Below are 48,528 nucleotides of genomic sequence, written 5' to 3' on the forward strand. Positions count from 1 at the left end.
CTGTCAAGCGGTTATTTTCAGAAGTTTTCAAAGTTTCCTTTGCAACTTCAACCACTTGCGCTTCCGATCTCTCGTTAGCGGGAGGCGAATTCTACAGCGTTACTCGCTGCTGTCAACACCTCTTTTTATCCGCTTTCGACCGAGAAGATCGAACCGTCAAAAGAGCCAAACAACACCGCTCTTTCAACTCCTTCTGGGCTTCGATGACCTGAAGCAACTCGCTGTCGAAAACTGCGTAACTCTTTGTTTACCAAGGAGTTTTCCGTTTCGACTGCGCCGGAAGTGGGGCGAATTATAGACTTCCAGAATCTGCCGTCAACACCTAATTATGCTTTTCTTTCAGAAGGTGTCTTTTTAGCTATTAAACGCGGAATTCGACGAGCGACAGGCGGTAACCGCAACACCAATAGCAGTGTGCCTATAGAGGCATAGACAGCCCACTCCTTCAGATCGGCACGCACGATCCACAACATATGCAGCAAGCCAAGACCGAGAACACCATAAGCCAGTCGATGCAGCTTCTTCCAGCCAGCCCCCAGCCGACGTTGACTGTAGCGGTTGGAGGTTATCGCCAACGCCAGCAAACAAAGGAACCCCAGCACACCGACAATAATGTACGGCCGCTTGCGCAACTCGACACCCAGCTGCGACCAATCAAAGCCAAGAATGAACGCTATATAGCCACTCAGATGGAGAACTACATAAGCGAAGCACCACAACCCCAGCTGTCGTCGGACAGCAATCCACCCCGCCCAACCGGTGAGTTTCAGCAAAGGCGTGAAACTCAATGTAATAAGCAGCAGTACAAGCGTCCCCAACCCCAACCGATCAACCAGCACCTTGCCGGGATCCGGCCCCAGCACATCCGCCCAAGCCAGATAGAGCCAAAGCAACGGCCACACCGCAGCAGCGATGAAGACACTCACTCGCCAGAACGGATATCGCATCAGTAGTTCTTCCGCAGATCGAGCCCTGTATATAGAGAAGCAACTTCGTCCGAGTAGCCGTTGAACATCTGCGTGTCACGCACATTGGGCTTGAACAGACCGCTCGGTAAACGACGCTCCCGAGCCTGCGTCCAGCGCGGATGATCGACTGTCGGATTTACGTTGGCATAGAAGCCGTACTCGTCCGCAGCAATGCTTTGCCAGGTGGTTTTCGGTTGCTCGCTGACCAGACTGATCCGCACGATGGATTTGACGCTCTTGAAGCCGTACTTCCACGGCACCACCAGGCGCAGAGGCGCGCCGTTCTGGCTAGGCAACTCACGCCCGTACATGCCCACTGCAAGAATCGCCAACGGATTCATCGCCTCGTCCAGACGCAGCCCTTCTACATAGGGCCAGTCGATCAGGGCAAAACCAGAGCGCTGCCCTGGCATGGTCTTAGGGTCCTGCAGCGTTTCGAAGCGAATGAATTTTGCCTTGGAGGTTGGCTCAACAACATTGAGCAACGCAGAGATGGGAAATCCGATCCATGGAATGACCATCGACCAGGCCTCTACACAGCGAAGACGATAGATACGTTCCTCCAGCTGATAAGGCTTCATGAAGTCCTCCAGCGCATATCGCCCCGGCTTACCCACCTCCCCGTCCACCACCACGCTCCACGGTTCGGTTTTCAGAGAACCGGCGTTGGCGGCCGGATCACCCTTGTCGGTACCGAACTCATAGAAGTTGTTGTAGTGGGTCGCGTCCTTGAACGGCGTGATCACCTCATCCTTGACGGTGACCGCGCCCCACTTGGTAGAAGGCAGTTTTTCGGCAAACCAGGACGGCGCGTTGCCCGCCTCGACATCAGCGTATCGCGCGGCATCGTCAGCACTGGCCCAACGCGGCAAGCTGCTCACAGCCAAGCCGGCAACGGCGGCGCCCAATACATTACGACGAGATAGATAGAGGGATTCAGGCGTGACATCCGACTCATGGCAGTCGGATGACTTGGGGACTTTGATCAGCATGGCAACTCCGCAGCATTGGAGGACAGATGCACCAATAGACTGCGGAGTATGAGGGAAATTACACGCTTTTGTGCCGACGAAGACGTAACAGGTATTGAACCGGGCCAGACGCTGCATAGGCGAGGAAAACCAGCAGCAGGATGCGCGGCGGATCACTGAACACGACGGCAAACACCAGCACCACGGCCAGGATCGCCACGAAAGGTACGCGCCCTTTCAGGTCCAGCTCCTTGAAGCTGTTGTACTTGATGTTGCTGACCATCAGCATGCCGGCGGCCGCAACCATCAGCGCAACCAGGAAAGACATCTTGGAGCCCTGAATACCGTAATCGCTGAACGCCCAGACAATACCCGCAACCACACCCGCCGCAGCCGGACTGGCCAGGCCGATGAAGTAGCGCTTGTCGGCGGTGCCCACCTGGGTGTTGAAACGTGCCAGGCGCAACGCAGCGCCGGCGACATAAATAAAGGCGACCATCCAGCCGACCTTGCCCATATCACCCAAGGCCCAACCAAATGCCAACAGTGCCGGCGCGACACCGAAGGCGACCATATCGGACAGCGAGTCGTACTCGGCACCGAAGGCACTCTGGGTGTTGGTCATACGGGCAACTCGACCGTCGAGACCGTCGAGCACCATGGCGACAAAAATGGCGATCGCGGCAAACGCAAAATACTTGCTCGCGCCAATCGCATCACCTGCACTCAAGGCACTCTGGGCACTCATTGAATTGATGATGGAATAGAACCCTGCGAACAGGTTCGCAGTGGTGAACAGATTCGGCAGAAGATAGATACCACGATGCCGGACTTTACGGCCTTCAGCGTCATGCCCTTCTTCGACGTGTTCATCGATGGGCAGCAGGCTTTCGGCGTCAGAAGCCTGGTTTGGCTCTTCGGGACGTTCGCTCATGGACATTACCTTGCAACGGGGTGGAAAGTTTCGACAGGTGTCTGGGACGACGGTTCGGCCACAAACGATGCAGCTTTATACCAGAACCAGCCTCCTAAACGAAAAAACGCGGCCTAGGCCGCGTTTTCCGTACAAGTGTGCGACTTAGTTTTTGGCTTTGTCGACGATCTTGTTGGCACCGATCCACGGCATCATGGAGCGCAGTTGCTCGCCGATGATTTCGATACCGTGAGCGGCGTTGTTACGACGCTTGGCGGTCATCGAAGGATAGCCGGTTGCGCCTTCGCTGATGAACATCTTGGCGTATTCGCCGTCCTGAATACGTTTCAGGGCGTTGCGCATGGCCTGACGGGATTCGGCGTTGATCACTTCCGGACCAGTCACGTACTCGCCGTATTCAGCGTTGTTGGAGATCGAGTAGTTCATGTTGGCGATACCGCCTTCGTACATGAGGTCAACGATCAGTTTCAGTTCGTGCAGGCATTCGAAGTAGGCCATTTCCGGCGCGTAGCCAGCTTCAACCAGGGTTTCGAAACCGGCTTTGACCAGTTCAACGGTACCACCGCACAGAACGGCTTGTTCGCCGAACAGGTCGGTTTCGGTCTCGTCCTTGAAAGTGGTTTCGATGATGCCGGTACGACCGCCACCAACGCCGGCAGCGTAGGACAGTGCAACGTTTTTGGCGTTGCCGGAAGCATCCTGATAGATAGCGATCAGGTCAGGGATACCGCCGCCTTTGACGAACTCGGAACGCACGGTGTGGCCCGGTGCTTTCGGCGCGATCATGATCACGTCGAGGTCAGCGCGCGGAACAACCTGGTTGTAGTGGATCGCGAAGCCGTGGGAGAAGGCCAGGGTGGCGCCTTTCTTGATGTTCGGCTCGATTTCGTTTTTGTACAGGGAGGACTGGAACTCGTCCGGGGTCAGGATCATGACCAGGTCGGCAGCCGCAACAGCGGAAGCAACGTCGGTCACTTTCAGGCCGTGAGCTTCGGCTTTGGCAACGGTCGCCGAACCTTTACGCAGGCCAACAGTGACGTCAACGCCGGAGTCTTTCAGGTTGCACGCTTGAGCGTGGCCTTGGGAACCGTAACCGATGATGGCAACTTTCTTGCCCTGGATGATCGACAGGTCGCAGTCTTTATCGTAGAAAACTTTCATGAATTTCCCCTATATATCCAGGCCGTTCAGGCCATTCGCTAATTTGGTTTAGATGCTGAGTACTTTGTCGCCGCGAGCAATACCGGTTACGCCGCTGCGGACGGTTTCCAGGATCGACGCGGTGCCGATGGACTGAATGAAGCTGTCGAGCTTGTCGCTGGTACCGGTCAATTGAACGGTATACACGCTAGCGCTGACATCAACGATCTGCCCACGGTAAATATCGGTGGTGCGCTTGATCTCGGCGCGCTGGGCGCCGGTGGCCTTGACCTTGACCAGCATCAGTTCGCGCTCGATGTGAGCACTTTCCGACAGGTCGACCAGTTTGACCACTTCGATCAGCTTGTTCAGGTTCTTGGTGATCTGCTCGATGATCTCATCGTGACCAACGGTGGTCAGCGTCAGACGCGACAAGGTCGGGTCTTCGGTTGGCGCCACGGTCAGGCTTTCGATGTTGTAGTTGCGCTGCGAGAACAGGCCGACTACACGCGACAGAGCACCGGGTTCGTTTTCCAGAAGCAAGGAAATAATGTGCCGCATGATTAAGTACGCTCCGTCTTGCTCAGCCACATATCGCGCATGGAGCCGTCTTTGATTTGCATCGGATAGACGTGCTCGCTGGTGTCGACCGCAATATCGATGACCACCAGGCGATCCTTCATGGCGAATGCTTCTTCCATCTGCGACTTCAGATCTTTCGAGTCGGTGATGCGCACGCCGACATGGCCATACGCCTCTGCCAGCTTGACGAAGTCAGGCAACGATTCCATGTAGGAGTGCGAGTGACGGCTACCGTAGCTCATGTCCTGCCACTGACGAACCATACCCAGAACGCCGTTGTTCAGGATGACGATTTTGACCGGCAAACCATATTGCAGACAGGTGGACAGTTCCTGAATGTTCATCTGGATACTGCCCTCGCCCGTTACGCAGGCGACGTCGGCATCCGGAAAGCTCAACTTGATACCCATGGCCGCCGGGAAACCGAAGCCCATGGTGCCCAGGCCACCGGAGTTGATCCAGCGGTTCGGCTTGTTGAACTTGTAGTACTGCGCCGCGAACATTTGGTGCTGACCCACGTCGGAGGCAACAAAGGCATCGCCCTTGGTCACTTCGCACAGGGTTTCGATCACGGTCTGCGGCTTGATGACACTGCCGTCGCCCTTGTCGTAAGGGAACAGGCCGCGATCACCGCGCCACTCATCAACTTGCTTCCACCAACTGGCAACGGACTCCTTGTTCGGGGTCTCGCCGATTTCCTTGAGGATCGCGACCATTTCGGTCAGGACGCTTTCCACCGGACCAACGATCGGCACGTCGGCCTTGATGGTCTTGGAGATCGAAGCCGGGTCGATGTCGATGTGAATGATCTTGGCATTCGGGCAGAACTTCGACGCGCCGTTGATGACACGATCGTCGAAGCGTGCGCCGACTGCGAGGATCACGTCAGCATGGTGCATCGCCAGGTTGGCGGTGTAGCTGCCGTGCATGCCGAGCATGCCGATGAACTGACGGTCGGTGCCAGGGTAGGCACCCAGACCCATCAGGGTATTGGTCACTGGCAGGTTGAGCATCTTCGCCAACTCGGTCAGCGGCGCGGAGCCGCCACCGAGAATCACACCGCCGCCTGCGTACATCACAGGGCGCTTGGCCGCCAGGAGCATTTCGGCTGCCTTGCGGATTTGTCCGGAGTGACCGCGAACGGCCGGGCTGTAGGAACGCAGCTTGGCTTTTTTCGGGAAGATGTATTCGAACTTCTCGGCCGGGTTGGTCATGTCTTTCGGGATATCGACAACGACCGGACCAGGACGACCGGATTGCGCCAGGTAGAACGCTTTCTTCATGACTTCCGGGATTTCCGACGCGTGCTTGATCATGAAGCTGTGCTTCACGATCGGCCGGGAGATACCGATCATGTCGGTTTCCTGGAACGCATCGGTGCCAACCATGTTGCTAGGCACCTGGCCGGAAATGACCACCATCGGAATGGAGTCCATGTAGGCCGTGGCAATACCGGTAATGGCGTTGGTTGCGCCCGGGCCGGAGGTCACCAGTACCACACCGGCTTTACCGGTGGCACGGGCGTAGCCGTCAGCCATATGGGTCGCAGCCTGCTCGTGGCGAACCAGGATGTGGGTCACTTCCGGTTCTTTGAACAGGGCATCGTAAACATGAAGAAGAGCACCACCCGGGTACCCGTAGATGTACTTGACGCCTTCGTCACGCAAAAAGCGGACGAGCATCTCACCGCCAGATAAAAGCTCCACGTTGTTCACCTCTAAAACGCCAGAATACCGCCCACATACAAGAGGACGGGTCTTAATAGGTTTACTTCTCGGCAGAGCATGAGCGACGGTGGTCGCCGACTACGTCAGCACTGACTGAGCAAGTATTGGGATCGTCCCAAGTGTTGCGGGGCTTTCCCACCCAGCGCGAGGTAACGCGTTGCGGGTGTAACAGGTCGGCGCGGATGTGCGCCTCATGATCTGCCGAGTGGGTCTGCTTCTGGCAGTCCCTCTACAGCGGACTTTGGATTCTTCTGTTTCGTCCCCTGCAAGTCAAGTCGTCAATGTGCTTTATTGAAGTAAGCACATGAGAAAGCAAGAAAAAACCGCTAAACAGCAACTGTGTTAGCTTCAATTGCGCAACCCAATACAAGGAAATGGCATGCGAACGTTTTTCCTGACCGCCAGCCTGCTGATCGCCATCAGCCCTTTGTGCATGGCCGCTCAGATTTACACGTGGGTCGATGAACAAGGCGTTACCCACTTCGATGCGCAGCCGCCCCAGGGCCGGGAAGCCAAGACCGTGGTCACGCCCTCCCCTGCAAACAAGCCGGCTACGCTGCCCCGCAGTAATGCCATTGGCGATCAACAGGCCATCGATAAGAGCGTTAAAAAACAGGTCGCCGAGCAGCAAGCGCAGCTAAAGGTATTCTGCGAGCAGGCGCGGACGAACCTGGCTCAACTGCAGAACAATCCGCGGATACGGGAGGATGTCGAGGGTGAGATGCGCCGCCTGACCGACGAGCAACGTCAGGAACGGACTGCTGAAGCGCAAAGACAGATCGCTGAAAACTGCCAGTAGGAGCCGAGCTTGCTCCGGGCGGCATTCCGACGAAGGCGGCCTAACATTCAAAAGATATGTTGAATGTTAGGCCGCCTTCGCGAGCAAGCTCTGCTCCTACAGGAGAGCGGGGTCAGCGGGAGGCGGTGATCAGTTGGTCGAACTCTTTGAGCAGCACCTGCAACTGCCGATCCTTGCCCTGGACATTGCGGCTGGCGAAGACCATTTCCGCCATCTCCTGAATGCCCGAGGCATTGGGCAACGGCAAATCCTGCTCGAGGATCGCTTTCATGCGCGGCAGGAAAATCCATTGCAGCCACTGCTCGAAATCCAGCGTATCGACCGAGAACGGCTCGACACTGGACAGCGCTTCAACCGATGGCGAGACCTCGTCCCACCACCCCTGAACCCGCAACTCGCGCTCGATCAACAACAGCTGCTCGGCAATTTTCGGAAAGCGTGCGTCCATCACAGCGAAACCTTGGCCTTCTGACGGGCCAGTGCAGCGCCAGCGGAATCACCCTGCTTATCACGTGCCTGACCGATCAATTCCCACAGACTGGCCTGAAGTGCCGGACGCCCATTGGCGAGGGTTAGACCACGACGAGCGAACTGCTCGGCTTGTGCCGCATCACCTTGGGCCATGCGAACCTGCGCCAGACGATAAAGCACTTGCGGCTCGCGCGGTGCAACACGCTGGGCGCGCTCCAGACTGGAAGAAGCACCGTTGAGGTCACCGCCAGCCTGTTGCTGCTGAGCAGTGGTCAGCAGCGCCAATACCGGACCGTCCAGTTGTTCATCGGCTGACAGGCCACCGACGCTCGACGAAGGAATCCCGCTCGGTGTCGATGGCATGCTGTAGCTGCCCTGATTGATCGGGGCCGACTGGACTGGCGAAGTGTCGATCGGACCCGAAGTGATCGGGCCTGGCGTAATCGGCGAAGTGCTGATCGGTGCCGATGCAACTGCACCGCCACCCGGCACCATCACCACGACGCCGGTGTCACCTTGCGGGATCGCCTGGGTCTGGGATTGCACAGGACGTTTAACCGTCGTTTGACGAAAACCACCATTGGCCGAAACACGCTCACTGTTGGAAACGGCGCTGCCGGAATCCACAACCGGAATCGAACCACGCTGTACGCTGGAGCAACCGCTGAGCAAAGCCACGGCGGCAACCGCTGGAATCAACCATTTGTTCACTTGAAACCCTCTTTGCTTAATTCATCCAGCCCTTGACCCAATCCATCACCGTTTCACCGTTAACAGGGCTTTCGCCACCGCAAGCAGCGCCGGGAGGCGGTTCGCTGCCGCGAATATACGGCATCTGCACGGCGCCTGGGCAGTTGGCATCAGAGCCTTGTCCGGTATGTGAATCGACCCAGGCCTGAACCACATTATCCGGCTGCGGCATGTCCAGCGGCAACGGATCAGCCTTGCGCATGAAACTGGTCCAGACCTGCAACGCGCCAGTGGCACCGGTAAACGGGGTCTTGCCGTTGTCATCGCGACCCAGCCACACCACCGCCAGCAAGTCCTGACTGAAACCGGCGAACCAGCTGTCTCGCGAATCGTTACTGGTACCGGTCTTGCCCGCCAGCGTCAGGGTTTTCGGTAACACGTTGTAAACCGAACTGCCGGTGCCTTCGCGCATGACCCGCTGCATGGCACTCTGGATCAGGTAAATGGACGCCGGATCGAAACGCTGCTGAATCTGGAACGGATAGCGCTTGAGCGGCTCGCCTTCCGCCGTCAGCACGCTACGAATCCCGCGCATCGGCGTATTGAAGCCACCGTTGGCGAGGGTCTGGTACATGGTCGCCACTTCGATCGGGGTCATGCCGCCGGCACCCAGCAGCATCGACGGGAATGCCGGAAACTCGCGACTCACCCCCAGTCGAGCCAGCGTCTTCAAGACATTCGGCACGCCCACCGCCAACCCGAGACGCGCGGTCGACAGGTTGTAGGAGTGCGCCAGCCCTTGATAAAGGAAAACAGTGCCATGGGAGCGGCGATCATAGTTTTGCGGTTTCCAGACCTGCCCATCCGCGCCTTTTACCGAGAAGGATTCGTCTGACAGCCAACTGGTCAACGTGTACTGGCTAGGTTTCTCAAGGGCTGTCAGATAAACCGCCGGTTTGATCAACGAACCGATCGGTCGCACAGCATCCAGCGCCCGGTTGAAACCGGCGAAGCTCGCCTGGCGACTGCCGATCATGGCCTGGACTTCACCGGTTTCCGGGTTGGTCACGACCATCGCTGCTTCAACGTCATCGGAGCCTTTGCGACCGGACAAGCGCTTGAACGTATCGTTGACCGACGCTTCAGCTTTCATCTGCAAAATAGGATCGAAACTGGTGAAGATCCGCAGGCCTTCTTCGGTCAAGTCTTCGTCGCGATAGTCTTCGCGCAGTTGACGTTTAACCAGGTCGAGAAACCCAGGGAACGAACTGTCGGCCAGTTTGCCGCGCGTCGTCACGCCCAAAGGCATTTTCTTCGCCGCCGCGACCTGCTCGGCGGAGGCGACGCCTTGCTGCTCAAGCACATCGAGCACCAGGTTGCGCCGCTCGAGCGCCCGTTCCGGATTGCGACGCGGGTTGTAATAGGACGGTCCCTTGACCATGCCCACCAGCATCGCGACTTGATGCAGTTTCAGCTCGGACAACGGCTGCCCGAAGAAGAACTGGCTGGCGAGACCGAAACCGTGCACCGCGCGCTGGCCATCCTGACCGACGAACACTTCATTGAGGTAAGCCTCAAGAATCTCCCGCTTGTCGTAATGCAGCTCAAGCAGCATCGCCATCATGGCTTCGGTGAGTTTGCGGCTCAGGCTGCGTTCGCTGGTCAGGTAGAAGTTCTTGACCAACTGTTGCGTCAGGGTACTGCCGCCCTGGGTCATCTTGCCGCCAGAGGTGTTGACCCAAATGGCGCGGACAATCGACTTCGGCGACACGCCCCAGTGGCTATAGAAGTCCCGGTCTTCTACAGCGACCAGGGTTTCCAGCAGATACGGCGGCACCTGATCGATGTTGATCAGAATGCGGTCTTCGAGATTCTTCGGATAAATCCCGCCGATCAGCAGCGGTTCCAGCCGCACCACAGAAAGCTTCGAACCGTTGGTCGCCGAAAGTTCAGCCACGTAGTCGCCGGAGAAGCGCACGCGCACGGGCTGGGCGTTCTCCATGCCTTCATAGAACTGGAAACCACGGGTATTCAAGTCAACGGTGTTGCCGTTGACCGATGCTGCGCCGGGGCCGTTGCTCACGCTTTCGCGGCGATAGCCCAGGGCGTCGAGCTCGGTGAGGAAGTCTTCCTTGCTCAGCTTCTGGCCGGTGAACAGCTCGAGCGGGCGCGCATACACCTTGGCCGGGATAGTCCAGCGCTTGCCGGAGAACTTCTCCTGGACAATAGCGTCGAGGTAAACCGCGAACCCGGCGAGCACCACAAGGCCGACCAGACTGAGTTTAAGGGCCCAGCCCAGCCAAGGGCGCAGGCCCCTGGAAGGTGGTTTTTTGGGGGTACGGGGGGATCGAGTACGAGTCATGGCGCCGGATTATACGCACTTTATTCATACTCAACAGGAGCCCGCCGAGGTTTGCGTCGGGCGGACTTGCGGCCATAATGGCGGCCGTGAATTTTCCCAGACTCTGAAGGAACGCCTGTGAGCCAGCCCCTGATCGCCGCCCTGCAAAACCCGGCCCTTTACCCGCATCCGGTAGACGGGTTCCAGCTCATCGAAACCCACATCTCCTGGGTCATTCTCACAGGCGCTTTCGCTTATAAAGTGAAGAAGCCCGTCAACTTCGGCTTCCTCGACTTCACCAGCCTCGATGCCCGCGAGCATTTCTGTGGTGAAGAACTGCGCCTGAACCAGCGCCTGACCAATGATTTGTATCTCGAAGTGTTGCCGATTACCGGCAGCGCCGAAGCGCCACAACTGGGCGGCGACGGCCCGGTCATCGAATACGCGCTGAAAATGCGTCAGTTCCCACAGAGCCAACTGCTCAGCACACTGCAAGCCAACGGCGAATTGACCACCGCGCACATCGACGAGATGGCCGCACAGATTGCGCAATTCCACCTCACCGCACCAAAAGTGCCTGCGGAACACGAAGCCGGCACGCCGGACAGCGTCATGGCGCCAGTGCGGCAGAACTTCGAGCAGATCCGCCCGTTCCTGAGTGACAAGGCGGACCTGCTGCAACTCGATGCCTTGCAAGCCTGGGCCGAAAGCAGCTTCGAACGCCTCAAGCCACTGTTTGCCCAGCGCAAGGCCGAGGGGTTCATCCGCGAGTGTCACGGTGACATCCATCTGGGCAACGCCACCGTGATCGATGGCAAGGTCGTGATCTTCGACTGCATCGAATTCAACGAGCCGTTCCGCTTCACCGACGTCTATGCCGACACCGGCTTCCTGGCGATGGACCTTGAAGACCGTGGCCTGAAGAGCCTGGCCCGTCGCTTTATCAGCCAATACCTGGAGTTGACCGGCGATTACCAGGGCCTGGAACTGCTGAACTTCTATAAAGCCTACCGTGCGCTGGTTCGCGCCAAGGTCAGCCTGTTCAGCATGCCGGCCGAGGCCGACCCGGTGCAGCGCGCTACTACCCTGCGCCAGTACCGCAACTATGCAAACCTGGCGGAAAGCTACAGCACCATTCCTTCGCGCTTCATGGCCATCACCCACGGCGTTTCCGCTGTTGGCAAAAGCCACGTGGCCATGCGCCTGGTGGAAGCGCTGGGCGCAATTCGCCTGCGCTCCGACGTCGAGCGCAAACGCCTGTTCGGCGAACAAACTGTCGCCAACGATCCGCAAGCCGGCATTTATAGCGCCGACGCCAGCGCCGCAACCTACACTCGCCTGCATGAAATCGCCGCGGTCATCCTGCGCGCCGGTTTCCCGGTGGTAGTCGATGCCACTTACCTCAAGCGCGACCAGCGCGACGGCGCGGCGAAAATTGCCGAAGCCACCGGCGCGCCGTTCCTGATCCTTGATTGCAACGCGCCACAAGCGGTGATCGAAAGCTGGCTGGCCCTGCGCCAGACAGACAAAAAGGATCCATCCGACGCCAACCTGGCCGTTATCGAAGCGCAGCAAGCCAATCGTGAAGCCCTGACGCCAGAAGAGATTCTGTGCAGCAAACGCGTGCAGACCAATGAAAGCGGGACCCTCGACACCGTCGTTGCGCAAATTCGCCAACGCCTGCCGGGCCTGTAAGAAAGTATTTCAGCCGTGGAGCCTTCGCTGGCTTCACGGCTGTCAAATAGTGGCACTATACTGGCGTCATAAAACCAACAGGTGATGTGACATGAGCCAGCCGAAACTTCTCGACACCCCGCTTTATGCCTTACTGCACAAAGACGACATCACAGGTTTCAACAACGAACGTCCAAAAGACGGACCTATCGACATGGTCGGTGGTGACTTCCGAGGCCTGGACCTGCGTGAACTGAATGCCGACGGCATCGACTTTACCGATGCTTACTTCCGCTCTGCCGACTTGCGCGGCATCGATTTCAGCAACTCAAACCTGGAAGGCGCAAGCCTGGCCCACGCGCAGATCTCCGGCGCCTACTTTCCACGAGAGCTGAGTGCCGACGAAATTCTGATGTCGATGAATTTCGGTACACGCCTGCGTTATCGAACCCGTTAAAAACGACCGATAACTGACATGTCCAGTGCTCAGCCTTGGCGCCCCCCGCCTTGCGCTGGACTGTGGGTGTTTTCAGCTTGAGAACTTGACGCCCTTCCGCCTTTTCCTACCTTGCTCGCGTATTTTTACGCTGCACATCGGAGTCGCTTCTTAGAAGCATTTGCTCCGAAACCGACCAAACAATCACGCTTTTCCTACTGATGGCTACACTCCTCAGAAGCTTGCCCACGCACCGTTCGGCCGTCGCAAGGAGGCTTGATGAATGATGAACTGCAGCACCTGAAGAATCTTGGCAAGACATCGGCGCAGTGGCTGCATGCCGTGGGCATCCACAGCGCCTCGGACTTGCGTCGCCTGGGGGCGGTGGATGCCTATCGGGCTGTGCGCACGCGCGGGTTCCGGGCATCCAAGGTGTTGTTATATGCGATCGAAGGCGCGCTGATGGATGTGCATTGGAACGACATCCCCGCCGAGCGCAAGGAAGCCCTGAATAAACAGTTGGAAGCGATCTCGTCACGCCACAAGAATTGAACGGGAGCGAAGGAGAGTTTCTCAGCCTCACTCAAAGCAATCCGAAGATCGCCCACAGCCTGATCGAGAGCGTGGACCGACGCATTGACCTGCTGAACAAGCACACCACGCAGCTGAGTTCATCAGGAATGTAGTCTGAAGCCCAATGATTTCGGGGCTTCTCGCCAAGCAACTGACAATTTTCGAGGAAATGAAAAATCAGCGGTTGACTTGGTAATGAGAATCGCTATGATTATCACAACTGGTCGCGAGACTGGTCGATATTTGAAAAGCCCTTGGTTCGGACTCTCAGATATCTCCTCATCAGGCTAATCACGGTTATTTGACCCGGCTCTTGCCGGGTCTTTTTTTGCCTGAGCAAAAGTCCCCCGGCAAAACCGATCCCCTGTAGGAGCCGGCTTGCTGGCGATGGCGGGTTATCAGTCAACGCATTTAGTGACTGACCCATCGCCATCGCCAGCAAGCCGGCTCCTACAGGGGGATCTGTTGCCGTTGCTTAGGGTTTTGATTCTGGCTGGCCCTTGCGCATCTCTGCACAGTAATCCGGCGCCGGCGTGGCAGGCGTGTACCAGACGTAATCGGCCATCGCCGCTGTGACTTCGCCGCCCTGCTGCGCCAGCATTAAAACCACGGGCACTTCGGGCGCTCCCAGATCAAGCGCATGGATCGGCACACCGACATCCTTTCGCGCGTGGTAAGCGCCGGCGAACAGCAATGAAGGGGTGGGTGCAGCCAACAGCCGTTCGGCCATGCGCCGGTCACGTTGCTGCTGGACGGCGAGCATCGCCGGCATTTGCGATTCGGGCAGCAGGCCACAATGGGAACCGCTGATCTGTGCCAGTAACTCATCCTTGACCGACATGGCATTGGAGCGAGCGCCGCTTAATGTCGGCGGCCGGGCGTAAAAAGCACGCACCTCGACTGTGTCCAGATTGGCGGCCAGCAGCGGATACGGTTGGGCCAGGGCGAAACGAACGATCGGCCCATACAGATTCCAGTCCCAGCCAGGTTGCCAGGCTAATGCACCAGGCAAATCCGAGGGCAGCGTCGAGGCGTGGCGAACGTCATCGACACGCAGCTGTTGATCCGGCGTGAGCATTTCCAGCAGCAGGCTGCCTTGCGGGCGCCGCTCTCCCAGCGCCTGCAATAACCAGCGTTGCAGTTCATGGTGATCGCGATTGTCATGCTGCTCCCCCACGATCAGTCGCGACGGCTTGGCCAGACGCGCCAGCAGTTCCTGCGCCGTCAGCGTCTGACCACTGCGCAAGTCGCGAATCTCGCCGGTGACCGGCGGCGTCGAAACATGCTGACAAGCACTCAGCATCAGCACCGCCAGAATCACCATCACACGCATACCCACACCCTCTATCAATGACTCAGCGGGCGATGATCAGCGGATGCCCACGCTCCGGGTGCTGCTGCACCAAGACGTCCAGCCCGAATACCGCCTTGAGCGGTTCCGGACGCAACACTTGCTCCGGGGTATCGAGCGCGACCGGCCGCCCGCCTTCGAGCAGTAACAGGCGATCACAATAGCGCGCCGCCAGGTTCAGATCATGCAGGATCACCAACACGGACGCGCCGCGATCGGCGAACTCGCGCACCGCTTGCAAGGTGGTGTGTTGATGCAGCGGATCAAGCATCGAAGTCGGCTCGTCGAGCAACAGCGTTTGCCCCGCCTCGCCCGGCCAGAGTTGCGCCAGCACCCGCGCCAGATGCACCCGCTGGCGTTCGCCGCCGGACAACGCCAGATAGCTGCGACCACTCAAATGCCCGGCATCGGCGGCCTGCAATGCGGCGGCGACGATTTCGTCATCGCGGACCCGGCCGGTCTGGTGTGGCAAGCGCCCCATGCCGACGACTTCCTCGACGCGAAAGGCGAAGTTCAAGGTCGATACTTGTGGCAACACCGCCAGGCGTTGCGCTCGTTGCGCGCCGGTCCAGTCACGCAACTCGCGCTCATCGAGCCACACGCTGGCGTGATCAGCCTGCAACTCGCCGCACAAGGCACCCAGCAACGTGCTTTTGCCCGCACCGTTAGGTCCCAGCACGCCAAGGACCTCTCCCGGTTTGAGTTCAAGCGTAATATCCATCAGGACAATCTTGCGGCCTCGGCGGATGTGCAGATTTTGCGTTCGCAACATCAGGCACGCCCTCGCAGCATTAGATAAAGAAAGACCGGCGCACCGATCATCGCGGTGACGATTCCGATCGGCAGCTCCGCCGGCGCCAAGGCCAGTCGCGCCACCAGATCCGCGAACAACAGGAGACTGGCACCCGCCAGCACCGAGGCCGGCAGCAACACCCGATGATCGGGACCGGCCAGCAGACGCACCAGATGCGGCACCACCAGCCCGACAAAGCCGATCATCCCCGCCGCCGCCACTGCCGCGCCGACGCCCAACGCCGTGCAAAACACCAACTCACGCTTGAGCTTTTCGACGTCGATGCCCAGGTGCCCGGCCTCCGACTCTCCCAGCAACAACGCATTCAACGCCTTGGCGCGACGCGGCAACCACAGCGCCACGCCGGCACTGATCAACAGTAACGGCCAGAGTCGCGAATAACTGGCACCGTTCAGACTGCCCAGATTCCAGAAGGTCAGCGTTCGCAAAGTCGTGTCGTCTGCCAGGTAAGTAAACAGCCCCACGACCGAGCCGGCCAGCGCCGTCAAAGCGAGACCCGCCAACAGCATGGTTGCGACATCGGTTTGCCCGTTGCGCCGACCCAGTCGATACACCATCGCTGTCACGCCGAGCCCGCCGAGAAACGCGCACAGCGATAAAAGGTACGGCCCGAGGAATTCCGGCAACCCACCAAACGCCGAGCCGCCGACAATTGCGATGGCCGCGCCTAATGCCGCGCCACCAGAAACGCCCACCAACCCCGGATCGGCCAATGGGTTGCGAAACAAACCCTGCATCGCCACACCCGACAATGCCAGCACACCACCCACCGCCAATCCCAACAAGGTACGCGGCAGGCGAATCTGCCCGAGGATCAGCTCGGCCTGCTCCAGTCCGTCAGGCGCAAAGGGCAGGCCGATCATGCGTAACGCTGCACGCAAGGTATCGAGCAACGGCAGGCTCACCGGACCGAGCGCCAACGACAGCCAGATCGCCAGCAAACACAGCAGGCTCAGGCCGATGAACAACGCCCGGGGTTTTACCAGGACGATCATTGAGCAGCAGTGCCGGGATAGAAACCGTCACTGATCTTTTTCAACGCCTCGGGCAATCGCGGGCCAAGCCCACCCACCAGCAGCGTGGGATCGAGTTCCATGACTCGTCCGTCCTTGGCGGCGCGGGTGGAAGACAGAATCGGGTTCTCCTTGAACAGCGCTGCGCGCGCCGCTTCACCGGTCAATGCGCGGTCGGCGAACACCAGCACTTCGGGGTCCAGGCTGATCAAGGATTCATTGGAAAAAGGTTTGTAACCGGTGTGCGTCGCCAGGTTGTGCCCACCGGCCTTCTGGATCAGCCAATCAGCAGCGGTGTCCTTGCCTGCGATAAGAGGCTTGCCGCCCGCATGACCGAGCAGCACCAGCACACCCGGTGAGGGCTGTGTCAGCTGCGCATTGGTGACCCGAACCTTTTGCTGATCGAGCTGCTGTTGATAGCCCTGGAACAGTTGCGCAGCCTTGTCCTCGGCGCCGAGCAATTTGCCCAACTGCTGCAAGTTAGCGTGCAACGTCGGCAGGTCCGGCTGAGCCGAGAACAGTTCGACTTGCACCCCCGCCGTGCGAATCTGCGAAATCACCGGCGGCGGCCCCATTTCTTCGGTGCCGACCAGGATCTGCGGGCGTAAGCTCAAGATGCCCTCCGCCGACAGCTGCCGCTGATAACCGATGCTCGGTAACGCCTTGAGCGATTCCGGGTGCTGGCTGGTGGTGTCGACACCGACCAGTTTCGATTCGCCGCCGAGCGCGCTGACCCACTCCGACAAGGCCCCACCGGCGCTGACCCAGCGTTGTGGCAACTCGGCCGCTGCGGCGTGGTGGCTGACGAGAAGTCCGGCACAGAGCGCAGCAACGCGGGTACTCAGGCGCATAAACAGCTTCCTTTAATGGTTTTCCCAGGCATTGAAGTGACAGGCCAAGTATCCTCGGCATCCGGCACCTGCACCCGACGGGCGAAGCGGCCATTTGATAATTGTTTGCATTTGAACGTCAAGCTCGGACATATCCAGTCACGAGCCGCCGCACTTGAGGATAGACATGAAGTTTCTTTGCGCAGGCGCTGAGCTGGCCGAATCCAGCAGCCGCGGTTTCGAAATCGACGGCGAGAAGCTATTCGCCGTACGCCGGAACGGTCAGGTCTATGTCTATATCAACCGTTGCCCGCACCGTGGCGTCGGGCTGGAATGGACACCCGATCGGTTTCTCGACCCCAGCAACAGCCTGATCCAGTGCGCCACCCACGGCGCACTGTTCCTGATCGAAGACGGCGAGTGCGTCGCCGGCCCATGCGCCGGGCAATCCCTGACCACAGTTGAAAGTCGCGAAGACGCTCAAGGAATCTGGGTCAGCCTCTAACCGTTGAGCAACACCTCCAGACGCCGCTCGACCCGCATTTCCTCGTGGGTCAACCGCACGCCGTAAGCCAGGACTTCAACACCGCACGCCACCGCTTCTCGCAAAGCGGCCGCGTAGGCCGAATCGATTTCCTCAGCAGGACGCACGGCATCGATGCCGGTGAGGTTCACGCAATACAACTGCACCGCGCGAATCCCGTCCCGCGCCAGATGCGCCAGTTCCCGCAAATGCTTGGCACCACGCTGGGTGACCGCATCGGGAAACGCCGCCACCGATGAGCCATCGAAGCCCAACGTGACACTTTTGACTTCCACATACGCCGGCCCGCTTGGGTAATCGAGGCGAAAGTCGATGCGACTGTTCTCCTGCCCGTAGGCCACTTCGCGTTTCAGTTCAGTGAAGCCGTTGAGCTCAATAATGACGCCGCCCCGCAGTGCTTCCTCAATCAAACCGTTGGCTCGCCCGGTGTTCACGCAGAACAACCGTCCTTGAGGGGTTTCGCCGATTTCCCAGGTGCCGGGTAATTTTCGCTTGGGATCATTGGAGCGACTGAACCAGACCTGCCCGCCCTCCACCTGACAATTGAGCATCGAGCCGGTGTTCGGGCAGTGAATGGTCAGCAACTCGCCGTGAACGGTTTCGATATCGGCGAGAAAACGCTTGTAACGTCGGATCAGTCGACCTTCTTCGAGGGGAGGATTGAACTGCATCAGCCTTGCCAGCTCTTCAAGCCGCGAGCGATGCGTTCGACCGCTTCCTGCAAACGCGGAAGGCTTTGGGTGTAGGCAAACCGCACGTGGTGGCCGGCCTGAAAACGCCCGAAGTCGAGGCCCGGCGTAATCGCCACGTGTTCGGTTTCAAGGAAATGCCGACAGAACGCGAAGGCATCGCCGCCGAACTTGCTGATATCGGCATACAAATAGAACGCGCCTTCGGGCTCAACGGCGATGCCGAAACCCAACTCTCGCAGTGCAGGCAGCAGGAAATCCCGGCGCCGACCAAACTCGGCGCGACGCTCTTCAAGAATGGCGATGGTCGCAGGCTCGAAACAGGCCAGTGCGGCATGTTGAGCCATGCTCGGGGCGCTGATGTAGAGGTTCTGTGCGAGTTTTTCCAGTTCGCCGACCGCCGCTTCCGGCGCCACCAGCCAACCGAGTCGCCAGCCGGTCATGCCGAAATACTTTGAAAAACTATTCAGCACGAAGGCGCTGTCATCGACTTCCAGCACGCTGGTGGCATCGGTGCCGTAAGTCAGGCCGTGATAGATCTCGTCCACCACCAGATGGCCATGCCGCGCCTTGATCGCGGTCGACAGGCCCGCCAGCTCATCGCGGGTCAGGAGGGTCCCGGTCGGGTTGGCCGGCGACGCCACCAGCGCGCCGACGCTGTCGTGATCCCAATGACGGTCGATCAAGTCCGGTGTCAGTTGGTAACGCACCTCCGGACCGACAGGAACAAGCTGCGCCGCGCCTTCCACCAACCGCAGGAAATGCCGGTTGCAGGGGTAACCCGGGTCCGCCAGCAGCCAGTGTTTGCCCGGATCCACCAGCAACGCACTGGCCAGCAGCAACGCGCCGGAACCGCCGGGGGTGATGAGGATTCGCCGCGGATCGATGTTCAAACCGTAACGCTGCTGATAGAAGCTGGATATGGCCTCCCGCAGCTCGGGAATGCCACGGGCGGCGGTGTAACGGGTTTTCCCCGCCGTCAGCGCGGCCTGGCCGGCCTGGATGATCGGCTCGGCGGTGGTGAAATCCGGTTCGCCGATTTCCAGGTGGATCACATCGTGGCCGGCAGCTTGCAGTTCATTGGCCCGCGCCAGCAGCGCCATGACATGGAACGGTTCGATCGCGCGACTGCGGGCACTGTAGGACTGAGCCATTAGCCTTCCTTCAACAGGGTAAAAAAACCGATTCTACCCAAGCGCAGGAACGAGCGAGAACCTAAAGCGGTCAGACGCGTTAAGACCTTGGCCACAAACGACCCATGCGAGTGCGCAAGGTTTGACTAAAATCATTAATTGATCAGGTCTCCAGCACCACCGGTCAAGGCTTTGCAATCATTTGCAAGCCCTTCGGGCCACTACCTCGACATCCGGGAGTAGCGCGGCCCGATTTGATCTGGTAAGTTCGCCCGCTTGCAGCCGCAGGGCCGGCAGGTGTCGGTGATGGAGCAATCCTGCGCAGATGGATTACAAGAGTAGAGGCGGTCCATTTCATGCCCACCCAAGCAAAGCAGCAAAATCAGTCGATCAGCGGCTTCGAACCCTACAAAGAAGTTAAGGGCGAGGAGTACATGGGCAAACCCATGCGCGCTCACTTCACCAAGATCCTGAACAAGTGGAAACAGGACTTGATGCAGGAAGTCGACCGCACGGTTGATCACATGAAAGACGAGGCGGCCAACTTCCCTGACCCGGCAGACCGTGCCAGCCAGGAAGAAGAATTCAGCCTTGAATTGCGCGCCCGTGACCGCGAGCGCAAGTTGATCAAGAAGATCGACAAGACGCTGCAATTGATCGAAGACGAAGAATATGGCTGGTGCGAGTCCTGCGGCGTCGAGATCGGCGTCAAGCGACTGGAAGCACGCCCTACCGCCGACATGTGCGTTGACTGTAAGACCCTGGCGGAAATCAAGGAAAAGCAAGTCGGCAAGTAATTGCGACTTGAACGAAGAACGGAGCGTGCGAACGCTCCGTTTTTGTTTCTGATATTTGCTGATGTGTATTGCGTCTTCGGAATCGCCTTCGCGAGCAAGCTTCGCTCCTACAAAGGCCGGCGCAATCTCCTGTAGGAGCGAAGCTTGCTCGCGAAGGCGGCTTCAAGCCATGCTCGAAACGATTGGACAGCCTGAAATCGCCTTATGACCGCCATCGCCCCCGCCTATATCGGACGCTTCGCCCCCACGCCAAGCGGCCATCTGCATTTCGGTTCGCTGGTCGCAGCGCTGGCCTCGTACCTCGACGCGCGCTCGGTGGGCGGGCGCTGGTTGATGCGCATGGAAGACCTTGATCCGCCACGGGAAGAACCCGGTGCCCAAGCGGCCATTCTCAAGGCGCTGGAAAGCTACGGTTTCGAGTGGGACGGCGAAATGGTCCGACAGAGCGACCGGCACGACGCCTACGCCGAAGTGCTCAATCGCCTGTTCAATCACGGCCTGGCCTACGCTTGCACGTGCTCGCGCAAACAACTGGAGCCGTATCACGGCATTTATCCGGGTTTGTGTCGCAATGCGGGCCATGGCACTGAAGATGCCGCCATTCGCTTGCGCGTGCCTGAGCTGGAATACCATTTCATCGACCGCGTGCAGGGCGAGTACCGCCAACACCTGGGGCGGGACGTCGGTGATTTCGTGATCCGCCGCCGCGACGGGCTCTATGCCTATCAACTGGCGGTAGTGCTCGATGATGCCTGGCAAGGCATCACCGACATCGTCCGTGGCGCCGACCTGCTGGACTCCACGCCACGTCAGCTCTATCTGCAGGAACTGCTGGGTTTTTCGCAACCGCGCTATCTGCACATCCCGTTGATTACCCAGCCTGACGGCAACAAGCTCGGCAAGTCCTACCGTTCGCCGCCGCTGACCGAAGACCAGGCAACACCGTTGTTGCTGCGCGCATTGCGCGCACTCGGGCAAAATCCCGGCACAGAACTGGCGTACGCCACACCACGGGAAGTGCTGAACTGGGGCATTGCCCACTGGGACGCGCTGAAGATCCCGCGCACACTCAACCTGCCCGAAGCGCAACTACAGTGATCAGACTTGCAGTGGCGCGCCCATCCGTTACCATCGCCGCACGTTTTCGGGCACGCGCATAAAAAAGAGAGGCCGGGATGTACATCTATCGCTTGGTCCTGCTCCTGGTAGTGGGGATTTACCTGTTTTCCCCGGCCATCATGGATTGGTGGATCGACGCCACTGGCGCCTGGTATCGCCCGTATCTGCTCTGGCTGATTCTGATCGTCGTGACCTTCATCCTGCAGAGCCAAAAAGATGCCGATGAGCTTTAGCCTGACCCAGATGATCCTGATCAGCGCCGCGTACCTGGCAGTGCTGTTCGGCGTCGCCTGGATCAGCGAACGGGGCATGATCCCCCGGGCGATCATTCGCCACCCCCTGACTTACACCCTGTCGCTGGGCGTTTACGCCAGTGCCTGGGCGTTTTACGGCACGGTGGGCCTGGCCTATCAGTACGGCTACGGCTTTCTCTCCAGCTACCTTGGGGTTTCCGGGGCATTTCTGCTGGCGCCGGTGTTGCTGTATCCGATCCTGAAGATCACTCGCACATATCAACTGTCGTCGCTGGCCGACCTGTTCGCGTTCCGCTTTCGCAGCACCTGGGCCGGCGCACTGACCACGATCTTCATGCTGATCGGCGTGCTGCCGTTGCTGGCCTTGCAGATTCAGGCCGTGGCGGACTCCATCGGCATCCTCACCCGCGAACCGGTGCAGCATCGCGTGGCCCTGAGCTTTTGCGCGCTGATTACGCTGTTCACGATTTTCTTCGGCTCGCGCCACATCGCCACCCGCGAGAAACACGAAGGCCTGGTGTTTGCCATTGCCTTCGAGTCGGTGATCAAGCTGATCGCCATTGGCGGCGTTGGTTTGTATGCGCTGTACGGCGTGTTCGACGGCCCGCAACAACTGGAACTGTGGCTGCTGCAAAACCAGACCGCCCTCGCCGCGTTGCACACGCCATTGCAGGAAGGCCCGTGGCGCACGCTGTTGCTGGTGTTCTTCGCCTCGGCGATTGTGATGCCGCACATGTACCACATGACCTTTACCGAAAACCTCAACCCGCGCTCGCTGGTCAGCGCGAGCTGGGGTTTGCCGTTGTTCCTGCTGTTGATGAGCCTGGCGGTGCCGCTGATTCTCTGGGCCGGCCTGAAACTGGGGGCCACGACCAATCCTGAATACTTCACGCTGGGCATCGGTATCGCCGCCAACAGCAAAGCCTTGGCGCTGCTGGCATATGTCGGCGGGCTATCGGCCGCCAGCGGGCTGATCATCGTCACCACCCTGGCCCTGTCCGGGATGGCGCTGAACCACCTGGTGCTGCCGCTCTATCAGCCACCGGCCGAAGGCAACATCTACCGCTGGTTGAAGTGGACACGTCGGGCGCTGATCGTCGCGATCATCATGGCCGGTTACGGTTTCTATCTGCTGCTGGGCGCAGAGCAGGACCTGGCCAACCTCGGCATCGTCGCGTTTGTGGCGACGTTGCAGTTCCTGCCGGGCGTGCTGTCCGTCCTGTACTGGCCGACCGCCAACCGCCGTGGCTTCATCGCCGGTTTGCTGGCAGGGATTCTGGTGTGGCTGGTGACCATGCTGTTGCCGCTGGTCGGCAACCTGCAAGGCTTCTACATTCCGTTGCTGAACATGATCTACGTGCTGGACGACACCAGTTGGCACATGGCCGCAATCGCCTCGTTGGCCGCCAACGTACTGATGTTCACCCTGATTTCGCTGTTCACCAACGCCAGCCCCGAAGAAGCCAGCGCCGCCGAAGCCTGCGCCGTGGACAACGTGCGTCGCCCGCAACGTCGGGAATTGCACGCCGCCTCGCCTCAGGAGTTCGCCACGCAACTGGCCAAACCCTTGGGCGCCAAGGCTGCGCAGAAAGAAGTCGAACAAGCGCTGCGCGATCTCTACCTGCCGTTCGACGAGCGCCGCCCTTACGCCTTGCGCCGCTTGCGCGACCGGATCGAAGCCAACCTCTCCGGCCTGATGGGGCCGAGCGTGGCGCAGGACATGGTCGAGACCTTCCTGCCTTATAAGGCCGGCGGCGAAAACTACGTCACCGAAGACATTCACTTCATCGAAAGCCGCCTCGAGGATTACCACTCGCGCCTGACCGGTCTGGCTGCTGAACTCGATGCCCTGCGCCGCTACCACCGCCAGACCCTGCAGGAATTGCCGATGGGCGTTTGCTCGCTGGCCAAGGATCAGGAAATCCTCATGTGGAACAAAGCCATGGAGGAGCTGACCGGAATCGCCGCGCAGCGCGTGGTCGGTTCGCGCCTGAGCACCATCGCCGATCCGTGGAAAGAGCTGCTGCAAGGCTTCATCAATCTGCCGGACGAGCATTTGCACAAGCAACATCTGGCCCTTGATGGCCAGACCCGCTGGCTGAACCTGCACAAAGCGGCGATCGATGAACCGCTCGCGCCGGGTAACAGTGGTTTGGTGTTGCTGGTGGAAGACCTCACCGAAACGCAGATGCTCGAAGACAAACTGGTGCACTCCGAGCGCCTGGCCAGTATCGGCCGCCTCGCTGCGGGCGTAGCCCATGAAATCGGCAACCCGATCACCGGCATCGCTTGCCTGGCGCAGAACCTGCGCGAAGAACGCGAAGACGATGGCGAGCTGAAGGAAATCAGCGGGCAGATTCTGGAACAGACCAAACGCGTATCGCGCATCGTCCAGTCGCTGATGAGTTTCGCCCACGCGGGCAGTCATCAGCACAACGACGAGCCCGTCTGTCTGGCCGAAGTGGCCCAGGACGCCATTGGCTTGCTGGCCCTGAACCGACGCAATTTCGAAGTGCAGTTCTACAACCTGTGCGACCCCGATCACTGGGTCGAAGGCGATCCGCAGCGACTCGCCCAGGTACTGATCAACCTGCTCTCAAACGCCCGTGACGCCTCGCCTCCCGGCAGCGCGGTGCGGGTAAAAAGCGAAGCCGGCGAACACACGGTCGACCTGATCGTGGAAGACGAAGGCAGCGGTATTCCATCGAGCATCATGGATAGATTGTTCGAACCTTTCTTCACCACCAAGGATCCTGGCGAAGGCACCGGTCTGGGCCTTGCACTGGTCTATTCCATCGTTGAAGAGCATTATGGACAAATCACCATCGACAGCCCGGCTGATGTTCAAAGCCAACGCGGCACCCGTATCCGGGTGACCTTGCCGCGTCATGTCGAAGCGACGTCCGCTGTGAACTGAGACCGTCGAGAGTATCGAATCAATGCCGCACATTTTGATCGTCGAAGACGAAACAATTATCCGCTCCGCCTTGCGCCGCCTGCTGGAACGTAACCAGTACCAGGTCAGCGAAGCCGGTTCAGTGCAGGAAGCACAAGAACGCTTCACCATTCCCACGTTCGACCTGATCGTCAGCGACCTGCGTTTGCCTGGCGCGCCGGGCACCGAGTTGATCAAACTCGGCCAGGGCACGCCGGTGCTGATCATGACCAGCTACGCCAGCCTGCGTTCGGCGGTCGACTCCATGAAGATGGGCGCGGTGGATTACATCGCCAAGCCTTTCGACCACGACGAAATGCTCCAGGCCGTCGCACGCATCCTGCGTGACCGGCAATCGGTACAGGCCAGCGGTGAACCTGCCGTCGGCAAAGCCGGCAATGGCGCGGCGAAACCGGGTGTCGACAACAGCAACGGCGAAATCGGCATCATCGGTTCGTGCCCGCCGATGCAGGATCTGTACAGCAAGATCCGCAAAGTCGCGCCGACCGACTCCAATGTCCTGATCCAGGGCGAGTCCGGCACCGGTAAAGAACTGGTGGCCCGCGCCCTGCACAACCTGTCCAGGCGCGCCAAGGCACCGATGATTTCGGTGAACTGCGCGGCGATTCCGGAAAGCCTGATCGAGTCCGAACTGTTCGGCCACGAAAAAGGCGCGTTCACCGGTGCCAGCGCCGGGCGTGCAGGCCTGGTGGAAGCGGCTGATGGCGGCACCTTGTTCCTCGACGAAATCGGCGAACTGCCACTGGAAGCCCAGGCCCGCTTGCTGCGCGTGTTGCAGGAAGGCGAAATTCGCCGGGTCGGTTCGGTCCAGTCACAGAAAGTCGATGTGCGCTTGATCGCCGCGACTCACCGGGACCTCAAGAGCCTCGCGAAGATCGGCCAGTTCCGTGAAGACTTGTATTACCGCCTCCACGTGATCGCCCTGAAACTGCCGGCCCTGCGTGAGCGCGGTGCCGACGTCAACGAAATCGCCAATGCCTTCCTGGCGCGGCAGAGCGCGCGGGTCAACCGCACCGATCTGAAGTTCGCCGCAGACGCCGAGCAGGCAATTCGTCATTACTCCTGGCCGGGCAACGTGCGCGAACTGGAAAACGCGGTCGAACGCGCGGTCATCCTGTGCGAGAGCCCGGAAATTTCCGCCGAGCTGCTGGGCATCGACATCGAGCTGAGCGACCTGGAAGACGACGAGTTCATCGGCCTGCCTCCGCAACAGGGCAACGGCGCCGGCAACAACAATCATGAGCCGACCGAAGACCTGTCACTGGAAGACTACTTCCAGCACTTCGTCCTCGAACATCAGGACCACATGACCGAAACCGAGCTGGCACGCAAACTGGGCGTCAGCCGTAAATGCCTGTGGGAACGCCGCCAACGCCTGGGCATTCCGCGGCGCAAGACCGGGGTGGCCAGCGAGAGCTGAGCGGGTAACACATGATTGTGTGAAGAAACTGTTACCCCAGTTTTTTCACGTAACAGAAACCGGGGCTTACGGTAACGAAGCCCCGGTTTTTTTTGGCCTCGAAAAAGCCCATCAAGTGACGTAACCCCTTGTTTTGCTAGGCTTCGCAAAAGTTGGCACGCACCCTGCTATATGTTTGGTACAAGAACAATAACAAGCAATGTACAAGACAATAAAAATAAGACGTATCGACTCACGCACAATAAAAACAAGACGGCATGAGGCGTAGCTAACTGATTCTTTTGGAGAGGCGTTGTATTTGGGGCTTGCCCCACGACCAGGCCGAGAACAACAAAAAACTGTCTTGAGACAGAGCCTGAACTGGTTGGATCGCAAGATCACTGCAGCACAGCGACCAAAGCAATCCGTTTGCTCTTGGCTCCCGATTGGGAGGGTCATGAAGGAAAACTTCATGACGCGGGCACTCAACAAAAACAAGAAGCCCGAAACCAATAACAAAAATAGAACATGCAACTACTTCTTGGGGAGCTTCGGCTCCCCTTGTAGTTTCTGGCGTTTACGCCCGTGCCAGACACGCCCTTCAAGCGCTTGCGCAGCTTCCTACACCATCCCCCGACTAAATGCTAGAATCCCCGCCCATCATGCGGTCATTCTTCGTTTTGGCCGAACATTCCTTCAAACAGTGCATCCCATGCTGAAGAAGCTGTTCCAGTCATTCCGTTCTCCCAAGCGTCATACGCAACACATCCGCAGCACGCCTGAAGTGCTTAACAGCGGCCAACACTCGCTGCAAAAGGCACAATTCAGCCGTTACGCGGTGAATATCGTCGAACGCCTGCAGAACGCCGGTTACCAGGCTTACCTGGTCGGCGGTTGTGTGCGTGACATGATGCTCGGCATCACACCGAAAGACTTTGACGTCGCCACCAGTGCCACCCCTGAACAGGTGCGCGCCGAATTCCGCAATGCGCGGATCATCGGCCGCCGCTTCAAACTGGTGCACATCCACTTTGGCCGCGAAATCATTGAAGTCGCGACCTTCCGCGCCAATCACCCGCAAAACGATGAAGAGGAAGACAGCAACCAGTCTTCCCGCAACGAGAGCGGGCGCATTCTGCGCGATAACGTCTACGGCACGCTGGAAGAAGACGCGCAACGCCGCGACTTCACCATCAACGCCCTGTATTACGATCCGGTCAGCGAGCGCATCCTCGACTACGCCAACGGCGTACACGACATCCGCAACCACCTGATCCGCCTGATCGGCGATCCGAAACAACGCTACCAGGAAGACCCGGTGCGGATGCTGCGCGCCGTGCGTTTCGCCGCCAAGCTGAATTTCGGCATCGAAAAACACAGCGCCCTGCCGATCCGCGACCTGGCACCGATGCTGCGCGAGATCCCGTCGGCCCGTCTGTTCGAAGAAGTGCTCAAGCTGTTCCTCTCCGGCCACGCCGCGGACACCTTCGAGATGCTGGTCGACCTGCAGCTGTTCGATCCGCTGTTCCCGGCCAGTGCCGAGGCGCTGGAATACAACCCGACGTACACCCACACCCTGATCAGCGAAGCGCTGATCAACACCGACCTGCGCATCAAGCAGAACAAACCGGTGACCCCGGCATTCCTGTTTGCAGCCCTGTTGTGGCCTGCCCTGCCCGCCCGCGTGCTGCGCTTGCAGGAACGTGGCATGCCGCCGATTCCGGCGATGCAGGAAGCGGCGCACGAGCTGATTGCCGAACAGTGCCAGCGGATCGCGATTCCAAAACGCTTCACCATGCCGATCCGCGAGATCTGGGACATGCAGGAACGCCTGCCGCGCCGCAGCGGCAAACGCGCCGACCTGTTGCTGGACAACCCGCGCTTCCGCGCCGGTTACGACTTTTTGCTGCTGCGCGAAAGCGCTGGCGAACAGACCGATGGCCTGGGCGAATGGTGGACGGATTATCAGGACGCCAACGACAGCGAACGTCGTGACATGATCCGCGACCTCAGCGGCAAGGAAGACGGCACTGGCGCGCCACGCAAACGTCGCCGCAGCGGCGGTGCCAAGCGCAAACGTGCAGCCGGCGCACCGAGCACCACGGGCGAGTAAGCATGGAACGCATCTACATCGGCATGGGCAGCAACCTGGCTGACCCCGCCGAACAATTGCGCAGCGCCGTCGAAGCGCTGGCGCGGTTGCCGCAGACCGAACTGGTCGGGGTTTCCGGGTTTTATCAGAGCGACTCGCTGCTGCCTGGCCAACCGCGTTACACCAACGCGGTGGCCGCCCTCGACAGCACGCTTGCCCCGCTGGAGCTGCTCGATGCGCTGCAAGCCATCGAGAACGGACAGGGCCGCGAACGTCTTGAGCGCTGGGGACCACGCACGCTTGATCTCGACATCGTGCTGTTCGGTGATCGGCTGATCGACGAGCCACGCCTCAAGGTACCTCACTACCATATGCAGGAACGCGCGTTCGTTCTGTACCCGTTGGCCGAGTTGGCGCCAGTGGATTTGCGGTTGGCCGATGGCCGTACCTTGGCCGAACTGCTTCAGGCCTGCCCGTTCGTCGGGTTGGAACGCTTGCCCTGACCTCCGCCATCCCCCTGTAGGAGCGAAGCTTGCTCGCGAAAGCGGTGTGACAGTCGACATAAATATTGAATGTCACACCGCTTTCGCGAGCAAGCTTCGCTCCTACAAAATCTAATGCCCCGCTAGATTGCGGCTGCTGAATCGCATCAGTTACTTCGGTAACACCCCACGCGTAACAATGCGGTAACACACGCAATTGACTTCCCGAGTTCTCCTCACGACTATAGGCGTCCCGCTGCCGCCAACACGGCGTTAAAGGGCGCAATCCAGGCCTTAAAAGCACGACAACAGACCGTGCGCCTGTATTTAACGAAGAATCACGCGCGTTACTCGCAGTAGTTTCCACAGCGCCTGAATGAGGAACTTTTCATGCCAGCCATCACCCTGACCACTCTGCAAGGTCTCAAGCAAAAAGGTGAAAAAATCACCATGCTGACCTGCTATGACGCGACCTTCGCCCACGCCTGCAATGAAGCCGGCGTCGAAGTGCTGCTGGTGGGCGACTCCCTCGGCATGGTTCTGCAAGGTCACGACAGCACCCTGCCGGTGACCACCGCCGAGATGGCTTACCACGTCGCCGCCGTCAAACGCGGTAACACCGACGCGTTTATCCTCGCCGACCTGCCCTTCATGGCCTACGCCACTATCGAACAAACCATGACCAACAGCGCCCAGTTAATGCAGGCCGGTGCACACATGGTCAAGGTCGAAGGTGCGCTGTGGCTCGCGGACTCGATCCGTCTGCTGGCCGAGCGCGGCATCCCGGTGTGCGCGCACATGGGCCTGACGCCGCAATCGGTGAACATTCTGGGCGGTTACAAAGTCCAGGGCCGTAGCGAGAACCAGGCACGGCAGATGCGCGCCGACGCCATCGCCCTGGAACAGGCCGGTGCCGCCATGCTGCTGCTCGAATGCGTGCCGAGTGAACTGGCTCAGGAAATTACCCAGGCAGTGGGGATTCCGGTGATCGGCATCGGTGCCGGCAGCGGTACCGACGGCCAGGTCCTGGTGCTGCACGACATGCTTGGCCTGTCGATCACTGGCCGAGTGCCAAAGTTCGTGAAGAACTTCATGAACGGCCAAACCAGCATTCACGCGGCCCTGAGCGCTTATGTCACTGAAGTCAAAGCGGCGACTTTCCCTGGTATCGAACACGGATTCTCTGCATGAACACCGTAAAAACCGTACGCGAATTGCGGGCCGCCGTGGCCCGCGCCCGCAGTGAAGGCAAGCGCATCGCCTTCGTACCGACCATGGGCAACCTGCACAGCGGTCATATCGCGCTGATTACCAAGGCCTCCCAGCGGGCGGACTTCGTGGTCGCGAGTATTTTCGTCAACCCGCTGCAATTCGGCGCCGGCGAAGACCTCGACAAGTACCCGCGCACCCTGGCAGCGGATCAGGAACAACTGCTCGAGGCCGGTTGCCACTTGTTGTTCGCACCCGCCGTAGAAGAAATGTACCCCGACGGCATGACCGGCCAGACCCGCGTCAGCGTTCCACAACTGTCCGAAGGCCTGTGCGGCGCCAGCCGTCCGGGGCATTTCGAAGGCGTGGCGACGGTGGTCAGCAAACTGTTCAACATGGTTCAGCCGGACCTGGCGATCTTTGGCCAGAAAGATTTCCAGCAACTGGCCGTGATTCGCGCGCTGGTGCATGACCTGAACATGCCGATCCAGATCATCGGCGAGCCGACGGTCCGTGCGGCCGATGGGCTGGCATTGTCATCGCGCAACGGCTTTCTCAGTGAAGAACAGCGGGCCGTGGCGCCGGTTGTGTATCGCACGCTGACCTCGATTGCTGATGCCATTAAACAGGGTGAGCGCGATTATCCGGCGTTGATCGCCGCACAGACCAAACAGCTTGAAGCTGCGGGTTTGCGTACCGAATACCTGGAAATCCGCCATGCGCTGACCTTGCGCCCGGCGACGGCGGAAGATCGGGACCTGGTGATTCTGGTGGCAGCGTTCCTCGGCACCACGCGGTTGATCGACAACCTGCACCTGAACCTCGACGCACCCGTCTGAACACCACAACCCCTCTGTAGGAGCGAAGCTTGCTCGCGAAAGCATCGCGTCATTCGACATCTGCATCGACTGACACGGCGCCTTCGCGAGCAAGCTTCGCTCCTACAGGGAGTTGCGTTGCCTCGCCGCTGTATTGCTGCCCACAATCGCTTCGGGCAAACTGCCCGCCGTTCGATTCCGACCTGGGAAAACACTCATGCACGCCATCATGCTCAAGGCCAAGCTGCATCGCGCCGAAGTCACCCACGCAGTACTCGATTACGAAGGTTCTTGCGCCATCGACGGCGAATGGCTGGACTTGTCCGGCATCCGCGAATACGAACAGATCCAGATCTACAACGTCGACAACGGCGAACGCTTCACCACCTACGCCATTCGTGGCGAAGAAGGCTCGCGCATGATCTCGGTCAATGGCGCCGCCGCCCACAAGGCCAAGGTCGGTGACCGTGTGATCATCTGTGCTTACGCTCACTACAGCGAAGCCGAGCTGCTCAACTTCAAGCCGCGCATGCTCTACATGGCACCGGGTAACGAGCTGAGCCACACCAGCAATGCCATTCCGGTTCAGGTCGCCTGACCGAACCTTCTCTTCCGTTTGTCGGACCGTTCCCTGCTTCATGTACAAAAAAGTACCGGGAACGGGTCAGACAAAGTCAAGACAGATCGCAGCGCGAGGTTTACTGTATTCGCCCTGTGCCATGAAATCGTGTCGACGCAGTTGACCGGACGCCCACCCACGGCGCTCCGGGATTTTTAGTGTTCAAAAGGCCGTTCAAGTAAAAAGGAAACCCGCAGCGATGGCGTACTACCGCACTCCTCAAGACGTGACCGCTCTGCCCGCCTGGCAGGCGCTGAATGACCACCGCCAAGCCATGCAGGATTTCAGCATGCGCGAAGCCTTCAATGCCGATCCGCAGCGCTTTACCCAATTCACCCTCAGCAGCTGCGGCCTGTTTCTCGACTACTCGAAGAACCTGATCAACGCCGAGACCCGCAATCTGCTGGTGGGCCTGGCCAATGAAGTTGACCTCAAAGGCGCGATCAAGGCGCTGTTCGAAGGCGAAATCGTCAACTCTTCCGAAGGACGCCCGGCCCTGCACACCGCGCTGCGCCGCCCAGTGGGCGAGAAGCTGTCGGTCAACGGCGTCAACGTGATGCCCGAAGTACACAAGGTCTTGAACAAGATCACCGACCTCGTGGGCCGTATCCACGACGGTCTGTGGCGCGGTTACACCGAGAAGCCGATCACCGACGTGGTGAACATCGGCATCGGTGGCTCGTTCCTCGGCCCAGAGCTGGTATCCGAAGCCCTGCTGTCCTACGCCCAGAAAGGCGTGCGCTGCCATTACCTGGCGAACATCGACGGCACCGAGCTTCATGAACTGACCATGAAGCTGCGCGCCGAGACCACGCTGTTTATCGTTTCGTCGAAGTCTTTCAACACCCTCGAAACCCTGAAAAACGCCCAGGCCGCTCGCGCCTGGTACCTGGCTCAGGGTGGTTCGGAAGCCGAGCTGTATCGTCACTTCATCGCGGTCTCGAGCAACAATGCCGCCGCCGTGGCGTTCGGTATCCGCGAAGAAAACATCTTCCCGATGTGGGATTGGGTTGGCGGCCGTTATTCGCTGTGGTCGGCCATCGGTTTGCCGATTGCCCTGGCCATCGGCATGTCGAACTTCAAGGAACTGCTGTCCGGTGCCTACACCATGGACCAGCATTTCCAAAGCGCGCCATTCGAACAGAACATGCCGGTGCTGCTGGCGTTGCTCGGTGTCTGGTACGGCAACTTCTGGGGCGCGCAAAGCCACGCGATCCTGCCGTACGACCACTACCTGCGCAACATCACCAAACACTTGCAACAGCTGGACATGGAATCCAACGGCAAGAGCGTGCGCCAGGACGGCACACCGGTGTCCACTGATACCGGTCCGGTGATCTGGGGTGGCGTGGGCTGCAACGGTCAGCACGCGTATCACCAGTTGCTGCACCAAGGCACCCAATTGATCCCGGCCGACTTCATTGTGCCGATCGTCAGCTTCAACCCGGTGTCCGATCACCACCAGTGGCTGTACGCCAACTGCTTGTCGCAAAGCCAGGCACTGATGCTCGGCAAGACCCGCGCCGAGGCCGAATCCGAGCTGCGTGACAAAGGCATGGCCGAAGCCGACGTGCAGAAGCTCGCACCGCACAAGGTGATCCCGGGCAACCGTCCGAGCAACACCCTGGTGGTCGAACGCATCAGCCCGCGTCGTCTCGGCGCACTGGTGGCGATGTACGAACACAAAGTCTTCGTGCAAAGCGTGATCTGGGGCATCAACGCCTTCGACCAGTGGGGCGTGGAGCTGGGCAAAGAGCTGGGCAAAGGCGTCTACAACCGTCTGGTCGGCAGCGAAGAAACCCCGGCTGACGATGCTTCCACCCAAGGGCTGATCAACTATTTCCGCGGTCGTCACCGCGGTTAATCTGACGCCACTCCTACAGACGGTACTAACCTTGTAGGAGCCGGCTTGCTGGCGATAGCGGTGTGTCATTCAACATTTTTGTCGACTGATACGCCGCTATCGCCAGCAAGCCGGCTCCTACGAGGGTCGCGTAGCTCCCCTCTTGTCGCAAAAACAAGAAGAAGGAACCGTCATGTTCGATATCAGCACGTTCCCCAAAGCCGATGCCGTCCGCCGGGCCGCACACCTCAGTCAAGACGACTACAAGCGCCTGTACCGTCAATCCATCGAGCACCCCAGTGAATTCTGGGCTGAACAGGCCACACGCTTCCTCGACTGGAGCACACCGTGGAAAACCGTCCAGCGCTATGACCTGAAAACCGGCGAAGCCAGCTGGTTTGCCGGCGGAAAATTAAACGTCAGCTACAACTGCATCGACCGCCACCTGGAAAAACGCGGCGATCAGATCGCAATCCTCTGGGAAGGCGATGACCCCGCCGAATCGGCCCAGATCACTTACAAAAAACTGCATCACAACGTCTGCCGCCTGGCCAATGTGCTCAAAAGCCGTGGCGTGAAGAAAGGCGACCGCGTATGCATTTACATGCCGATGATCCCCGAAGCCGCCTACGCCATGCTCGCCTGCACACGAATCGGTGCGGTGCATTCGGTGGTGTTTGGCGGTTTCTCTCCGGACTCGGTGCGCGACCGTATTCTCGATGCCGACTGCCGCACAGTGATCACCGCCGATGAAGGCGTGCGCGGTGGCAAATTCGTACAGCTCAAGCAGAAAGTCGACCAGGCGCTGAAAAGTTGCCCGAACGTCAGCACCGTGATCGTGGTCGAGCGCACCCAGGGCGATGTCGACTGGGTCGAAGGCCGCGACCTCTGGTATCACCAGGCCCTGCGCGACGTCGACGACAATTGCCCGCCGGAACCCATGGACGCCGAAGACCCGCTGTTCATCCTCTACACCTCCGGCAGCACCGGCAAACCCAAAGGCGTGTTGCACACCACCGGCGGTTACCTGTTGCAAGCAGCGATGACCTTCAAATACGTGCTCGACTACCGCGACAACGAAGTCTTCTGGTGCACCGCCGATGTCGGCTGGGTCACCGGCCACAGTTACATCGTCTACGGCCCGCTGGCCAACGGCGCGACCACGCTGATCTTCGAGGGTGTGCCGAGCTACCCGAGCAGCTCGCGCTTCTGGCAGGTGATCGACAAGCACCACGTGAACATCTTCTACACCGCCCCCACCGCCCTGCGCTCGCTGATGCGCGAAGGCCCCGAACCGCTGAAGGAAACGTCCCGCGCGAGCCTCAGATTACTCGGCAGCGTCGGTGAGCCGATCAACCCGGAAGCGTGGGATTGGTATTTCAACGTCGTCGGCGAACAGCGTTGCCCGATCGTTGACACCTGGTGGCAGACCGAAACCGGCGGCATCATGCTCAGCCCGCTGGTGAGCGCGCAGCGGATCAAACCCGGCTGCGCCACGCAACCGATGTTCGGTGTGCAGCCGGTGTTGCTCGACGAAGTGGGCAAGGAAATCAAAGGCGCCGGCAGCGGCGTGCTGGCGATCAAATCCAGCTGGCCGGCGCAGATCCGCAGTGTCTACGGCGATCCGCAACGGATGGTCGACACCTATTTCAAACCGTATCCCGGCTACTATTTCACCGGCGACGGCGCGCGGCGCGACGAGGACGGCGACTACTGGATCACCGGGCGCATTGACGATGTGATCAACGTTTCCGGCCACCGCATCGGCACCGCCGAAGTGGAAAGCGCCCTGGTGCTGCACGACAGCATCGCCGAAGCAGCGGTGGTCGGTTACCCTCACGACGTCAAAGGCCAAGGCATCTATGCCTTTGTCACGCCCATGAACGGCACCGATCCCACCGATGAACTGAAGAAGGAACTGCTGGCCCACGTCAGCAAGGAAATCGGCAGCTTTGCCAAGCCGGACCTGATCCAGTGGGCCCCGGCCTTGCCGAAAACCCGTTCGGGCAAGATCATGCGACGGATTCTGCGCAAGATCGCCTGTAATGAGCTGGACAGCCTGGGCGACACCTCGACGTTGGCCGACCCTAGCGTGGTTCAGGATCTGGTGGATAAACGCTTGAACCAATAACGTGTGCACGCCTTGCCCTTGTAGGAGCCGGCTTGCTGCGGGCGGCGTTCCGACGATTGCGGCGTATCAATCGACAAAAATGTTGAATGACACACCGCTATCGTCGGAACGCCGCCCGCAGCAAGCCGGCTCCTACAGGGGAAGATTGGCGCTCCCCTTTTTTTCAGCAATGAGTCGCCATGGAATTCATCCGCAGCCGCATCGAAACCCAGGTCATGAGCCTCACCGGCCTGTCCCTCGGCAAGCTCGACCTGGAAAACCCCAAGGGTGATCCCGGCCTGTTCGGCCCTGATTCGGTCAGTTGGCAAGTCCACGGCGACTTCAGCAGCATGCTCATCGGCGGCATCAGCGCGTTGATGCTGCAAGCCCTGCACCCCTTGGCGCTGGCCGGGGTCTGGGACCATTCGAATTTTCGCGAGGACATGCTCGGTCGCCTTCGCCGCACCGGGCAGTTCATTTCCGGCACCACCTTCGGCTCGCGCAAAGATGCCGACTGGCTGATCGAGAAAGTCCGCACCATCCACCTGCAAGTGACCGGCACCGCGCCGGATGGCCGGCCTTACGCCGCCAGTGATCCCGACTTGTTGACCTGGGTGCACGTGGCCGAAGTCAGCAACTTCCTCGCGGCGCATTTGCGTTATCGCAACCCACACCTTTCGCTGGCCGATCAGGACCGTTACTACGATGAAATCGCCTTGGTCGCCGAGCGCCTGGGCGCACGTGACGTACCGCGTTCGCGACAGGAAACGGCCGAATACCTTGAGCGCATTCGTCCGCAATTGCTGTGCGACGAACGCAGTCGCGAAGTGTTGCGACTGTTGTTGAACGCACCCTCCCCGAGCCGTCTGGCCAAGCCGTTCGGTGGGTTGATGATGCAGGCAGGCATTGATCTGCTGCCGGATTGGGCCAGCGACATGCTCGGCGTGCGCCAAAGTGCCCTGCAACGCAAACTGATCCGCGCCAGCGTCAACCGCAGCGCACCGATGCTGCGCTGGGCCGTGCGTAACGGCTCGGTGCATAGGGCGAAGCGACGGATGGGACTGCCGACCTAATCCCCTTGTAGGAGCGAGGCTTGCCCGCGAAGAATACACTGCGGTTAGTCTGACGCACCGCGTTATCGTTCTTCGCGGGCAAGCCTCGCTCCTACAGGTTCCGCTCAAGCTGTTAAACTCCCGCGCCAAATTCCCTCCCCTGCAAGGCGCCCAGCATGTCTTCCTTGAATCAGGCGCTGTGCGCCGCCCTCGAACATCGCCAGGACCTGCTTGCCGAACTGCATCAGCAAGGCACCGATTGCTATCGCCTGTTCCACGGCAGCCAGGAAGGCGCCGGCGGCCTGACCATCGACCGCTACGGCCCACAGTTGTTGGTGCAGAGCTTTCATCAGGCGCTGGAGCGCGACGCCCTGCTGCAAGTGCATGAAACGATCAACCAACATCTGGGCCTCGATACCCTGCTGGTCTACAACGACCGCTCCCGGGGCAACTCGCGCATAGACCGTGAAGACACGGTCTACCGTGCCGACGAAGCCGCCCTGCAAGACTTGGTCGGTCACGAATGGGGCCTGAATTACCGGGTTCGCGGCCGCCACGCCGGCCAGGATCCGCTGCTGTTTCTCGACCTGCGCAACACCCGTGGCTGGGTCAAGGATCACAGCAAGCACAAAAGCGTGCTGAACCTGTTTGCCTACACCTGCGGCGTCGGCCTGAGCGCTGCGGCCGGTGGCGCGAGCGAGGTGTGCAACCTGGACTTCGCCGAGGGCAACCTGGCGGTCGGCCGCGAAAACGGTCTGCTCAATCCACAGTTGCCGACCATGCAATTCATCCAGTCCGATTATTTCCCGGCCATTCGCCAACTCGCCGGCCTGCCCATCAGCCAGCGTCGCGGGCAGAAACTGCCGAGCTATCAACGCCTGGAACAACGTCAATACGATCTGGTTTTGCTGGACCCACCGGCCTGGGCCAAGAGCGCTTTCGGCACCGTCGACCTGCTGCGCGACTACCAGAGCCTGCTCAAGCCCGCGCTGCTGACCACCGCCGACAATGGCGTGCTGATCTGCTGCAACAACCTGGCAAAAGTCAGCATGGACGACTGGCGCGAACAGGTTTTGCGCTGCGCCGAGAAGGCCGGCCGCCCGGTGCGCGAGTGGACGGTGATGAAACCGGGCGCCGATTTCCCGTCCATGGATCAACAACCGCCGCTGAAAACACTGATCCTGCAGCTCTGAATCACGTGAGATAAATCTGAAAAATCCTGAGCTGAGCGATTACTTCGGAACCGGATTGGCGTGCCATACTCCAAGGCACTCCGATTCAGACAGATGAAGCCGCACATGCCCAAAGGATTGATCCGCGCTATCGGCGCCTTGTTGACTGCTCTGGCCCTCTACAGCCTGCTGGGGTTTCTGATTTTACCGGGCATCGCATTGCGGGTGGCCAACCAGCAACTGGCCAACTACGCGACGACGCCCGCCACGATTCAGCGAATCGAACTCAACCCGTTCAGCCTTGAAGTCACCCTGTGGGGCCTGATCATCGGCGAACCGGGCAAGGAACAGGTCGGTTTCGAACGGCTTTACGCCAACCTGCAGATCGACAGCCTCTGGACCAAGGCGCTGCACCTGTCCGATATCGAACTGGACAAGCCGAAGACCGAAATCCTTTTCGGCAAGGACGGCAAACTCAACTTGCTTGGTCTGTTCAAACTGCCGGCGAGCGAGCCGACGCCGGCCGACCCGGACGCCAAACCGTTTCCGTTGCGCGTAGAGCGGATCAAACTGGTCGGCGGTGCCGTGCACTTCAAGGATGACCGTCCCAGCGAAGCCATCGAGTTCCTCTACGACAAACTCGATTTCGAGCTGAACAACCTCAGCACTCTGCCCGATGACAATGCCGACATGACCCTTGTGGCCATCGGCCCGAACGGTGGGCAGATCGACTGGACCGGTAACTTCAGCCTCATCCCGATCGCCTCCGAAGGTAAGCTGAAAATCACCGACGGGCAGATGAAAACCTTTTGGCCCTATGTGCGTGACGCGCTGCCGCTGGTGCTGGAAAACGGCGTGCTGAACCTGAGCACCGACTACAAACTCAACCTGTCCAAGGAAACCGAGCTGCTGCTGAACAACGTCGCAGTGAGCGTGGCGCCCTTCGCCATCAAGGCTCCGGACGGGCGGCCACTGGCGAAACTCGAACGCCTGGACGTAACTGAAACCACGGTCGACCTGGCCAAGCAGCAAGTTGTCGTCGGCAAGATCCGCAGCAACAAACTGGAAACCTGGGCGGCACTGGAAGCCGACGGGCAACTCGACTGGCAGAAGCTGTTCGCCAGCCAACCGTCCAAGGCCGCCGCCAAGGCCAAAGCCGAACCGGCCAGCACGCCAGCGGCCGCCGACTCGCCAAAGCCAGAACCGACGCCGCCGAGCAAACCTTGGCAAGTGCTGTTGAAAGATGTGCAGTTGCGCAATTACCAGGTGCACCTGGCTGACCGCAAAACGCAACCCGCCGTGACGCTGGATTTGAACCCGCTGAACCTGGACCTGCAGAATTTCGACAGCCTCAATGGCTCGCCTTTTACCCTCAAGCTCGACACCGGCGTGGGCAAGCAAGGCAAGATCACCGCCGAGGGCGAGGTCAATCTCGCTCCCGTCAGCGCCAAATTGAACGTGCAGACCAAGGACATCGACCTGCGGGTCGCCCAGTCCTACATCAATCCGTTCATTCGCCTTGAACTGCGCAGCGGTATGCTCGGCAGCGATCTGGCGGTCAACCTGAAAAGCACCGAGCCGTTGGCGCTCAGCGTCACAGGACGGGCGCAGATCGATCAGCTGCACACCCTCGACACCCTGAAAACCCGCGACTTTCTCAAGTGGCAGCAGGTGGTGGTCGAAGGCCTGAATTATCAGCACGGCGACAGCCTGTCCATCGACAAGGTCAACCTGTTCCAGCCCTACGTGCGCTTCATGATCAACGATGACCGCACCACCAACATCGATGACCTGCTGATCCCGCAACCGCCCGATTCCGGCGCCAAAACCGCTGCGGCCAAACCCGTCAGCAAGGACAAGCCGCTGGGTATCCACATTGGCGGCATTGCCATCAATGACGGTTCGGCCAACTTCGCCGACTTCAGCCTGACCCCGAACTTCGCCACCGCCGTGCAACAGCTCAACGGCCAGATTGGCACCATCGACAGCCGTCAGGCGAAACCGGCGACCGTCGACATCAAGGGCAAGGTCGATCGTTACGCGCCGGTGACCATCAAAGGTTCGGTCAACCCGTTCGACCCGATGGCCAGCCTCGACATCGCCACCAGTTTCAAACGGGTGGAACTGACCACGCTGACGCCCTACTCCGGCAAGTTCGCCGGCTACCGTATCCGCAAGGGCCGACTCAACCTCGACCTGCATTACCTGATTACCAAAGGCCAGCTCAAGGCTGAAAACAAAGTGGTGGTCGAGCAATTGCAACTGGGTGAAAAGGTCGACAGCCCCGACGCTGTCAGCCTGCCGCTGAAACTGGCGATTGCCCTGCTCAAGGACGTCGACGGCAAGATTTCCATCGAGCTGCCAGTGAGCGGCGACCTCAACAATCCGCAGTTCAGCGTCATGCCGATTGTCTGGCAGACCCTGCGCAACCTGATCGTCAAAGCCGCCGCCGCACCGTTCAAAATGATTGGCGGGCTGGTCAGTGGTGGTTCGGAAGACCTGGGAACGGTGTCGTTCGCGCCGGGCTCGAGCGATCTGAGCAAGGACGCCGAGGGTTCGCTGGTCAAACTGTCCAATGCGCTCAAGGAACGCCCGGCCCTGCGCCTGGAGATCGAAGGCACCGCTGCCGCCAGCAGCGATGGCCCGCTGATCGCCGAGCAACGCCTGGAACGGGAATACCAGTACAACTACTACAAAATGCTCCAGCGTCGCGGCGACAAGGTGCCGGCGCAGGCCTCGTTGCTGCAAGTACCGGACGGCGAGAAAGGCCCGCTGCTGGAAGGCATCTACCGCACCCGCCTGAAAACCCAGCCACCCGCCGAATGGAAGGACTTGGGCAAGGAAGAACGCACCGCCAAAATGCGCGCAGACGTGATCAAGTTCTGGAGCACCAGCGACGTGCTCTTGCGTCAGCTGGGCCAGGATCGCGCCAGCAGCATCAAGGATTATCTGGTCGACAAGGGGCAGTTGGCCGATGACCGCGTGTACTTCATCGATGCCAGCCTCGGCGAAGCAGAAAGTGACGGTCGGGTAGTAACGCCGTTGCACCTGGATGCCGAGTGATGATCAGTCGGTTGCTGATCAGCCTGACACTGGCAATGGCTGCCAGTCAGGCCTCGGCCGCCGATACCCTGCGCTGCGGCAGTCAGTTGGTCAGCGTCGGCGACCGGTCCAGCGAAGTCCTGCAGAAGTGTGGAGAGCCGGTCAGTCGAGACCTGTTGGGCTACAAGCGCAGCGCCAACCGTCGGGAAGAATTCCAGGTCGAGGAATGGACCTACGGGCCCAACGGCGGGATGTATCAATACCTGCGGTTTGAAGGCAATCGCTTGAAGCAGATCACCAGCAAACGCGGTAACTGAATACACCCTATAACCCATGTGGGAGCGAGCCTGCTCGCGATAGCGGTGTAACAGTCAGCAAAGATGTTGAATGTTATGGCCTCATCGCGAGCAGGCTCGCTCCCACATGGGTTTTGTGGTGGCCCAGAATAGAACAGGCCCCGGACACGAATGTCAGGGGCCTGTAATGGCCACTTCCTTGTGGCCGTCGCATGAACTCTCAAGTTGCGGCAGACGCATGACTCGGCTCGTCTACCGCGTCTTCTCCCGTTCAGGCGAGAAGTCTTGCCTTACTCGGCTTTCAGGCCGTCAGCGGAGACCGCCTGGACGCCTTTGATTTTCTTGGCGATGGCCACGGCGGTGGCTTTCTGAGCGTCAGTCACCGCGACGGTGGACGACAGGGATACAACACCTTTGTTGGTTTCGACTTTGATATCGGTACCAGGAATGCCTTTTTCGGTCACCAGGTCAGCTTTGACTTTGGTGGTGATCCAGGTATCGGAAGTGGCTTCTTTAGCCTTGGTCACTTCACCGGCAGCCAGCACCATTGGGGCTTGGGTAGCCTGGGTTTGAGCGAATGCAACGTTGGCCATGGTCAGGGTCAGCGCGGTAGCAGTAGCGGCAGCGATAGCGAACTTCTTCATACGAGTAACTCCTGTTTTTTCATAAAGTCTGCTGCGTGTCTTGTCAGCAGGGTTACTGGGTATAGTGCGAACGCTGTGCCAACTTTGAAACAGTTACTAACCCCTTATAAATCAACAACTTAAAAAATCGACTGATTTTCGGAATCATGCAAATTGCATGACTTCGACATTCTCTACATGCAAGTTGCAGGTTTTAACGTGGGCCTAAGGCCATGAATTTGTGAGGTTTTCCAAATCTCACCAAGAAGCGCAGCGAGCTTGGAGTTTTCCCCCCAAAAAAATGCCCCATCCGACGATGGGGCATTCTTCTATCTAGCCGTTTTCAGCATTAAGTTGCCGAGGCTGTGCAACCAGGCGGTGCGTAATCGGCAGTCACGCCGGTCGCGCATGACCAGCCTGCAGTGGCGCTGCGAGTCAGCGTGATGGTTTTACCTGCCACAGGGGCCGGTGCTTTCTGCAGGGTGCAGACAATGGTGCCAGCGCCTGAGGCAACCGTGCCGGTGACAGCAATTGCACAGTTCTGCGTCGTTGTGCCGGCGCCCGTCAGTGTGGTGGGTTCTGCAGTGCCGGCATTCATCAGGTCTTCAAACGAAACCTTCAATGCTGAAATTTCCGCCAACCCCGCCGTCACTTTCGCCCGAGCCTGATACTTCGAATAAGCCGGCAACGCAAACGTCGCCAGAATCCCGATGATCGCCACCACGATCAACAATTCGATAAGCGTAAAACCTTTCTGAGCACTCATAGACAAGCTCCATGCATGAGTCGAAATCTCATGATCTGAACCAGTCTCAGCACAGCCCATGCCAAGCCCGTTGCCCCCTGTTAGCGGGGCGCGAGAACGACGCAAGGCCTTGTCCTGCCCTCAGGATCCGCACTATCTGACACTTTTTGTCACCAGAGCAGCGCTGGTTTGGCGCCATCGGTTGACTAGGCTATAAGTCATGAACTGTCTGCGTCCGGTATCCCCATGAATGACATCGCCCTTAGCGGTCTGGCCAAGCAATTGGTGCTTGCCGAGCTGCTCACCGACCAAAGCGCGCAACAGGCGTATCAGCAAGCCCAACGTCATAAAATCTCCCTGGTCAGTTATCTGGTGCAGAACAAACTGGTGAAAAGCCGCCAGGTCGCCGAGATCGCCTCGGAGCATTTCGGCATGGCGCTGCTCGACCTCAATTGCCTGGACAAGGAAACCCAACCCAAGGGTCTGGTCAGCGAAAAACTGGTTCGCCAGCACCACGCCCTGCCACTCTGGCGGCGTGGCAACAAGTTGTTCGTGGGGGTTTCCGACCCCACCAATCACCAGGCCATCAACGACATCCAGTTCAGCACCGGGCTGAACACCGAAGCCATCCTGGTGGAGGACGACAAGCTCAGCGATGCCATCGAGAAGTTCTTCGACAGCCATGCCAGCGGACTGGAAGACATGGCCGACGTCGACCTCGATGGCATGGACATCGAGTCGGTCGATGACCACCAACAGGACGCCATCGCCGGACAGGATGCCGACGACGCGCCGGTGGTGCGCTTCGTTCACAAGATGCTGCTGGACGCGATCAGGAGTGGCTCTTCCGATCTGCATTTCGAGCCCTACGAAAAAACCTACCGCGTGCGGATGCGCACCGATGGCATGCTGCGTGAAGTCGCCAAGCCGCCGATTCAACTGGCCAACCGCATCGCCGCCCGCCTGAAAGTCATGGCCAGCCTCGACATCTCCGAGCGGCGCAAACCCCAGGACGGGCGGATCAAGATGCGCCTGTCGAAGAGCAAGTCCATCGACTTCCGGGTCAACACCCTGCCGACCCTGTGGGGCGAGAAAGTGGTGATCCGGATCCTCGACCCATCCAGCGCGCAAATGGGCATCGACGCCCTCGGCTACGAGCCGGACCAGAAAGACCTCTACATGGCCGCGCTGAAGCAGCCGCAAGGGATGATTCTGGTGACCGGCCCCACGGGGTCGGGCAAGACCGTGTCGCTCTACACCGGCCTGAACATTCTCAACACCGTGGACATCAACATCTCCACCGCCGAAGACCCGGTCGAGATCAACATGGAAGGCATCAACCAGGTCAACGTCAACGCCAAGCAGGGACTGGGTTTTGCCCAGGCGTTGCGCTCCTTCTTGCGGCAGGACCCGGACGTGATCATGGTCGGCGAGATCCGCGACCTGGAAACCGCCGAAATTGCCATCAAGGCCGCCCAGACCGGGCATCTGGTGCTGTCGACCCTGCACACCAACAGCGCCGCGGAAACCCTGACCCGCCTGCACAACATGGGCATTCAGGGGTTCAACATCGCGACGTCCGTCAGCCTGATCATCGCCCAGCGCCTGGCGCGCAAACTGTGCAGCCAGTGCAAGAAGCCCATCGATATTCCCCGCGAGGCATTGATCAAGGAAGGCTTCCCAGAGGAACGGATTGGCACATTCACGATCTATGAGCCGGTCGGTTGCGATCAGTGCAACGGCGGCTACAAGGGGCGCGTGGGGATTTATGAAGTGGTGAAGAACACAGCAGGCCTGCAACGGCTGATCATGGCCGAAGGCAATTCGCTGGAAATCGATATCCAGATGCGCAAGGACGGCTTCAACGACCTGCGTACTTCCGGGCTGATCAAGGCCATGCAAGGCATCACCAGCCTTGAAGAAATCAACCGGGTCACCAAGGACTGAACATGGCGGTCAAAGCAGCGAAAATCAGTGTGTACGCCTGGGAAGGCACCGACAAAAAAGGTACGAAAATAACCGGCGAACTCAGCGCTCAGAACCCGGCGCTGATCAAGGCGCAACTGCGCAAGCAAGGCATCAACCCCGGCAAGGTGCGCAAGAAATCCGCCTCGCTTTTCAGCCTCGGCCAACGCATCAAGGCGAATGACATTGCCCTCTTCACCCGGCAGATGGCGACCATGATGAAAGCCGGCGTACCGCTGTTGCAATCGTTCGACATCATCGGCGAAGGCTTCGAAAACCCGGCCATGCGCAAACTGGTGGACGAGGTGAAACAGGAAGTCGCGGCGGGTAACAGCTTCGCGGCAGCCCTGCGCAAAAAGCCACAGTATTTTGATGAGCTCTACTGCAATCTGGTGGATGCCGGCGAACAGGCCGGCGCGCTGGACACCCTGTTGGAGCGGGTCGCGACCTACAAGGAAAAGAGCGAAAGCCTCAAGGCCAAGATCAAGAAAGCCATGACTTATCCGCTGGCGGTGGTGGTCGTCGCGATCATCGTCACCGGGATTCTGCTGGTCAAGGTGGTGCCGCAGTTCGAGTCGGTGTTCAAAGGCTTTGGTGCGCAACTGCCGGCGTTCACGGTGATGGTCATCGGCCTGTCGCAGTTCATGCAGGATTGGTGGTGGCTGATGCTTGGCGTGCTGATCGCGGCGATATTCGGTGTGCGCCACGCCTTCAAGACATCGCAAGGCTTTCGGGACCGGACAGACACCTGGCTGCTGAAACTGCCGTTGATTGGCGCGTTGATGTACAAGTCCGCCGTGGCCCGTTACGCCCGTACGCTGTCGACCACTTTCGCCGCGGGTGTGCCGCTGGTCGAGGCGCTGGAGTCAGTGGCGGGCGCGACCGGCAACATCGTGTTCAAGCGGGCGGTGCTGCGTATCAAGCAGGACGTTTCGACGGGGATGCAGCTGAATTTCTCCATGCGCACCGCCGGCGTCTTTCCGAACATGGCGATCCAGATGACGGCCATTGGCGAAGAGTCCGGCGCACTGGACGACATGCTCGACAAGGTCGCCAGTTTCTATGAGGCGGAAGTCGACAATATGGTCGACAATCTCACCAGCCTGATGGAGCCATTCATCATGGTGGTGCTGGGTGTTATCGTCGGCGGCCTGGTGGTTGCGATGTACCTGCCCATTTTCCAACTCGGCAATGCGATCTGACATGCCTTTGAACGAAATCCTGACCGTATACCCGTTGGCGTTTGTCGTCATTGCACTGCTGGTCGGCTTGCTGGTCGGCAGCTTCCTCAATGTGGTGATCTGGCGCCTGCCGAAAATGCTCGAGCGTGAGTGGCAATTGCAGGCCCGGGACATTCTCGGTTTGCCTGGCGAAACACCGCCGGCGACCTACAACCTGATGCTGCCCCACTCCCAGTGCCCGCATTGTGGGCACCGAATTCGCGCCTGGGAAAACATCCCGCTGCTAAGTTATGTGTTTTTACGTGGACGATGCTCAAGCTGCGCAGCGCCCATCAGTAAACGCTACCCGTTGACCGAACTGGCCTGCGGCCTGCTGTCGGCGTTCATTGCCTGGCACTTCGGTTTCGGCTGGCAAGCCGGGATGGTGCTGGTCCTGAGCTGGGGCCTGTTGGCCATGAGCCTGATCGACGCCGAGCATCAACTGTTGCCGGATGTGCTGGTGCTACCGCTGATGTGGCTGGGACTGGTCGTCAACAGCTTCGAATTGTTCGTGCCATTGCACGAGGCGCTGTGGGGCGCAATTGCGGGCTACATGGCGCTGTGGTCGGTGTTCTGGCTGTTCAAGCTGATCACCGGCAAGGAAGGCATCGGCCACGGTGATTTCAAGCTGTTGGCCATGCTGGGCGCCTGGGGCGGCTGGCAGATTTTACCGCTGACCATACTGTTGTCGTCCCTGGTGGGTGCGATTATCGGCATGATTTTGCTGAGGCTGCGCAATGCGAAAACCTCGACCCCGATCCCCTTCGGTCCCTATCTGGCGATTGCCGGCTGGATTGCATTGCTCTGGGGTGGTCAAATAACCGGCTTCTATTGGCAGTTTGTCGGTTTGAAATGAATACCCCTGTGGATAAACCCTGGATTCTCGGCCTGACCGGCGGCATCGGCAGCGGCAAAAGCGCGGCCGCCCAGCACTTCATCGACCTGGGCGTGCACGTGGTCGATGCCGATCATGCGGCGCGCTGGGTGGTGGAGCCGGGTCGCCCGGCGCTGGCACAGATCGCCGAACATTTTGGCCCCGGCGTGTTGCAAGCCGACGGGCAACTGGATCGCGCAGCGTTGCGCAAACTGATCTTCGAGGTGCCTGAGCAACGCCTCTGGCTCGAGGCGCTTTTGCATCCGCTGATCGCCAGGGAAATCGCCGATCACCTGGGCAAGGCACAATCGCCTTACGCGATTCTGGTTTCGCCGTTGCTGATCGAGTCCGGGCAGTACGCCATGACCCAGCGAGTGCTGGTGATCGATGCGCCCGAACAACTACAGATCGAACGCACCCTGCAGCGTGACCAGACCAGCGAACAACAGGTCCAGGCGATCCTCAAGGCGCAATCCAGTCGCCAGGATCGCGTGAGCCATGCCGACGATGTGGTGGTCAACGACCGCGACCTCGCCTGGCTGCACAGCGAGGTCGAACGCCTGCATCACTTTTACCTTACATTGCGTGGAGGCCAGTCATGAGCCAGATCCCAACCGTCGAATGCCCAACCTGCGGCGCCCCTGTGGAATGGACCCCGGAAAGCACATTCCGGCCATTCTGTTCGGACCGCTGCAAACTGATCGACCTGGGGGCGTGGGCATCGGAAGAGCACAAGATTCCAGTGGCACCCGATGCCGAGGACGAGTTGTTCAGTGGTGATTTCGACCCGCGTCACTAAGTGACGGTTCAGGGCCGCATGAAGCCGTAGTCCTGACCGTCATCGAGGTTCTCGGCGAGAAACTGCAACTCATCGGCCAGATCCTCGACACTGCGCACGGCCTTGCTCTGCTGCACCACCGCGCTGAGCAGGGCGCGCAGGCTCAACCCCGGATCAAACCCGACTTCCTGCGCTGCATCCAGACTGTGGCGCAACTCCTGCCTTGCCCATTCGTAGACACTCATTTTCGATGCTCCTGAAGGTTTTTCGGAGCATGGATTCGTCGACGTTTTTTGGATTTGATGTGGATCAAGATTTCGGATCGTCGTCCTTCCAGGGTGCCGAAAGATAGCGTGTGCGGTTGAAGGTCTCCAGCCATTCGGGGCTGAACACCACCAGTGCGCTGACGACCATGCCGTTGATGAAGGCTTCGGGAAAGATGATCAGCCACAGGTAACCGACAAAATCTTCCAGCCAGTAAGGCATGACGAATAGCTCGTTGAACCACAGCAGCCACAGGGCCAGCAGCAGGCACAGCAAGGCCGATAGCGCCGCTGCGAAGAAACCGGAAACGAAGATATACACGAAGGGATTACGCGGCTGCGCGCGCTCGACCAGGATTGCGCAGCACTCGGTGACCAGCACGGGCAGCAGAATCAACAAGGCGCCGTTCACGCCGACGGCGGCGAGGTCCTGGCGTCCGAGCATGACCAAGCCTGCTTGTGCGACCAGTCCGCCGACGATCGCCAGGGGCCAGTCCAGGAGCAGGGTTACGGCGGTCATGCCGATGAAGTGATAGGACACGCCGGTGTCGAAATCCCGGCGTACCAGCCACAGCATGAACAGCGCGAACACGGTGCCGAACAACAGATGCTGGCGGCGGCTGTCGCTGAACAGCTCGACCCACGGGGCACGTGCGATGGCCCAGATCAGGGCTGGAATGTAGATCAGCCAGCCGACGGTGAGGGTTTCGGGGGACAGCAGCTCGGCGCCGATCATGGCTGGGTGGGCTCCCTTGTCTTTGCCGGAATGGGGTGGGGTATCAGTTTACACCGGTGTTTGGTTGGACTTTGGTTGGCCGTTGGTTGGTGGGCATACCCGTTTTTGCGGTGATGGCGGCTATTGGTTTCGCCCTTACGGCGAGTCACTTGGAAGAGCCCCAAGTAACCAAGGGCTCTTGCCCCTTTCGTTCGGTGGCTCGCTAAGGCTCGCCATGCCCTCGCTCCGGTCCTGCTCCGTGGGCCCGCCGCCATCGGCCATCCATGGCCGGGGGCGGCTAACCCGGCATCCATGCCGGGTTGCCCACTGCGCAGAACCTCCACTCGGCCTCTCGAGGGGGCGCTCAGATCAAAAGCGGAAGGCGAGCTAACGCTCGGCCTGATG

The 48,528-nt window shown here is 59.6% G+C and carries 45 protein-coding genes and 2 pseudogenes; 28 read left to right on the plus strand and 19 right to left on the minus strand.

Annotation, left to right across the window (positions count from 1 at the left end):
- Positions 1–212, plus strand: a pseudogene (locus KGA82_RS16460) (hypothetical protein); the annotation flags it as partial.
- A gap of 114 nt (positions 213–326) precedes the next feature.
- Here the strand turns inward: KGA82_RS16460 and msrQ are convergent.
- From msrQ to KGA82_RS16490, 6 genes are all read right to left on the minus strand, one after another.
- Positions 327–947, minus strand: a complete 621-nt coding sequence (gene msrQ, locus KGA82_RS16465; RefSeq protein WP_223451288.1) for a protein-methionine-sulfoxide reductase heme-binding subunit MsrQ — start codon at positions 945–947, stop codon at positions 327–329.
- Positions 947–1,960 carry a protein-methionine-sulfoxide reductase catalytic subunit MsrP gene (gene msrP, locus KGA82_RS16470; RefSeq protein ID WP_223451295.1) on the minus strand — a complete coding sequence of 338 codons (1,014 nt, stop codon included), beginning with the start codon at positions 1,958–1,960 and terminating at the stop codon, positions 947–949. The genes msrQ and msrP overlap by 1 nt, the downstream gene beginning before the upstream one ends.
- Before the next feature lie 58 nt (positions 1,961–2,018).
- Complete coding sequence (gene pssA, locus KGA82_RS16475) at positions 2,019–2,873, minus strand: CDP-diacylglycerol--serine O-phosphatidyltransferase (RefSeq protein ID WP_008033154.1); 855 nt, start codon at positions 2,871–2,873, stop codon at positions 2,019–2,021.
- A gap of 144 nt (positions 2,874–3,017) precedes the next feature.
- The gene (ilvC, locus tag KGA82_RS16480) at positions 3,018–4,034 is read right to left on the minus strand and encodes a ketol-acid reductoisomerase (protein WP_003228216.1); all 1,017 of its coding nucleotides are present in this window, start codon (positions 4,032–4,034) and stop codon (positions 3,018–3,020) included.
- A gap of 48 nt (positions 4,035–4,082) precedes the next feature.
- A complete protein-coding gene (gene ilvN, locus KGA82_RS16485) occupies positions 4,083–4,574 on the minus strand; it encodes an acetolactate synthase small subunit (RefSeq protein WP_003205610.1) in 492 nt (163 codons plus the stop codon).
- A 2-nt stretch (positions 4,575–4,576) separates the two neighbouring features.
- Entirely contained in the window at positions 4,577–6,301 is a 1,725-nt protein-coding gene (locus tag KGA82_RS16490) for an acetolactate synthase 3 large subunit (protein ID WP_192227972.1), read from the minus strand.
- A 400-nt stretch (positions 6,302–6,701) separates the two neighbouring features.
- On the opposite strand from KGA82_RS16490, the gene KGA82_RS16495 reads away from it, so the two are divergent.
- Positions 6,702–7,121, plus strand: coding sequence for a DUF4124 domain-containing protein (locus KGA82_RS16495; RefSeq protein ID WP_223451297.1), 420 nt, complete (start codon positions 6,702–6,704; stop codon positions 7,119–7,121).
- A gap of 112 nt (positions 7,122–7,233) precedes the next feature.
- Here KGA82_RS16495 and KGA82_RS16500 read toward each other — a convergent pair whose 3' ends face one another.
- The 3 genes from KGA82_RS16500 to mrcB are packed head-to-tail and all read right to left on the minus strand — an operon-like array spanning position 7,234 to position 10,644.
- Entirely contained in the window at positions 7,234–7,569 is a 336-nt protein-coding gene (locus KGA82_RS16500; protein WP_008036409.1) for a YqcC family protein, read from the minus strand.
- A complete protein-coding gene (locus KGA82_RS16505; RefSeq protein ID WP_192227975.1) occupies positions 7,569–8,303 on the minus strand; it encodes a hypothetical protein in 735 nt (244 codons plus the stop codon). Before KGA82_RS16505 ends, KGA82_RS16500 begins: the two co-directional genes overlap by 1 nt.
- 16 nt (positions 8,304–8,319) lie before the next feature.
- Positions 8,320–10,644 (minus strand): penicillin-binding protein 1B, encoded by a 2,325-nt coding sequence (gene mrcB, locus KGA82_RS16510; protein ID WP_223451299.1) that lies wholly within the window; start codon positions 10,642–10,644, stop codon positions 8,320–8,322.
- 117 nt (positions 10,645–10,761) lie between these two features.
- On the opposite strand from mrcB, the gene KGA82_RS16515 reads away from it, so the two are divergent.
- The 4 genes and pseudogenes from KGA82_RS16515 to KGA82_RS16530 all read left to right on the plus strand — a co-directional run.
- Positions 10,762–12,318, plus strand: coding sequence for an AAA family ATPase (locus KGA82_RS16515; RefSeq protein ID WP_223451301.1), 1,557 nt, complete (start codon positions 10,762–10,764; stop codon positions 12,316–12,318).
- A 91-nt stretch (positions 12,319–12,409) separates the two neighbouring features.
- Entirely contained in the window at positions 12,410–12,754 is a 345-nt protein-coding gene (locus KGA82_RS16520; RefSeq protein ID WP_008033166.1) for a pentapeptide repeat-containing protein, read from the plus strand.
- 258 nt (positions 12,755–13,012) lie between these two features.
- The gene (locus tag KGA82_RS16525; RefSeq protein ID WP_007971093.1) at positions 13,013–13,285 is read left to right on the plus strand and encodes a TfoX/Sxy family protein; all 273 of its coding nucleotides are present in this window, start codon (positions 13,013–13,015) and stop codon (positions 13,283–13,285) included.
- Positions 13,286–13,299: 14 nt separating this feature from the next.
- A pseudogene (locus KGA82_RS16530) lies at positions 13,300–13,419 on the plus strand (cAMP-binding protein); the annotation flags it as partial.
- A gap of 362 nt (positions 13,420–13,781) precedes the next feature.
- Here the strand turns inward: KGA82_RS16530 and KGA82_RS16535 are convergent.
- The 4 genes from KGA82_RS16535 to KGA82_RS16550 are packed head-to-tail and all read right to left on the minus strand — an operon-like array spanning position 13,782 to position 17,335.
- A complete protein-coding gene (locus tag KGA82_RS16535; RefSeq protein WP_223451308.1) occupies positions 13,782–14,639 on the minus strand; it encodes a ChaN family lipoprotein in 858 nt (285 codons plus the stop codon).
- A 22-nt stretch (positions 14,640–14,661) separates the two neighbouring features.
- Positions 14,662–15,429, minus strand: coding sequence for a heme ABC transporter ATP-binding protein (locus tag KGA82_RS16540; RefSeq protein ID WP_008036387.1), 768 nt, complete (start codon positions 15,427–15,429; stop codon positions 14,662–14,664).
- Entirely contained in the window at positions 15,429–16,412 is a 984-nt protein-coding gene (locus tag KGA82_RS16545; RefSeq protein ID WP_223451328.1) for a FecCD family ABC transporter permease, read from the minus strand. Before KGA82_RS16545 ends, KGA82_RS16540 begins: the two co-directional genes overlap by 1 nt.
- A gap of 50 nt (positions 16,413–16,462) precedes the next feature.
- Positions 16,463–17,335, minus strand: coding sequence for a hemin ABC transporter substrate-binding protein (locus tag KGA82_RS16550; protein ID WP_223451310.1), 873 nt, complete (start codon positions 17,333–17,335; stop codon positions 16,463–16,465).
- Between the two features lie 166 nt (positions 17,336–17,501).
- On the opposite strand from KGA82_RS16550, the gene KGA82_RS16555 reads away from it, so the two are divergent.
- On the plus strand, positions 17,502–17,819 hold the full coding sequence (locus KGA82_RS16555) for a Rieske (2Fe-2S) protein (protein ID WP_223451312.1): 318 nt from the start codon (positions 17,502–17,504) through the stop codon (positions 17,817–17,819).
- Here the strand turns inward: KGA82_RS16555 and sfsA are convergent.
- Both sfsA and KGA82_RS16565 read right to left on the minus strand, forming a co-directional pair.
- A complete protein-coding gene (gene sfsA / locus KGA82_RS16560) occupies positions 17,816–18,529 on the minus strand; it encodes a DNA/RNA nuclease SfsA (protein ID WP_223451314.1) in 714 nt (237 codons plus the stop codon). The genes KGA82_RS16555 and sfsA overlap by 4 nt on opposite strands.
- On the minus strand, positions 18,529–19,701 hold the full coding sequence (locus tag KGA82_RS16565) for a pyridoxal phosphate-dependent aminotransferase (protein WP_192227982.1): 1,173 nt from the start codon (positions 19,699–19,701) through the stop codon (positions 18,529–18,531). Before KGA82_RS16565 ends, sfsA begins: the two co-directional genes overlap by 1 nt.
- A 335-nt stretch (positions 19,702–20,036) precedes the next feature.
- On the opposite strand from KGA82_RS16565, the gene dksA reads away from it, so the two are divergent.
- The 16 genes from dksA to KGA82_RS16645 all read left to right on the plus strand — a co-directional run bounded on the left by dksA (position 20,037) and on the right by KGA82_RS16645 (position 40,961).
- The gene (dksA, locus tag KGA82_RS16570) at positions 20,037–20,477 is read left to right on the plus strand and encodes an RNA polymerase-binding protein DksA (protein WP_007902025.1); all 441 of its coding nucleotides are present in this window, start codon (positions 20,037–20,039) and stop codon (positions 20,475–20,477) included.
- Between the two features lie 204 nt (positions 20,478–20,681).
- Positions 20,682–21,575 carry a tRNA glutamyl-Q(34) synthetase GluQRS gene (gene gluQRS, locus KGA82_RS16575; RefSeq protein WP_008036380.1) on the plus strand — a complete coding sequence of 298 codons (894 nt, stop codon included), beginning with the start codon at positions 20,682–20,684 and terminating at the stop codon, positions 21,573–21,575.
- A 77-nt stretch (positions 21,576–21,652) separates the two neighbouring features.
- A complete protein-coding gene (locus tag KGA82_RS16580; RefSeq protein ID WP_003176118.1) occupies positions 21,653–21,829 on the plus strand; it encodes a hypothetical protein in 177 nt (58 codons plus the stop codon).
- The gene (locus KGA82_RS16585) at positions 21,813–24,767 is read left to right on the plus strand and encodes a sensor histidine kinase (protein WP_008033180.1); all 2,955 of its coding nucleotides are present in this window, start codon (positions 21,813–21,815) and stop codon (positions 24,765–24,767) included. The genes KGA82_RS16580 and KGA82_RS16585 overlap by 17 nt, the downstream gene beginning before the upstream one ends.
- Positions 24,768–24,789: 22 nt before the next feature.
- A complete protein-coding gene (locus KGA82_RS16590; RefSeq protein WP_008036379.1) occupies positions 24,790–26,226 on the plus strand; it encodes a sigma-54-dependent transcriptional regulator in 1,437 nt (478 codons plus the stop codon).
- Between the two features lie 691 nt (positions 26,227–26,917).
- Positions 26,918–28,318, plus strand: a complete 1,401-nt coding sequence (locus KGA82_RS16595) for a polynucleotide adenylyltransferase PcnB (RefSeq protein ID WP_008033187.1) — start codon at positions 26,918–26,920, stop codon at positions 28,316–28,318.
- 2 nt (positions 28,319–28,320) lie between these two features.
- Positions 28,321–28,800: a 2-amino-4-hydroxy-6-hydroxymethyldihydropteridine diphosphokinase gene (gene folK / locus KGA82_RS16600; RefSeq protein ID WP_223416200.1), complete on the plus strand. Its 480-nt coding sequence runs from the start codon at positions 28,321–28,323 to the stop codon at positions 28,798–28,800.
- A gap of 369 nt (positions 28,801–29,169) precedes the next feature.
- The gene (gene panB, locus KGA82_RS16605) at positions 29,170–29,970 is read left to right on the plus strand and encodes a 3-methyl-2-oxobutanoate hydroxymethyltransferase (protein ID WP_008033189.1); all 801 of its coding nucleotides are present in this window, start codon (positions 29,170–29,172) and stop codon (positions 29,968–29,970) included.
- Entirely contained in the window at positions 29,967–30,827 is an 861-nt protein-coding gene (gene panC / locus KGA82_RS16610) for a pantoate--beta-alanine ligase (RefSeq protein WP_223451318.1), read from the plus strand. Before panB ends, panC begins: the two co-directional genes overlap by 4 nt.
- Before the next feature lie 196 nt (positions 30,828–31,023).
- Entirely contained in the window at positions 31,024–31,404 is a 381-nt protein-coding gene (gene panD / locus KGA82_RS16615) for an aspartate 1-decarboxylase (protein ID WP_003228271.1), read from the plus strand.
- Positions 31,405–31,624: 220 nt separating this feature from the next.
- A complete protein-coding gene (gene pgi / locus KGA82_RS16620) occupies positions 31,625–33,289 on the plus strand; it encodes a glucose-6-phosphate isomerase (protein ID WP_008033191.1) in 1,665 nt (554 codons plus the stop codon).
- Between the two features lie 172 nt (positions 33,290–33,461).
- Positions 33,462–35,399 carry an acetate--CoA ligase gene (gene acs / locus KGA82_RS16625; RefSeq protein ID WP_008033192.1) on the plus strand — a complete coding sequence of 646 codons (1,938 nt, stop codon included), beginning with the start codon at positions 33,462–33,464 and terminating at the stop codon, positions 35,397–35,399.
- 179 nt (positions 35,400–35,578) lie between these two features.
- Positions 35,579–36,451, plus strand: a complete 873-nt coding sequence (locus tag KGA82_RS16630; protein WP_008042829.1) for an oxygenase MpaB family protein — start codon at positions 35,579–35,581, stop codon at positions 36,449–36,451.
- Between the two features lie 155 nt (positions 36,452–36,606).
- A complete protein-coding gene (locus tag KGA82_RS16635; protein ID WP_223451320.1) occupies positions 36,607–37,623 on the plus strand; it encodes a class I SAM-dependent rRNA methyltransferase in 1,017 nt (338 codons plus the stop codon).
- A gap of 93 nt (positions 37,624–37,716) precedes the next feature.
- Positions 37,717–40,665 (plus strand): DUF748 domain-containing protein, encoded by a 2,949-nt coding sequence (locus KGA82_RS16640; RefSeq protein ID WP_223451322.1) that lies wholly within the window; start codon positions 37,717–37,719, stop codon positions 40,663–40,665.
- Positions 40,665–40,961 carry a DUF2845 domain-containing protein gene (locus KGA82_RS16645; RefSeq protein WP_008033199.1) on the plus strand — a complete coding sequence of 99 codons (297 nt, stop codon included), beginning with the start codon at positions 40,665–40,667 and terminating at the stop codon, positions 40,959–40,961. Before KGA82_RS16640 ends, KGA82_RS16645 begins: the two co-directional genes overlap by 1 nt.
- 269 nt (positions 40,962–41,230) lie before the next feature.
- Here the strand turns inward: KGA82_RS16645 and KGA82_RS16650 are convergent, their stop codons facing one another.
- Together KGA82_RS16650 and KGA82_RS16655 are read right to left on the minus strand one after the other, a co-directional pair.
- Positions 41,231–41,584: a BON domain-containing protein gene (locus KGA82_RS16650; RefSeq protein WP_008042835.1), complete on the minus strand. Its 354-nt coding sequence runs from the start codon at positions 41,582–41,584 to the stop codon at positions 41,231–41,233.
- A gap of 328 nt (positions 41,585–41,912) precedes the next feature.
- The gene (locus KGA82_RS16655; protein ID WP_008033203.1) at positions 41,913–42,329 is read right to left on the minus strand and encodes a pilin; all 417 of its coding nucleotides are present in this window, start codon (positions 42,327–42,329) and stop codon (positions 41,913–41,915) included.
- Between the two features lie 225 nt (positions 42,330–42,554).
- On the opposite strand from KGA82_RS16655, the gene pilB reads away from it, so the two are divergent.
- The 5 genes from pilB to yacG are packed head-to-tail and all read left to right on the plus strand — an operon-like array spanning position 42,555 to position 47,166.
- Positions 42,555–44,255 carry a type IV-A pilus assembly ATPase PilB gene (gene pilB / locus KGA82_RS16660; protein ID WP_223451324.1) on the plus strand — a complete coding sequence of 567 codons (1,701 nt, stop codon included), beginning with the start codon at positions 42,555–42,557 and terminating at the stop codon, positions 44,253–44,255.
- Positions 44,256–44,257: 2 nt separating this feature from the next.
- Positions 44,258–45,475 carry a type II secretion system F family protein gene (locus tag KGA82_RS16665; protein ID WP_223414095.1) on the plus strand — a complete coding sequence of 406 codons (1,218 nt, stop codon included), beginning with the start codon at positions 44,258–44,260 and terminating at the stop codon, positions 45,473–45,475.
- Between the two features lies 1 nt (position 45,476).
- A complete protein-coding gene (locus KGA82_RS16670) occupies positions 45,477–46,349 on the plus strand; it encodes a prepilin peptidase (RefSeq protein WP_223451326.1) in 873 nt (290 codons plus the stop codon).
- Entirely contained in the window at positions 46,346–46,969 is a 624-nt protein-coding gene (gene coaE / locus KGA82_RS16675; protein WP_008033209.1) for a dephospho-CoA kinase, read from the plus strand. The genes KGA82_RS16670 and coaE overlap by 4 nt, the downstream gene beginning before the upstream one ends.
- Positions 46,966–47,166, plus strand: coding sequence for a DNA gyrase inhibitor YacG (gene yacG, locus KGA82_RS16680; RefSeq protein ID WP_008033210.1), 201 nt, complete (start codon positions 46,966–46,968; stop codon positions 47,164–47,166). Before coaE ends, yacG begins: the two co-directional genes overlap by 4 nt.
- 8 nt (positions 47,167–47,174) lie before the next feature.
- On the opposite strand, the gene KGA82_RS16685 is transcribed toward yacG, so the two are convergent.
- Both KGA82_RS16685 and KGA82_RS16690 read right to left on the minus strand, forming a co-directional pair.
- Positions 47,175–47,390 carry a hypothetical protein gene (locus tag KGA82_RS16685; protein ID WP_008033212.1) on the minus strand — a complete coding sequence of 72 codons (216 nt, stop codon included), beginning with the start codon at positions 47,388–47,390 and terminating at the stop codon, positions 47,175–47,177.
- Positions 47,391–47,454: 64 nt separating this feature from the next.
- Positions 47,455–48,144: an energy-coupling factor ABC transporter permease gene (locus KGA82_RS16690; RefSeq protein WP_192227990.1), complete on the minus strand. Its 690-nt coding sequence runs from the start codon at positions 48,142–48,144 to the stop codon at positions 47,455–47,457.
- Between the last annotated feature and the right edge of the window lie 384 nt (positions 48,145–48,528).

This window comes from Pseudomonas sp. BF-RE-22 (assembly GCF_019956155.1).
Taxonomy (GTDB): domain Bacteria; phylum Pseudomonadota; class Gammaproteobacteria; order Pseudomonadales; family Pseudomonadaceae; genus Aquipseudomonas; species Aquipseudomonas migulae.

Bases quoted from the DNA above. Each gene is read 5' to 3' on its own strand.
- msrQ (WP_223451288.1), bottom strand. From the start codon at position 947: ATGCGATATCCGTTCTGGCGAGTGAGTGTCTTCATCGCTGCTGCGGTG.
- msrP (WP_223451295.1), bottom strand. From the start codon at position 1,960: ATGCTGATCAAAGTCCCCAAGTCATCCGACTGCCATGAGTCGGATGTC.
- pssA (WP_008033154.1), bottom strand. From the start codon at position 2,873: ATGAGCGAACGTCCCGAAGAGCCAAACCAGGCTTCTGACGCCGAAAGC.
- ilvC (WP_003228216.1), bottom strand. From the start codon at position 4,034: ATGAAAGTTTTCTACGATAAAGACTGCGACCTGTCGATCATCCAGGGC.
- ilvN (WP_003205610.1), bottom strand. From the start codon at position 4,574: ATGCGGCACATTATTTCCTTGCTTCTGGAAAACGAACCCGGTGCTCTG.
- KGA82_RS16495 (WP_223451297.1), top strand. From the start codon at position 6,702: ATGCGAACGTTTTTCCTGACCGCCAGCCTGCTGATCGCCATCAGCCCT.
- KGA82_RS16500 (WP_008036409.1), bottom strand. From the start codon at position 7,569: ATGGACGCACGCTTTCCGAAAATTGCCGAGCAGCTGTTGTTGATCGAG.
- mrcB (WP_223451299.1), bottom strand. From the start codon at position 10,644: ATGACTCGTACTCGATCCCCCCGTACCCCCAAAAAACCACCTTCCAGG.
- KGA82_RS16520 (WP_008033166.1), top strand. From the start codon at position 12,410: ATGAGCCAGCCGAAACTTCTCGACACCCCGCTTTATGCCTTACTGCAC.
- KGA82_RS16525 (WP_007971093.1), top strand. From the start codon at position 13,013: ATGAATGATGAACTGCAGCACCTGAAGAATCTTGGCAAGACATCGGCG.
- KGA82_RS16535 (WP_223451308.1), bottom strand. From the start codon at position 14,639: ATGCGTGTGATGGTGATTCTGGCGGTGCTGATGCTGAGTGCTTGTCAG.
- KGA82_RS16540 (WP_008036387.1), bottom strand. From the start codon at position 15,429: ATGTTGCGAACGCAAAATCTGCACATCCGCCGAGGCCGCAAGATTGTC.
- KGA82_RS16550 (WP_223451310.1), bottom strand. From the start codon at position 17,335: ATGCGCCTGAGTACCCGCGTTGCTGCGCTCTGTGCCGGACTTCTCGTC.
- KGA82_RS16555 (WP_223451312.1), top strand. From the start codon at position 17,502: ATGAAGTTTCTTTGCGCAGGCGCTGAGCTGGCCGAATCCAGCAGCCGC.
- sfsA (WP_223451314.1), bottom strand. From the start codon at position 18,529: ATGCAGTTCAATCCTCCCCTCGAAGAAGGTCGACTGATCCGACGTTAC.
- KGA82_RS16565 (WP_192227982.1), bottom strand. From the start codon at position 19,701: ATGGCTCAGTCCTACAGTGCCCGCAGTCGCGCGATCGAACCGTTCCAT.
- dksA (WP_007902025.1), top strand. From the start codon at position 20,037: ATGCCCACCCAAGCAAAGCAGCAAAATCAGTCGATCAGCGGCTTCGAA.
- gluQRS (WP_008036380.1), top strand. From the start codon at position 20,682: ATGACCGCCATCGCCCCCGCCTATATCGGACGCTTCGCCCCCACGCCA.
- KGA82_RS16580 (WP_003176118.1), top strand. From the start codon at position 21,653: ATGTACATCTATCGCTTGGTCCTGCTCCTGGTAGTGGGGATTTACCTG.
- KGA82_RS16585 (WP_008033180.1), top strand. From the start codon at position 21,813: ATGCCGATGAGCTTTAGCCTGACCCAGATGATCCTGATCAGCGCCGCG.
- KGA82_RS16590 (WP_008036379.1), top strand. From the start codon at position 24,790: ATGCCGCACATTTTGATCGTCGAAGACGAAACAATTATCCGCTCCGCC.
- KGA82_RS16595 (WP_008033187.1), top strand. From the start codon at position 26,918: ATGCTGAAGAAGCTGTTCCAGTCATTCCGTTCTCCCAAGCGTCATACG.
- folK (WP_223416200.1), top strand. From the start codon at position 28,321: ATGGAACGCATCTACATCGGCATGGGCAGCAACCTGGCTGACCCCGCC.
- panB (WP_008033189.1), top strand. From the start codon at position 29,170: ATGCCAGCCATCACCCTGACCACTCTGCAAGGTCTCAAGCAAAAAGGT.
- panC (WP_223451318.1), top strand. From the start codon at position 29,967: ATGAACACCGTAAAAACCGTACGCGAATTGCGGGCCGCCGTGGCCCGC.
- panD (WP_003228271.1), top strand. From the start codon at position 31,024: ATGCACGCCATCATGCTCAAGGCCAAGCTGCATCGCGCCGAAGTCACC.
- pgi (WP_008033191.1), top strand. From the start codon at position 31,625: ATGGCGTACTACCGCACTCCTCAAGACGTGACCGCTCTGCCCGCCTGG.
- acs (WP_008033192.1), top strand. From the start codon at position 33,462: ATGTTCGATATCAGCACGTTCCCCAAAGCCGATGCCGTCCGCCGGGCC.
- KGA82_RS16630 (WP_008042829.1), top strand. From the start codon at position 35,579: ATGGAATTCATCCGCAGCCGCATCGAAACCCAGGTCATGAGCCTCACC.
- KGA82_RS16635 (WP_223451320.1), top strand. From the start codon at position 36,607: ATGTCTTCCTTGAATCAGGCGCTGTGCGCCGCCCTCGAACATCGCCAG.
- KGA82_RS16640 (WP_223451322.1), top strand. From the start codon at position 37,717: ATGAAGCCGCACATGCCCAAAGGATTGATCCGCGCTATCGGCGCCTTG.
- KGA82_RS16645 (WP_008033199.1), top strand. From the start codon at position 40,665: ATGATCAGTCGGTTGCTGATCAGCCTGACACTGGCAATGGCTGCCAGT.
- KGA82_RS16650 (WP_008042835.1), bottom strand. From the start codon at position 41,584: ATGAAGAAGTTCGCTATCGCTGCCGCTACTGCTACCGCGCTGACCCTG.
- KGA82_RS16655 (WP_008033203.1), bottom strand. From the start codon at position 42,329: ATGAGTGCTCAGAAAGGTTTTACGCTTATCGAATTGTTGATCGTGGTG.
- pilB (WP_223451324.1), top strand. From the start codon at position 42,555: ATGAATGACATCGCCCTTAGCGGTCTGGCCAAGCAATTGGTGCTTGCC.
- KGA82_RS16665 (WP_223414095.1), top strand. From the start codon at position 44,258: ATGGCGGTCAAAGCAGCGAAAATCAGTGTGTACGCCTGGGAAGGCACC.
- KGA82_RS16670 (WP_223451326.1), top strand. From the start codon at position 45,477: ATGCCTTTGAACGAAATCCTGACCGTATACCCGTTGGCGTTTGTCGTC.
- coaE (WP_008033209.1), top strand. From the start codon at position 46,346: ATGAATACCCCTGTGGATAAACCCTGGATTCTCGGCCTGACCGGCGGC.
- yacG (WP_008033210.1), top strand. From the start codon at position 46,966: ATGAGCCAGATCCCAACCGTCGAATGCCCAACCTGCGGCGCCCCTGTG.
- KGA82_RS16685 (WP_008033212.1), bottom strand. From the start codon at position 47,390: ATGAGTGTCTACGAATGGGCAAGGCAGGAGTTGCGCCACAGTCTGGAT.
- KGA82_RS16690 (WP_192227990.1), bottom strand. From the start codon at position 48,144: ATGATCGGCGCCGAGCTGCTGTCCCCCGAAACCCTCACCGTCGGCTGG.